General features: G+C 48.4%; 61 protein-coding genes (2 of these 61 running past the window's edge). 12 read left to right on the top strand and 49 right to left on the bottom strand.

The annotated features are described in order from the left end of the window. The 3 genes in view from IMY23_RS17465 to secA are tightly spaced (at most 11 nt apart) and all read right to left on the bottom strand, a layout consistent with a single transcriptional unit that may run on beyond the window. Positions 1-319, bottom strand: partial view of a sporulation protein gene (locus tag IMY23_RS17465; protein ID WP_192823308.1) — the 5' portion only. 224 nt of this gene lie to the left of the window's left edge; the window shows 319 of its 543 coding nt (coding positions 1-319); the start codon lies at positions 317-319; its stop codon lies beyond the left edge, outside the window. An 11-nt stretch (positions 320-330) separates the two neighbouring features. Continuing rightward, complete coding sequence (deoC, locus tag IMY23_RS17460) at positions 331-1,002, bottom strand: deoxyribose-phosphate aldolase (RefSeq protein ID WP_225986540.1); 672 nt, start codon at positions 1,000-1,002, stop codon at positions 331-333. Then, positions 992-4,369 carry a preprotein translocase subunit SecA gene (gene secA / locus IMY23_RS17455; RefSeq protein WP_192823307.1) on the bottom strand — a complete coding sequence of 1,126 codons (3,378 nt, stop codon included), beginning with the start codon at positions 4,367-4,369 and terminating at the stop codon, positions 992-994. The genes deoC and secA overlap by 11 nt, the downstream gene beginning before the upstream one ends. A 134-nt stretch (positions 4,370-4,503) precedes the next feature. Here secA and IMY23_RS17450 point away from each other — a divergent pair, with 134 nt between their 5' ends. Then, positions 4,504-4,695 (top strand): hypothetical protein, encoded by a 192-nt coding sequence (locus IMY23_RS17450; RefSeq protein WP_192823306.1) that lies wholly within the window; start codon positions 4,504-4,506, stop codon positions 4,693-4,695. 169 nt (positions 4,696-4,864) lie between these two features. On the opposite strand, the gene IMY23_RS17445 is transcribed toward IMY23_RS17450, so the two are convergent. From IMY23_RS17445 to dapF, 6 genes are all read right to left on the bottom strand, one after another. After that, entirely contained in the window at positions 4,865-6,262 is a 1,398-nt protein-coding gene (locus IMY23_RS17445) for a T9SS type A sorting domain-containing protein (protein ID WP_192823305.1), read from the bottom strand. 179 nt (positions 6,263-6,441) lie between these two features. After that, complete coding sequence (locus tag IMY23_RS17440; protein ID WP_192823304.1) at positions 6,442-8,679, bottom strand: family 1 glycosylhydrolase; 2,238 nt, start codon at positions 8,677-8,679, stop codon at positions 6,442-6,444. Beyond that, entirely contained in the window at positions 8,666-9,862 is a 1,197-nt protein-coding gene (gene glf / locus IMY23_RS17435) for a UDP-galactopyranose mutase (protein ID WP_192823303.1), read from the bottom strand. Before glf ends, IMY23_RS17440 begins: the two co-directional genes overlap by 14 nt. Positions 9,863-9,950: 88 nt before the next feature. After that, positions 9,951-11,231, bottom strand: coding sequence for a glycosyltransferase family 1 protein (locus tag IMY23_RS17430; protein ID WP_192823302.1), 1,281 nt, complete (start codon positions 11,229-11,231; stop codon positions 9,951-9,953). 193 nt (positions 11,232-11,424) lie between these two features. After that, positions 11,425-11,949, bottom strand: a complete 525-nt coding sequence (locus IMY23_RS17425; protein ID WP_192823301.1) for a GNAT family N-acetyltransferase — start codon at positions 11,947-11,949, stop codon at positions 11,425-11,427. Between the two features lie 351 nt (positions 11,950-12,300). Further along, complete coding sequence (dapF, locus tag IMY23_RS17420) at positions 12,301-13,074, bottom strand: diaminopimelate epimerase (protein WP_192823300.1); 774 nt, start codon at positions 13,072-13,074, stop codon at positions 12,301-12,303. A 225-nt stretch (positions 13,075-13,299) separates the two neighbouring features. On the opposite strand from dapF, the gene IMY23_RS17415 reads away from it, so the two are divergent. The 3 genes from IMY23_RS17415 (at position 13,300) to IMY23_RS17405 (ending at position 15,934) form a co-directional block, all read left to right on the top strand. Continuing rightward, a complete protein-coding gene (locus IMY23_RS17415) occupies positions 13,300-14,187 on the top strand; it encodes a class I SAM-dependent methyltransferase (RefSeq protein WP_192823299.1) in 888 nt (295 codons plus the stop codon). Between the two features lie 338 nt (positions 14,188-14,525). Then, the gene (locus IMY23_RS17410; protein ID WP_192823298.1) at positions 14,526-14,906 is read left to right on the top strand and encodes a hypothetical protein; all 381 of its coding nucleotides are present in this window, start codon (positions 14,526-14,528) and stop codon (positions 14,904-14,906) included. A gap of 92 nt (positions 14,907-14,998) precedes the next feature. Next, on the top strand, positions 14,999-15,934 hold the full coding sequence (locus tag IMY23_RS17405) for a Ppx/GppA phosphatase family protein (RefSeq protein ID WP_192823297.1): 936 nt from the start codon (positions 14,999-15,001) through the stop codon (positions 15,932-15,934). Between the two features lie 146 nt (positions 15,935-16,080). Here the strand turns inward: IMY23_RS17405 and IMY23_RS17400 are convergent, their stop codons facing one another. Further along, entirely contained in the window at positions 16,081-18,429 is a 2,349-nt protein-coding gene (locus tag IMY23_RS17400) for a hypothetical protein (protein WP_192823296.1), read from the bottom strand. Positions 18,430-19,103: 674 nt separating this feature from the next. Further along, on the bottom strand, positions 19,104-20,747 hold the full coding sequence (locus IMY23_RS17395; RefSeq protein ID WP_192823295.1) for a DUF4139 domain-containing protein: 1,644 nt from the start codon (positions 20,745-20,747) through the stop codon (positions 19,104-19,106). A gap of 110 nt (positions 20,748-20,857) precedes the next feature. On the opposite strand from IMY23_RS17395, the gene IMY23_RS17390 reads away from it, so the two are divergent. The 8 genes from IMY23_RS17390 (at position 20,858) to hscA (ending at position 31,793) form a co-directional block, all read left to right on the top strand. Next, positions 20,858-21,916, top strand: coding sequence for an Ldh family oxidoreductase (locus tag IMY23_RS17390; protein ID WP_192823294.1), 1,059 nt, complete (start codon positions 20,858-20,860; stop codon positions 21,914-21,916). Positions 21,917-22,071: 155 nt separating this feature from the next. Further along, positions 22,072-22,626: a DUF4304 domain-containing protein gene (locus tag IMY23_RS17385; protein WP_192823293.1), complete on the top strand. Its 555-nt coding sequence runs from the start codon at positions 22,072-22,074 to the stop codon at positions 22,624-22,626. A gap of 17 nt (positions 22,627-22,643) precedes the next feature. Beyond that, a complete protein-coding gene (locus IMY23_RS17380) occupies positions 22,644-22,883 on the top strand; it encodes a hypothetical protein (protein WP_192823292.1) in 240 nt (79 codons plus the stop codon). Beyond that, positions 22,880-23,278 carry a type II toxin-antitoxin system VapC family toxin gene (locus IMY23_RS17375; protein WP_192823291.1) on the top strand — a complete coding sequence of 133 codons (399 nt, stop codon included), beginning with the start codon at positions 22,880-22,882 and terminating at the stop codon, positions 23,276-23,278. Before IMY23_RS17380 ends, IMY23_RS17375 begins: the two co-directional genes overlap by 4 nt. Before the next feature lie 142 nt (positions 23,279-23,420). Further along, the gene (locus IMY23_RS17370; protein ID WP_225986539.1) at positions 23,421-25,814 is read left to right on the top strand and encodes a zinc-dependent metalloprotease; all 2,394 of its coding nucleotides are present in this window, start codon (positions 23,421-23,423) and stop codon (positions 25,812-25,814) included. A gap of 530 nt (positions 25,815-26,344) precedes the next feature. After that, positions 26,345-27,976 carry a TldD/PmbA family protein gene (locus tag IMY23_RS17365; protein ID WP_192823289.1) on the top strand — a complete coding sequence of 544 codons (1,632 nt, stop codon included), beginning with the start codon at positions 26,345-26,347 and terminating at the stop codon, positions 27,974-27,976. A 132-nt stretch (positions 27,977-28,108) separates the two neighbouring features. Next, complete coding sequence (locus IMY23_RS17360; RefSeq protein WP_192823288.1) at positions 28,109-29,443, top strand: TldD/PmbA family protein; 1,335 nt, start codon at positions 28,109-28,111, stop codon at positions 29,441-29,443. A gap of 490 nt (positions 29,444-29,933) precedes the next feature. Continuing rightward, complete coding sequence (gene hscA / locus IMY23_RS17355) at positions 29,934-31,793, top strand: Fe-S protein assembly chaperone HscA (protein WP_192823287.1); 1,860 nt, start codon at positions 29,934-29,936, stop codon at positions 31,791-31,793. A 91-nt stretch (positions 31,794-31,884) separates the two neighbouring features. On the opposite strand, the gene IMY23_RS17350 is transcribed toward hscA, so the two are convergent. The 38 genes from IMY23_RS17350 to rpoC form a co-directional block, all read right to left on the bottom strand. After that, positions 31,885-32,220: a septum formation initiator family protein gene (locus IMY23_RS17350; RefSeq protein ID WP_192823286.1), complete on the bottom strand. Its 336-nt coding sequence runs from the start codon at positions 32,218-32,220 to the stop codon at positions 31,885-31,887. 159 nt (positions 32,221-32,379) lie between these two features. After that, positions 32,380-33,657 (bottom strand): phosphopyruvate hydratase, encoded by a 1,278-nt coding sequence (eno, locus tag IMY23_RS17345; RefSeq protein ID WP_192823285.1) that lies wholly within the window; start codon positions 33,655-33,657, stop codon positions 32,380-32,382. A gap of 15 nt (positions 33,658-33,672) precedes the next feature. Further along, positions 33,673-34,785 (bottom strand): glutamine-hydrolyzing carbamoyl-phosphate synthase small subunit, encoded by a 1,113-nt coding sequence (gene carA / locus IMY23_RS17340; protein ID WP_192823284.1) that lies wholly within the window; start codon positions 34,783-34,785, stop codon positions 33,673-33,675. A 78-nt stretch (positions 34,786-34,863) separates the two neighbouring features. Then, the gene (gene rplQ / locus IMY23_RS17335; RefSeq protein WP_192823283.1) at positions 34,864-35,412 is read right to left on the bottom strand and encodes a 50S ribosomal protein L17; all 549 of its coding nucleotides are present in this window, start codon (positions 35,410-35,412) and stop codon (positions 34,864-34,866) included. Positions 35,413-35,481: 69 nt separating this feature from the next. Further along, positions 35,482-36,471 (bottom strand): DNA-directed RNA polymerase subunit alpha, encoded by a 990-nt coding sequence (locus tag IMY23_RS17330; protein ID WP_192823282.1) that lies wholly within the window; start codon positions 36,469-36,471, stop codon positions 35,482-35,484. A 36-nt stretch (positions 36,472-36,507) separates the two neighbouring features. Beyond that, positions 36,508-37,113: a 30S ribosomal protein S4 gene (rpsD, locus tag IMY23_RS17325; RefSeq protein ID WP_192823281.1), complete on the bottom strand. Its 606-nt coding sequence runs from the start codon at positions 37,111-37,113 to the stop codon at positions 36,508-36,510. A gap of 20 nt (positions 37,114-37,133) precedes the next feature. Next, entirely contained in the window at positions 37,134-37,526 is a 393-nt protein-coding gene (gene rpsK / locus IMY23_RS17320) for a 30S ribosomal protein S11 (protein ID WP_066508659.1), read from the bottom strand. 10 nt (positions 37,527-37,536) lie between these two features. Beyond that, positions 37,537-37,914 (bottom strand): 30S ribosomal protein S13, encoded by a 378-nt coding sequence (gene rpsM, locus IMY23_RS17315; protein WP_192823280.1) that lies wholly within the window; start codon positions 37,912-37,914, stop codon positions 37,537-37,539. A 10-nt stretch (positions 37,915-37,924) separates the two neighbouring features. After that, positions 37,925-38,041: a type B 50S ribosomal protein L36 gene (ykgO, locus tag IMY23_RS17310; protein WP_071885446.1), complete on the bottom strand. Its 117-nt coding sequence runs from the start codon at positions 38,039-38,041 to the stop codon at positions 37,925-37,927. 4 nt (positions 38,042-38,045) lie between these two features. Continuing rightward, positions 38,046-38,264, bottom strand: coding sequence for a translation initiation factor IF-1 (gene infA / locus IMY23_RS17305; RefSeq protein WP_048919321.1), 219 nt, complete (start codon positions 38,262-38,264; stop codon positions 38,046-38,048). A 3-nt stretch (positions 38,265-38,267) separates the two neighbouring features. Then, positions 38,268-39,038: a type I methionyl aminopeptidase gene (gene map, locus IMY23_RS17300; RefSeq protein ID WP_192823279.1), complete on the bottom strand. Its 771-nt coding sequence runs from the start codon at positions 39,036-39,038 to the stop codon at positions 38,268-38,270. Between the two features lie 2 nt (positions 39,039-39,040). Beyond that, positions 39,041-40,366 carry a preprotein translocase subunit SecY gene (gene secY / locus IMY23_RS17295; protein ID WP_192823278.1) on the bottom strand — a complete coding sequence of 442 codons (1,326 nt, stop codon included), beginning with the start codon at positions 40,364-40,366 and terminating at the stop codon, positions 39,041-39,043. A 3-nt stretch (positions 40,367-40,369) separates the two neighbouring features. After that, positions 40,370-40,816, bottom strand: a complete 447-nt coding sequence (gene rplO / locus IMY23_RS17290) for a 50S ribosomal protein L15 (RefSeq protein ID WP_192823277.1) — start codon at positions 40,814-40,816, stop codon at positions 40,370-40,372. 1 nt (position 40,817) lies between these two features. Continuing rightward, entirely contained in the window at positions 40,818-40,997 is a 180-nt protein-coding gene (gene rpmD / locus IMY23_RS17285; protein WP_225986538.1) for a 50S ribosomal protein L30, read from the bottom strand. A gap of 2 nt (positions 40,998-40,999) precedes the next feature. After that, positions 41,000-41,518: a 30S ribosomal protein S5 gene (rpsE, locus tag IMY23_RS17280; protein WP_149096942.1), complete on the bottom strand. Its 519-nt coding sequence runs from the start codon at positions 41,516-41,518 to the stop codon at positions 41,000-41,002. Between the two features lie 4 nt (positions 41,519-41,522). Next, complete coding sequence (rplR, locus tag IMY23_RS17275; protein ID WP_192823276.1) at positions 41,523-41,876, bottom strand: 50S ribosomal protein L18; 354 nt, start codon at positions 41,874-41,876, stop codon at positions 41,523-41,525. An 8-nt stretch (positions 41,877-41,884) separates the two neighbouring features. After that, positions 41,885-42,439, bottom strand: a complete 555-nt coding sequence (gene rplF, locus IMY23_RS17270; protein ID WP_192823275.1) for a 50S ribosomal protein L6 — start codon at positions 42,437-42,439, stop codon at positions 41,885-41,887. A gap of 10 nt (positions 42,440-42,449) precedes the next feature. After that, a complete protein-coding gene (gene rpsH / locus IMY23_RS17265) occupies positions 42,450-42,848 on the bottom strand; it encodes a 30S ribosomal protein S8 (RefSeq protein ID WP_192823274.1) in 399 nt (132 codons plus the stop codon). 86 nt (positions 42,849-42,934) lie between these two features. Further along, positions 42,935-43,204, bottom strand: coding sequence for a 30S ribosomal protein S14 (rpsN, locus tag IMY23_RS17260; RefSeq protein ID WP_192823273.1), 270 nt, complete (start codon positions 43,202-43,204; stop codon positions 42,935-42,937). Positions 43,205-43,208: 4 nt separating this feature from the next. Beyond that, positions 43,209-43,760 carry a 50S ribosomal protein L5 gene (rplE, locus tag IMY23_RS17255; RefSeq protein ID WP_192823272.1) on the bottom strand — a complete coding sequence of 184 codons (552 nt, stop codon included), beginning with the start codon at positions 43,758-43,760 and terminating at the stop codon, positions 43,209-43,211. A 1-nt stretch (position 43,761) separates the two neighbouring features. Continuing rightward, entirely contained in the window at positions 43,762-44,085 is a 324-nt protein-coding gene (rplX, locus tag IMY23_RS17250) for a 50S ribosomal protein L24 (RefSeq protein WP_192823271.1), read from the bottom strand. Positions 44,086-44,105: 20 nt separating this feature from the next. Then, positions 44,106-44,474 (bottom strand): 50S ribosomal protein L14, encoded by a 369-nt coding sequence (rplN, locus tag IMY23_RS17245; RefSeq protein ID WP_192823270.1) that lies wholly within the window; start codon positions 44,472-44,474, stop codon positions 44,106-44,108. 1 nt (position 44,475) lies between these two features. Next, a complete protein-coding gene (rpsQ, locus tag IMY23_RS17240) occupies positions 44,476-44,733 on the bottom strand; it encodes a 30S ribosomal protein S17 (protein ID WP_192823269.1) in 258 nt (85 codons plus the stop codon). A gap of 11 nt (positions 44,734-44,744) precedes the next feature. Further along, complete coding sequence (rpmC, locus tag IMY23_RS17235; RefSeq protein ID WP_192823268.1) at positions 44,745-44,939, bottom strand: 50S ribosomal protein L29; 195 nt, start codon at positions 44,937-44,939, stop codon at positions 44,745-44,747. A gap of 2 nt (positions 44,940-44,941) precedes the next feature. Then, on the bottom strand, positions 44,942-45,364 hold the full coding sequence (gene rplP / locus IMY23_RS17230) for a 50S ribosomal protein L16 (protein WP_192823267.1): 423 nt from the start codon (positions 45,362-45,364) through the stop codon (positions 44,942-44,944). Positions 45,365-45,391: 27 nt separating this feature from the next. Next, a complete protein-coding gene (gene rpsC / locus IMY23_RS17225) occupies positions 45,392-46,198 on the bottom strand; it encodes a 30S ribosomal protein S3 (RefSeq protein ID WP_192823266.1) in 807 nt (268 codons plus the stop codon). 5 nt (positions 46,199-46,203) lie between these two features. Then, positions 46,204-46,590 carry a 50S ribosomal protein L22 gene (gene rplV, locus IMY23_RS17220; protein WP_192823265.1) on the bottom strand — a complete coding sequence of 129 codons (387 nt, stop codon included), beginning with the start codon at positions 46,588-46,590 and terminating at the stop codon, positions 46,204-46,206. Continuing rightward, positions 46,590-46,868 (bottom strand): 30S ribosomal protein S19, encoded by a 279-nt coding sequence (gene rpsS, locus IMY23_RS17215; RefSeq protein WP_123131276.1) that lies wholly within the window; start codon positions 46,866-46,868, stop codon positions 46,590-46,592. The genes rplV and rpsS overlap by 1 nt, the downstream gene beginning before the upstream one ends. A 3-nt stretch (positions 46,869-46,871) precedes the next feature. Then, a complete protein-coding gene (gene rplB, locus IMY23_RS17210) occupies positions 46,872-47,696 on the bottom strand; it encodes a 50S ribosomal protein L2 (protein WP_192823264.1) in 825 nt (274 codons plus the stop codon). A 12-nt stretch (positions 47,697-47,708) separates the two neighbouring features. Further along, entirely contained in the window at positions 47,709-47,996 is a 288-nt protein-coding gene (gene rplW / locus IMY23_RS17205) for a 50S ribosomal protein L23 (protein ID WP_192823263.1), read from the bottom strand. Next, positions 47,996-48,628 (bottom strand): 50S ribosomal protein L4, encoded by a 633-nt coding sequence (gene rplD, locus IMY23_RS17200; protein WP_192823262.1) that lies wholly within the window; start codon positions 48,626-48,628, stop codon positions 47,996-47,998. Before rplD ends, rplW begins: the two co-directional genes overlap by 1 nt. 1 nt (position 48,629) lies before the next feature. Then, a complete protein-coding gene (rplC, locus tag IMY23_RS17195) occupies positions 48,630-49,250 on the bottom strand; it encodes a 50S ribosomal protein L3 (RefSeq protein WP_192823261.1) in 621 nt (206 codons plus the stop codon). A gap of 365 nt (positions 49,251-49,615) precedes the next feature. Continuing rightward, positions 49,616-49,921: a 30S ribosomal protein S10 gene (rpsJ, locus tag IMY23_RS17190; protein ID WP_048919298.1), complete on the bottom strand. Its 306-nt coding sequence runs from the start codon at positions 49,919-49,921 to the stop codon at positions 49,616-49,618. Between the two features lie 10 nt (positions 49,922-49,931). Next, complete coding sequence (fusA, locus tag IMY23_RS17185; RefSeq protein WP_192823260.1) at positions 49,932-52,031, bottom strand: elongation factor G; 2,100 nt, start codon at positions 52,029-52,031, stop codon at positions 49,932-49,934. Between the two features lie 2 nt (positions 52,032-52,033). Further along, positions 52,034-52,501 (bottom strand): 30S ribosomal protein S7, encoded by a 468-nt coding sequence (gene rpsG / locus IMY23_RS17180; protein WP_048919296.1) that lies wholly within the window; start codon positions 52,499-52,501, stop codon positions 52,034-52,036. A 13-nt stretch (positions 52,502-52,514) separates the two neighbouring features. Further along, entirely contained in the window at positions 52,515-52,931 is a 417-nt protein-coding gene (rpsL, locus tag IMY23_RS17175) for a 30S ribosomal protein S12 (RefSeq protein WP_149092179.1), read from the bottom strand. A 102-nt stretch (positions 52,932-53,033) separates the two neighbouring features. Further along, entirely contained in the window at positions 53,034-53,348 is a 315-nt protein-coding gene (locus IMY23_RS17170) for a DUF3467 domain-containing protein (RefSeq protein ID WP_192823259.1), read from the bottom strand. A gap of 1 nt (position 53,349) precedes the next feature. Further along, positions 53,350-57,044 carry the 3' portion of a DNA-directed RNA polymerase subunit beta' gene (rpoC, locus tag IMY23_RS17165; protein WP_192823258.1) on the bottom strand. It continues 625 nt past the right edge of the window, so only the last 3,695 of its 4,320 coding nucleotides appear in the window; its start codon lies beyond the right edge, outside the window — the gene reads right to left on this strand; it ends in the stop codon at positions 53,350-53,352.

Here is a 57,044-nt window from a genome sequence, read left to right as displayed (position 1 = left end):
GAATGCGGTAGCCCGCGGCGTATCTGATGTTTTTCTGCACCACGGCCACGCTGTCCATGAGCAAAGTCACCTGGTTTTTGACGTGGTTGCTGGGCGCGGCAGGCGCTACCGACGCAGTGTTACTCGCCGTGGCCGCCGGAAACTTGGTGAGGTATTTCCTGGTGTCCACCAAGACTGCGGCCCCGCCTTTGGTGTCTGCGGCCGGACGAGTGCCGGTGTTGGCTGTGGTGCTGCCGTTGCCGGTAGACGTACTGCTGGAGGTGGCGGCGCAGCCCATCATAGAAACAGCCACCAGTATGCCTAAAAATCTTTTCATCATGTTTCTCACAATCATACTAAAGCCACGCCGGAGGATGTTCCTATCCGGTCTGCGCCCGCTTGCACCAACGCAAGGGCGGCCTCCCTGGTTTTGATTCCGCCGGAGGCTTTGATTTTTATGTGGTCTGGCAGGCTGGCACGCATCAGTTTTACATCTTCCACCGTAGCACCTGAGGCGGCAAAACCGGTGGAAGTTTTCACGTAATCCACTTCGGCTTCTATGCAAATACCGCAGACTTGCACAATTTCTTCCTTTGAAAGCAAGGCCGTTTCAATAATCACCTTCAAGACCGCATTTCTGAAATGGCAAAGCGTACTCAGTTCCAGCAGTTCTTCCTTTACTTCGTCTAGCTTGCCAGATTTAAACGCGGCGATGTTCATGACCACGTCAATCTCAGTAGCGCCTTCAGAAAGTGCCTGGTGCGCTTCAAAGAATTTCACTTTGGCCAATTGATAACCCAACGGAAAACCGATGACCGTGGCCACTTGCACCCCAGAATCCTGAAGTGCGGCCACAGCCTGCTTCACAAAACAGGGCGGCACGCAGACCGCGGCAAACCTATAATTTAGGGCTTCCTGGCACAGCTGCGCCACTAGAGCCTGGGTGGTGTCAGGCCTGAGCACCGTGTGGTCAATGTACGGGGCCAGGCTTTCTACTGATGGTATGTTTGTGTTATTCTTCAATTAAGACGCAACGGTTGTTGAGCAAATCGTTCTCTACGTTCTTGAACTTTACGTCAGTGACTACGCGACCGTCCATGTAGCGCACGCTCACTTTGTCATTGCGGCCCACGGTTTTCTCGGCTCTGATGGGCGCTTGCTTTTGCACCGGTGCCTGCGGCATGGCGGGCATGTTGGGCACGTGGTCTTCTAAGGTAGAATGCACTTCCTCTTTCTGAACCTGCAATCTTGGCGCTTTGGGAGCGGGCTGACGAGCTTCCTGCACCGGAACCGGTTGCTCTTCCTGCACCGGCAAATCTGCCTTGAACAGGAACGCCACCGTTTCTTCGTTTACCTTGGCAATCATGCGCTTGAACAGCTCAAACGACTCAAACTTGTAAATCAAGAGTGGGTCTTTCTGCTCGTACACGGCGTTCTGCACGCTTTGCTTCAGGTCATCCATCTCGCGCAGGTGCTGGGTCCAGGCCTGGTCAATGGTGGCTAAAGTAATTACTTTCTCAACCGTCTTAATCAACTCCTTGCCTTGGCTGTTCACCACTTTCTCCAGGTTGGCGACGGCGGTGATGTGCTTGCGTCCGTCTGAGAAAGGAACGGCAATGTTCTCAATCATCGGCCCACGGTTTGCGTAAATATCTGCCATGATGGGTGCCGACTGCTGCATGATTTGCTGGTTTTTGGCCAGGTAGAACTCCAACGCTTCATTGTACAGGCGGTCCATCAAGACATCTACCGTTTGCCCACTTAATTCTGATGCGGTGATGCCGGTGTTGAAGCCGTACACTCTAATGATGTGTAGCTGGAAATCTTCATGATTGCCGGTGGCTTTGTACGTCTGCACAATGTCCTCAGCGGTGTCATAAATCATGTTCCAGATGTCCAACTCCAGGCGCTCGCCAAAGAGGGCGTTGCGGCGGCGTTTGTACACCACCTCGCGCTGGGCGTTCATCACGTCATCATATTCCAGCAAGCGCTTGCGGGTGCCGAAGTTGTTTTCCTCTACCTTTTTCTGCGCACGTTCAATGGAATTGGTAATCATGGCGTGCTGAATCACTTCGCCTTCTTCCAAACCCATTCTGTCCATCAATTTGGCAATACGGTCAGAGCCGAACAGACGCATCAAGCTGTCTTCCAGAGACACGAAGAACTGGGATGAACCTGGGTCACCTTGACGGCCGGAACGACCACGCAACTGACGGTCTACGCGGCGTGACTCGTGGCGCTCGGTACCAATAATGGCCAATCCGCCGGCAGCTTTAGATTCTGGGGCAAGTTTAATATCTGTACCACGACCTGCCATGTTGGTAGCAATGGTCACGGCACCCGGTTTACCGGCACCGGCTACAATCTCCGCCTCGCGTTGGTGATGCTTCGCGTTTAGAACCTGGTGCTCAATGCCGCGCATTTTCAGCATACGGCTTACCAGTTCAGAGATTTCCACGGAAGTGGTACCCACTAATACCGGACGGCCTAATTTGGTCAGTTCCTGAATTTCCTCAGAAACGGCGTTGTATTTCTCACGCGTGGTTTTATAAACTTTATCGTGTTCGTCTTTGCGTTGGGCTACGCGGTTGGTTGGGATGACCACCACGTCCAGTTTGTAGATTTCCCAGAACTCCCCGGCTTCGGTTTCAGCGGTACCGGTCATACCGGCCAGCTTGTGGTACATTCTGAAGTAGTTCTGCAGCGTAACGGTGGCATAGGTTTGGGTGGCATCTTCCACACGCACGTTTTCCTTCGCCTCAATGGCCTGGTGCAAACCGTCTGAGTACCGACGGCCTTCCATCACACGGCCAGTCTGCTCGTCCACAATCTTCACCTTGCGGTCTTCGGTCACAATATATTCTGTGTCCTTTTCAAACAAAGTATAAGCTTTGAGCAACTGGTTGATGGTGTGTACCCGCTGCGACTTGTCTTGGTAATCCTGAATCAGTTTTTCTTTCTGATGCAGTTTATCCTCGTCAGAAAGCTCTTTGTGGTTCTCAATGTTGGCAATCTCAGTACCGATGTCTGGTAAGATGAACAGCTGCGGGTCTTCGCCCTGACCAGTAATCAGGTCAATGCCGTTCTCAGTAAGTTCAATCTGGTTGTGTTTCTCGTCAATGGTAAAGTACAACGGCTTGTCGGCCTCTGGCATCTGGCGTGAGTGGTCTTGCAGGTAGAACGCCTCGGTCTTGAGCAGGATTTGGCGCACGCCAGTTTCGCTCAAAAACTTAATCAAAGGCTTGTTCTTAGGCAAACCGCGGTAGGCTCTGAACAAGGCCAGCCCGCCTTCTTTGTCGTTTCCTTCTTTGATTAAGCGCTTGGCTTCTACCAAAAAGTTGCTCACCAATTTGCGCTGGGCTTCTACCAGGGCAGAAACGCGGGGCTTCAACACATAGAATTCGTGTTCATCGCCACGCGGCACAGGGCCAGAGATAATCAAAGGCGTACGGGCATCGTCAATCAACACGGAATCCACTTCATCTACCATGGCGTAGTGGTGCTTGCGCTGCACCAGTTCGCTGGTCTCGCGGGACATATTATCACGCAAATAGTCAAACCCGAATTCGTTATTGGTACCGTAGGTGATGTCTGCCTGATAAGCTTTGCGACGGGCGTCTGTGTTAGGCTGGTGCTTGTCAATACAGTCAATGGTGATGCCATGGAACTCAAACAAGGGCGCCATCCACTCAGAGTCACGCTTGGCCAGGTAATCATTGACCGTTACCACGTGCACGCCGCGTTTGGCCAGGGCGTTCAGGAACGATGGCAGCGTAGCCACCAATGTTTTTCCTTCCCCTGTCGCCATTTCGGCAATTTTACCTTGATGGAGAACGATACCACCAATTAGCTGAACGTCATAGTGGAGCATGTCCCAGACTACCTCAGTACCGGCGGCTTGCCAGCGGTTGGCCCATACAGCCTGGTCACCGTTGATGACTACGTTTGGTTTGCGGGCGGCCAGTTCACGGTCAAGGTCGGTGGCCGTCACGGTCATTTGGCCGTTCTCTTTGAAGCGGCGCGCGGTTTCCTTCACAATAGCGAAGGCTTGCGGCAACACTTCCATCAAGACTACTTCCAGGTCTTTGTTGCGGTCTTTCTCCAGCGCGTCAATTTCCTGGAAAACTTCTTCTTTCTGCGAAATATCTAAGCTGGTTTCGGCTTCAATGCGGGCATGGAGCGCGGCTATTTTATCATCAATGGGCTTGAGGCGGTCAGCAATGGCGGCTTGCACTTCCTGCGTACGGCGGCGCAGCTGGTCATCAGAGACAGAGGCGAGCTTGGCGAACTCCTGGTTGATGAGCGCCACATATGGAAACACGCCCTTGATATCTCTATCTGACTTGGTACCGAAAATTTTGGCGACCGTCTTCCCAAAAAAATCAAACATAAAAGACTATATTAAAAGGTATCTATTGCAATCTCAAAAATACGCGGTTTTTCCGACATTTTCCTATCTAGCCAAAACAATACCACAGACACAGCCGCGCCCCGCACCTGACGTGATGGCAGAAAGTTGTAGCGTTGATTCTGAAGCCGTCTGGAAAAGAAAAGCCGTTTTTGGCTTCATTTCCTGAAATGAAGCCAAAAACGGAGCAGGAAATTTATACCGGCATTCTGGCAGATGGACACAAAGGCGCTTATGCCAGTTTAGGCGGCACAACACAAGCGGGCAAAGGCCGGGGGCCTGATGAAATACAGGACAATCTTTGGTGAAGGGTTTTGAATTGAGCTCTTCGACAGGCGAAAAACAAAAATCCCGTTTTGGGGCCCATTTCTGAAAATGAGCCCGAAAACGGGATACTACTGCCTACTTTTTAAGACAACTTTCTTGAACCAATGCCACTATGGTATAAAGAGAATTACTCCATTTCGGTCTTCCAGCTCAGTTCTTCAACAGTTTCATGGAGGAGACACTTCCGTTTCTGCCCGTGAGGAGCACTTGGTACAAGCCGGTGGCCAACGTCTGCGGAATTGTCATTTGCTGGTCTTTCTGCGCATCTATGTTGTTCTGCCATTGCAGCTTCCCGGTTTGGTCAAACACCTGAACGGTGCCGGCGAACTTTTGCTGAAAGAATAGATGGATTTGGTTTCCGTTGGATGGGTTTGGGTACAGCGTTGCGATTTGGTTTGCTAAGGCTTGCTCTTTTTTAGAGTTTAAGATTACTCCTTGGTTGTCTATTTTTACCAGCCTTACTTCATTATCTTTTCTAAGCAGCATCAGAGCACCGCCGTCTGGGACTACTTCCAAGTGAGCAAGTCCAGTTGCACTTTCTTCGGGATAGTAGCGCTTCCAGACTTGATTTCCTTGGGCATCTAACTTCATCAGAAAAAGTGCTCTAGTATTTGTATTGACTTTATAAGCACCAGACACCAAAAATTCCCCATCAGGCATGGGTAGGGTATGGTAGAGTTCCTCTCCTGTGGCTAGGGAGAAAAAGCTATCGGGTAAAGTGATACGGTCTTCAAAAGTGGCTCCAAACAAATGAAAGCCGTACTTTTCCCCCACCGGCCCCGCGGTTAGGATTCGCCCGTTGGGCATTGCCCCAATAACAAAATGGTCATAGAGACCTTGCAGCGTATTTTTACTCTTGTCTATCACTTTTACGAACCGTGAGTACTCCATTGGGGAGGAGCCTTTGACATAACCCGTGTTCAGAAAAAGGTCTCCCGCAGCCGTAGACACAAATTCTATACTGGGTGTTAACCATGTTTGAATGATATGGCCTGTCTCTTTCACAAAGCTTCCCCGTTCATCATATTCAGTAATAGTAAAATAACCATGATCAGGATTTTCAGCGAATCTTTTTACAGTAAGTCCAAATACACGGTCACCCTCTGGGGTAGCATGCAGATACTTCAAATCCAGACCCAGCGATTGCGGCAAGTACTGAGTGTAGAGGGTGTCACCGGTTTGAGGATTCAAGCGCTGAATGAACGTGAGACTCTGTTGGCCCTCCTCAAAGGGAATTGCCGCTGCATACCCCAGCAGCCAAATGTCGCCGCTGTGCATTTCACTGATTGTCCTGCCTGTAAAGTGCCGCATTCCTACCCGGGATTGCGCACCGCGTGACCACAGCAACTGTCCCTGGCCGTTAAATTTAGAAACACGGGGAACTTTGTACTGACCTTCGTCCTCCCCTCCCAGCACTACATACCCCCCGTCACGGGTGGTAATCATCTTTGTTCCGATACTGATTTGGGGCACCACTCGGCTCCAACTCTGCTGCGCCTGTGCAAACAGCGGGAAAAGAAAAAACAGAAAGAGTATGCGTATCTTCATAGTGCCTTTGGTATCAAGCAAGAAGGTTGGATGTTTTATAAATAATTGGCTGATAAAATCTTAGCTCACTTAGAAGCTACAAATAACAAAATAAACACAGGTGTACAAATACAGAATCCTGTTTTCGGGCTCATTTCTGAAAATGAGCCCGAAAACAGGATTCAAAAATGTGCTAAAAACTACGCTTGGGCCGCCAGAAAAGTAGCTTCCTCCTGTGCTTGGGCGTGGTGAATGTCTGGCCTGAACGATATCTCACCAGCGTATAAAAAGCGTTGAAGTGCGTCTTCTACCGTTGGCAAAATGGCGCGTTTGGCAGTGCCCAGCGCGGTGTTCACCGGCCGACGGGCTGGTAACCCAAACTCCGCTTGCGCCACTCTTTTCAAATATGGTTCAAACGGAAGGCCGGCGATGCGCGCGGCTGTCTCGGCCAGGTCTGCCCATGAATACGCGCCCGTGTTGGCCACATGCCAGAGACCGTGCTCCTGGTCAATCAGTAAATCCAAGGTGGTGTTCACTAGGTCTGGCACGTAGGTAGGCGTGATAAAGGTGTCCTGGGCCGCGGTAAATTCCTCCCCATGCGCGAAAGCACGCAGGGCATAAAACACAAAATTGTGCTGGTCCCATGGCCCGAAGAACGCGCTGGTTCTGATGACGAGCGCCGTCGGCATGGCCGCCAGTACTTGTTCTTCTGCCAGCGCTTTGCTTTGGCCGTAAACATTCAACGGATTAGGTGGATCATGTTCCAGATAGGCGCCTTCTTTCTGGCCGTCAAACACCAAGTCTGAAGAAAACGTAGCCAGCTGAATTCCTTTCATTCGGCACGCGTGCGCCAGATTGGTTGGGCCTTGGGCATTGGCCAACAGACAAGCGTCTGACTCTTTTTCAGCGTCATCTACCCGCACGTAACCGGCACAATTCACCACGCCCCAGGGCTGATATTTCTCCAAAGCGCTTTCAATGGATTCTGGTTGGGTGATGTCCAGTTCCTGGCGGTTGAGCAACACATACGGAATTCCGCGCAAGCTGCACAAACGCGCGAAGGCACGTCCCAAAGTTCCGGTGGCGCCCGTGATGATTAACGGTTGGGGAGTTTTCATGTCAGGTAAAAGGCATTGATGGAAATTTTCGGGTTCTTCTTCCTGCTGCGGAAATAGGCTCCGGCAGGCGCGTTTCCACCAGCCATCTACCTGTAACACCGCATGCCTTTCCTCGCTAAAGGTAAATGATTTCAACAGCTGGGCGGCTGCCGTGGGGGCAGGTTCGCCACTTCTGATGTCAAAGATTCCAGGCTCGTAGAAACCGCGCTGCTGGGTTAACAGGCTGTTCCAGTCAAAAGAACCCAACAAAGACCAGGCGGTAACGGCTATTACGTTTTTGCCTTCATTTCGCAAACAGAGGGCAGAATCCCACACTTCGGCTAACCAGCGTATTTGTTCCTCACGGGTACAGCCTAAATGGGCCTCAGTAATGGCCACCGGTAGTTGGTAACGGTCGCAGGCTTGTTCCAGAATGGTTTTCACGCCCAAAGGCGTAGCCGCAGACACCCGAACCGCCTCTACATCTGCGTAGCGGTGCTGTTGGTTGTTGCCATGCGTGTGCAGCGGGTAATCTGTGATGCGCTCGTCTAAATACCGCTCACTCGTCACGTAATAATTCACGCCAATGATGTCTGGCGGGCAAGGATTCGCTACTAATTCCAGCAACTCATCTATAGACGCCCCGGCAGTGACTAAGTATTCCCAGAGAGGGTGCTGTTCATCTACTTTTCCTGAGAGCAAGTCCCAGGTGAGCCAACGGCGGTGGTTTTCAAAGTCTGCCTGGTACTCCAAGGTGGAAGTGCTGTGCGAATAGCCCAAATCATCGGTCTGCACCAGTTGCGCCGCCGGGTTGATTTGCCGGATGGCGGCCATGGCTAGCCTGGTGCCTTTGATTTGGTTGAGAAGGGCGGTCACAAAAGAAGCATCTGACCGATGATGCGGATACCATAAACCATACAAGGCGCTGAAGCGCGCGGTGGTCAGGGGTTCGTTGATGGGCGTATAATTTGTGACCCATGGAAACTGAGTGGCCACCGCCTTCGCGTAGCTCGCAAACTTCTCCGGGAAATCTGGGTCCAGCAAATTGGTGTAGTGCGGTCCGCTGCCGTGGTGCAACAGGCCTACAATGGGGTTAATGTTGAGTTCCCGGAGTCTCTCCAGGCGTTCCTGGGCCCAGGTAAAATCAAATTGGTCCGGTGCTTCAGGGGCTACGTGCTCCCAAAGCACCGGGTACCTTATTTTCTGCAATCCAAGATCCGCAAACAGGTCAAGGTCTGCTACTCTATGGTCATGTCCGCTTTGAGCCAGCTGGTCAAAGTACTGGTCGCCCACGCGGTTGACCGTACACTCCACGCCGCCCCAAAGGTTAATGTCTGCCATTCGAGGTTACTTTGGTGGAACTTCCGTTTAAGGCTTCCTGCACTTGCTTGGGCAAGACATTCACGCCGTCTATGGCTGGTATTGCCACGCGCTCTTTCTCCGTCAATTTCCTGTGCAGCGTGAGCGCCTGGGCCACTACCTGGTCCATGTTGTAGTATTTGTATGTGGCCAGACGGCCCACAAAATGTACGTTGGGCGTGGCATCAGCCAGTTTCTTGTACTTGTTGTAGAGCTCGGCGTTTTCGGCCTTTGGCACGGGATAATATGGGTCACCTTCGGCGCGCGGGAATTCATAGACCAGGCTGGTTTTGGCGTGCTGCTGCCCAGTCAGGTATTTAAACTCCGTTACGCGGGTGTACAGCTGTTCATTGGGGTAGTTAACCACCGCCACCGGCTGGAAGGTTTCTTTGTTCACGGTTTCATGCTTGAACTCCAGCGAGCGGTACGGCAATTTTCCGTATTTAAAATCGAAATATTCATCTACCGGACCCGTGAAAATCATTTCCTTGAACGGAATGAAATCAATGATCTCATGGTAGTCTGTGTTGAGCATGACCTTGATGTTGGGGTGATTGAGCATGTTCTCAAACATCTTGGTAAAGCCGTGAAGCGGCATGGCCTGGTAAGTGTCTGTGAAATAGCGGTCATCACGGTTGGTGCGGGTGGGTACGCGCGAGGTCACTGATTTGTCTAGTTCAGACGGGTCCATGCCCCACTGCTTGCGGGTGTAGTTCTTGAAGAATTTCTCGTACAGCTCACGGCCCACTTTGCTCACCACCACGTCTTCTGAGGTCTTCACCACGTCTACCTTCTCAGCCACTGACTCAAAGAATTTGTCCAGTTCAAAAGACGTCAGGCTCAGGCCGTAGAGTTTATTGATGGTGTCCAGGTTAATGGGCATGGGCACTTGCTGGCCGTCTACGCTGGCCAGCACGCGGTGCTCGTACGGGCGCCACTCGGTGAACTTGCCCAGGTACTCAAACACGTCTTTGGAGTTGGTGTGGAAGATATGCGGGCCGTACTTGTGTACCAGAATACCGTCTTCATTGTAATGGTCATAAGCGTTGCCGCCAATGTGTGACCGCTTGTCAATGACTAATACTTTTTTATTGGATTTAGTGGCCAGCCGCTCAGCCAACACACTTCCGGCGAAACCGGCGCCTACAATCAGGTAATCAAACATAATGCTTTTACTCCTATCTAATTTTTGGAAGGAAAAACGCAGCTTCCCCTCTTCGGGTTTGGCCTGCCTTTCTTAATGATTTAATAAATTATTTAACTGCTTTGGCCTGGCTGATGCGCTGCATGTGGGTCACCATGTCTTTCCAGGTTTGGTCCCAGGAAATGTCGGCCAAGAAAGCATCGGTGCGGTTCAGCCATTCTTGGTCATCTGCCTGGGCCAGCGCTTTTTCAATGGCTTGCTCAAAGGCCGGGGCGCCATCGGCAATGTGTACCAAATTCTGGTCTCCATACGGGCGTACCACGTCTCTGATAGACGTAGACACTACCGGCTTACCGGCGGCTAAGTATTCTGGTGTTTTGGTAGGGCTGATGTATTTGGTGGATTCATTATGCGCGAACAGCAACATGGCCACATCCCAACCCGCTAGATATGCCGGCAATTCCTGGTATGATTTTCCGCCCAGGTAATGAATGTTCTCGGTTCTGGGCAAAGTGGCAGGGTCAATCTTCACCACTGGTCCTATGATCACAAACTGCCATTCCGGTCTTGTCTGGGCAACTTCACGCAGCAACTCAATGTCAAAACGCTCGTCTACCACGCCAAAGAAACCCATGCGCGGGTGCGGAATGTTGGCCTGGTCAGCGGGGTCTGCCTGTGCTTGGCGCGCCTGCGCGAAGTGGGCTTTGTCAATGCTGCTCGGGAACGCGAAGGCTTCTTTGTGTCGGTCTTTCTTGGCTTCATACAAGCTCTGGCCACCGGTGAAGACCACATCGGCTTTGGCTAGTAATTCTGCCTCTAACTCCAGCAACCGCGGCGGCGCGAATTTGAAGGCAGACAGCTCATCCATGCAGTCAAACACGGTGAGGGCTGGTTTTAAATGACGGCTGAACTCCAATGCCATGGGCGTATAATACCACAGCACATAGTTGTCCAGATGGTTGACTTTGAAGAATTTATCTAAGAGAGTTTTCTGTTCGGCCTCTATCTCTGCCGGTGACAAACCGTGTGGCAAATGCGGCACCACCACGGTTACGTTGTCTTCACGGGTGGAGACGGCCAGGCGCGGACGGGCATTGTCAAAGAAAAGCGGTTCCTCGAAAAAGAAAAGCTGGGTGTGCTTCGCGAAGCGCGACAACAAATGCTGCGGGCGCTGGTACACAAAATCCCAGCGCAAATGTGACAGACACACCAACGCAGACACAGACTGCAAATACGTTTCTATGGTCTGGGCGGTGGCGTTTTTACTGTTTGACCTGATGGGGGTAGACACAACGGTAGAAGAAGAAAGCGAAGCGGTGGTAGTTGTTTCTGGCTCAGAAAAATAGTTACTAGCAGTACCGGGGATAAAGTCAGAGTCAAGATCAAACATATACAAATGCAAGGTTAAGGGTGGTGTCTCAAAAAGAAAGAGAAATGGATTACATTTCTCTTGTCACCTGCATACGTAGAATCTTAGAAAAAAGCTGTGTTCTCTTAGGGATTATGCAATAAATACCAGTTTTTCATGTAAAAAACCGTATAAATACATATGTTTTCCAGAATATAAGAAAGAGGCTATCTTATTATTTGGCGCTAGTAAACACCTTCTGGTACTCCAGCACATCTACCCAACCATACGGGGTTCTGAGCCAGTCTTTTCTGGTGCCTACCTTTTGGAATCCTGCTGACTCAAATAAATACATACTCCTAGGATTGTTAATGGCCACGGTGCAATACAATTGGTGCAGCTGCAGAGTTTGGGCGGCGTAAGCCAACAGCAAATGCAAGGCTTCTGCCCCGTAGCCTTGGCCGCGTGCGTCTTGCTGCAGGGCAATGCCCACGCCCGCCCGCCGGTGTAACGGTTCAAAGTCAAACAAATCCACGGTGCCCACCACTTGCGCATTCTCTTGCACACACACCATTAACCGAAGCTGCCGTGTGGCATAAATATCTGCCGCCGCGTTCTCCAAATACTGCCGCAGCACGTCTCTGGACAACGGCGCCACCGACAAACTCACCGGCCATAATTCTGCATCATTCTCCAGTTGGTAGAGAAACTCCAGGTCACTTGGCTCTGGGGCACGCAGGAAAATTCGGGCGGTATGCATAGTGAATTAGAATTGAGAATTAGGAATCAAGAATTGGCTTTGGGACCAGAATAAAGTCTCTCCTCTTCTTTGCCAAAAGGTTGCTTTAAGGTTTCTCCCTTTGCCTTACCAAGCTATTATAACTTCTCTTTCTCCCTTCTCTGTCATCCTGAAAGGATCTTGGTGGCAAGCTAGTAAAGCCTTGACTAAATGCTTATTCAGATTGCCCCGAAATCTTTCTAAGTTGACAACAACAAGAAAAGCATTTAAGCTCGAAGCTTTTGAATGGTAACAAACAGAGGTACTTCAAAAGCCTAGAATTTACTTTCTGTTTTTGGCTTCGTTTCTGGAAACGGGGCCAAAAACGGAAATTTAGAAAAGCGTGATATCGCCTTTGAAGACTTGCACGGCGGGGCCGATGAGGAATACGTTTTTGAAGCCATTTTCGTCCCGCTCAAAACTCACCTGCAGTTCGCCACCCAAGACTTTAATTTGCACCGGACTTTCATAGCCGTTTCTGCTGGCCGCCAAGGCCGCCGCGGTCACGCCGGTGCCACAGGAAAAAGTTTCGTCTTCCACGCCTCGCTCGTAGGTGCGCACAAACAATTGATTTTCCGGTAAGTGTTCCACGAAGTTGACGTTGGTGCCCTCGGCCTTGAAACGGTCTGAGTAGCGCACGGCGCGGCCTTCGGCAAACACGTTCAGGTCTTGTAGCGCGCTCACCTGTTTCACGTAATGCGGCGAACCGGTGTTCAGAAAACAGGCGGCTTCCAGGTCTTCAATTTCAGCCACGTCCTTCATCTGCAGATGCACCAAGCCCTCTTTGAGACTGGCCAAATGCGGACCATCTACGGCAATAAAATTCGCTTCTGTCTGAATCACGCCCAAAAACTGCGCGAAGGCCACCAGGCAGCGTCCGCCGTTACCGCACATGGAGCTGGGGTTGCCATCGGCGTTGAAATACACCATTTCAAAGTCATAGCCGGCTTTTTCCTGCAACAGCATCAGGCCATCGGCGCCTACGCCTTTGCGGCGGTCACATAAGAAAGCCACTTGTTCCGGGGTCAGGTTGATGTGTTCATCGCGGTTGTCCAGCACTACAAAATCGTTGCCCGTGCCCTGGTATTTATAGAAGGTAAGATTCATTATTAATGTGCTAATTATTTAAAGTGCTGATGTGCTACTTTAGGATTTCCGTTTTTGGCTTCGTTTCTGGAAATGGGCCCTAAAACGCATTCCCATTTTTCATTCCTGTTTTCGGCTTCATTTCTGAAAACGAGCCTGAAAACGGAAAACGCAAGTCTTGCTACCTGATACCTGCTACTTGCTACTGAAAACTGTACCTTTACCACCACAACACTTGACAAAGATATGTATTCTTTCCTGACCACCTCTGCCTGGGCTGACTATGAACTGATTGACTGCGGCAACTTTGAAAAGCTGGAGCGCTTCGGCGAATACGTGCTGGCGCGCCCAGAACCGCAGGCCGCCTGGGACAAGCACCTCTCTGACGCGGAGTGGGAACGGCTGGCCCAGGCCACGTTCAAACGCGAGAAAGGCAGCGCAGAAAAAGGACAGTGGCAACTCAAGAAAGGCATGGCCGAGCAGTGGTTCATCAACTACAACTATAATGACTTAAAGCTGAAGTTCCGGCTGGGCTTATCGTCGTTCAAGCACGTGGGGTTGTTTCCGGAGCAGGACCCCAACTGGCAGTTCATCTTTGACAAAACCCGCGCGCTGGGCAATAAACCCAAAGTTTTGAACATGTTCGCCTACACCGGCGGCGCGTCTCTGGCGGCCAAGGCCGGCGGCGCCGATGTCACGCACCTGGACAGTGTGAAACAAGTCAACTTCTGGGCCCGCGAGAACATGGAAGCCAGCAATCTGGACAACATACGTTGGCTGGTGGAAGACGCCATGAAATACGCTCGCCGCGAAGTAAAACGAGGCAACAAATACCAGGGCATCATCCTGGACCCACCCGCCTACGGCCGCGGTCCCGACGGTGAGAAATGGCTTCTGGAGGAACAGATCAACGAACTCATCAAGCTCTGCGCCCAACTGCTGGACCCGCAGGACAATTACTTCGTGGTCAATCTGTACTCGTTGGGGTACTCGGCCATGATTCTGGAAAATTTAATTAGAGGTTCCTTCGGGAAAACCGTACAGAACGAGGAGCTGGGCGAATTGTACCTACAGGACCAAGGGCAACGCAAATTGCCGCTGGGTACTTTCTTCCGGTTCAGTTCCGTTAAATAAAACTCACTTCTATGTCTCAGGCCAAAGCGTTTCTTGTTGTGTTTTTTGCCAGTTTCTTGCTTTCCGCGTGCGGGCAAAAAGAAGAGAAAGTCTCCCAAACTTCAACGCCCGAACCGGAAAATTCGGCTCCTGCTAAAAAAGCGTTCCCGGTGCAGGAACTGCTGGCCTTGTATGATTCTGTGGCGGCATTTCCGTTGAAAGCAAGTACCAGCATTGGAGACAATGATCCAGAGTCAGAGGCATTTTTGTTTAGGGGTAGAGAAATCCCTAGACATCTAAGCATTATTTTCGATTCTCTAATTTATTCTCAAGAGGACAGACCTCATAGAGACGAAAAGATGGAACATACCCAAGTGTTCGCCACCAAGATGTTCCAAATTTCGCCTACGTCTGTGGCGTTGTTGACCAGAGTGCCCGGTTTTTATTGGTCCAGCAAACTGATGCTTTTCCATTTCAATGTTACCACCAACCGGCCCACGCATGCCTATGAATTGGCAGATACGTGGGGCGATGCCGGGAATTCCTATCTCAGGGAATCTGTCATCACCAAAACGCAAAACAACACGTACCAAATCAAAATTACCTCCGGCGAGTGTAACCCCATTGATGGCCCCTTATCTAAACGCCACTGCGTAGATTCTCTCTTGAAAGGCACCATTACCAACCAAGCCATTGCCTTCAACAAGCGCCTGAAAGTAAAAGACACCATAGAAAAATAACCCCTAACCTGATAGCGGAGGAAGTCCATTTTTTTCATAAATCTGCCTTCGCACGTTCCCACATTCCTAATTCTGAATTCCCAATTAATACTATGTCCCGGTTAGCACTCATAGATTTAGGCACAAACACGTTTCATTTGCTTATTGTGGAAGTAGATGAAAACGGGCAGGCGCAGACCTTGTTCAAAACCAAAACGCCTGTGAAACTGGGCGAAGGCGGCATCAGCAAAGGCGAAATCACGCCCGCGGCCCGCGAACGCGGCTTAAAAACGCTCACTGAGTTCAAGCAAATAATGGACCAGCACCAGGTGCAAACCGTGAAAGCCACCGCCACCAGCGCCCTCAGAAACGCCAGCAATGGCCCCGAAGTAGTGCAGGCCATCAAAGACCAAACCGGCATTGCCGTGGAAGTCATCAACGGCGCCCGCGAGGCCGAGCTCATCTTCAAAGGAGTACAGCAAGCCCTGGAAATCGGCCCGAAGCCGGCTTTGGTTATGGACATTGGTGGCGGCAGCATTGAGTTCATCATCGGCTCAGACCGGGGAATTCTGTGGAAGAAAAGCTTCGAGATTGGGGCACAGCGGCTACTAGATAAATTCTATCCAGACCAGGACCAACCCATTGCGCCTGACCAGGTGAAAGCGCTGAGGAATTACCTGCAAGACCACCTGCAGAAACTGACGGCAGCCGTATTGCAACACCAACCAGAGATTTTGATTGGCTCTTCGGGCACGTTTGACACGCTGGTAGATATGGACCTCGCCGCCCAAAACCTCACCCGTGACTCTAACAACACTCCCGAAATGGAAATCAGCTTGGCTACTTTTCAGCGGCAGTACAAAGAGCTGCTCCAGAAAAACCGCGCCGAACGTTTAGCCATTCCCGGCATGCTGGAAATGCGCGTTGACATGATAGTGGTAGCCTGCGTAGCCGTTGACTGGGTGGTGGAGAAATACAACCTGGAGAAGATGCGCGTCTCAGCCTATGCGTTGAAAGAAGGCATGCTGGCGGAGTTGCTGCAAGCATAAGAGAATTTCCGTTTTCGGGCTCATTTCTGGAAATGAAGCCGAAAACGGGAATATAACTGTAGTGACCAGGCACTGCCTTGTCTCCTGCGCACTGCTGAATAACATTCAACAGAAACGGCCCACTTCTCAGTAGGGCCGTTTCTATTTTAAGTCAACTTTTTGAATTTCTTCTGGTAGGCTTTGTTCAGGGTTTTCAGTTCCTTGGCGCCGCCGGTGTAGCTGTTAGCCAAGGCTTTGTAATCTGCTTTTGGGTTGGCCTGGGCGTCTTTAATAGCCAGTTGCTCGGCAATTTTCTCCTGTAATTGGTTCAGGTTGTACTTGGTGTATTTCAAAGCAACCAAGCGTCTCACCAAAGAAATAGCGTCTACAGAATTCCCGTTGGCCGACAAATGCCGGGCAATCTCCGCGATGAAACCTTTGTTGTCATGACGTAACGCCAAGGCTACCAAAGATTCATTCGCCAACCCGAAGCTTGCCACATTATCTTCCTCAAATTCTGCGCCTGCCTGTAAGTACAATTGCACCGCCTCGGCCATTTTGTTTTGGTTTACCAAATTGTTCACTTTCTGCAACTGTTCCTGATAATGCGCCGGGGCGTCAATGCGGATTAATTCTACTTCGGCGGTAGCCGATGGAATAGCGCAACCGGCGTTTTCTTTGGCGGCAGCAATAGCCCTTTCCAACTCTTGGGCAGCTTTGGCAAACTCCTTTCCATTGCTGAAGACCAATGCCTTTTGATATAGTTGGTCATAGCTGGCTTGAGCATTGGCGCACTCCTGTGAGAAAATGCGCTGGCTCAAGGCTCTGAAACCAGCATCCAGTTCTTTGTCGCTCACCAAGTTGTACTTGATTTGCAGGCTGTTGACTTGGTTGGCAATGGTACGGGCCTTAGACAAACGGTTAGCCGAGGCTTCTTGCTGACCATCTGCTATCTGCGCCAAGATAACGGGTTTGGCGGCCTGTTTCACCAAGGTGTTGGCCTCTGGTTGCTCGGTGAGTTTATAATCCAAGGCTACGCTTTTGGCTTTCTCAAAAGAAGCCAAGGCCTCTGCGTATTTTTGGGCTTGCAAGGTTTTCCGGCCCGAAGCCATTAAGCTTAGATACACTTGTTCCTGCACGTCTAGCATTAAGTTTTGCGCGGCGGCGTCTGAGTCAATGCTGGCTTTGTTGTTTCTGGCGTATAGCTGGGCTTGCTTGGCCAGTTTTTCGGCCTGGGCCAGGTTGCGTTGGTTGAGCGCGCTTTTTCCGTCCTGGAGCAGATCATCATAGATTCCGTTCACGGCGAAGGTCATGCCCCGCTCCCACAGTTCTGGGCGGCAGCGCAGGCTGGAGATGCCGCGGCAGAAATCACGGGCTTGTTCAAACTGCGCCAATGCCTGTTCAAACTTGCCTTGGTTGTTCAGTTGTTCGCCGTGGCGCACATAGGTATTTTGAATGTCAAGGGCCAGTTCCTGTGCGTAACGGTGGGTTTCTGGGTCCACCTGCATGCGATTGAGAAGGTCTTTGGTGCGAAGCGCGCTTTCTTTCACATAACCGGCCTGCAGGTCTAAACGGGCCAATTGTAAATGCGACGGCGCGAAGGCTGGGTTGGCCTGCAACGAGCGCTCAAAGAACTCACGGCCGGCGCGGGCGTTTCCGTTCACGGCCATCTCCAGGCCCCGGTTGTAGTAAATCTCGGGCAGGCGCGCCCACATCTGGTCCAGGGCCACGCGGCGGCCTTTGAACCGATCGTCTAATTCGCGCACGCGCCGACGCAGTTGCACAGGGTCCCGCTGGTTCAGTTCCAGTTCCTGCGTCAGGTGTTGGCTTAACAAACCAGACAGTTCGGCTTCCATGGCTCTTAGGCGTTCGCTGTGCTGGGCGAGCCGGTCTAAATCATTGGGGTTCACGGTCTGCAGGTCGCGGGCTAGAAGAGACAGCCGGGCATCGGCGGCATAATAGCGCCTCACCAACTCGACCCGTTCTTTGACGGCACTGCGGTTAGCAGTTGAGAAACCCAGACGACTTTCCACCACCTTCAGCTTAAACCCGGCAAACGCCGAAGTGTCAGCAAAAGTAGCCTGCAACACCATGGCGGCGCCGTTCTTCCCGAGGGTCTTATTGCCCAGGTCATAGGTCTGGAGCACTTTGCCTTCGGGGCCCAGCAACTGTACTTTGCCGCCCACCACAGTAGGAGTTAATTCCTGGGAGAAATCGAATTCCTGGTAAAACACGCGCTCCTTCACCTGCACGTTTTTCACGCTCACCTCCAGCTTGAGTTGGTGGCCGTCGCGCGCAATGCGTTCCTGCCACTCCGCCGCCACGAGCAACGCCATTTGCTGCGACCGCAAAGTACGCTCCAGCTCTACCGCCATCTGCCGAAGGTCGGGGTTCTCGCTGCTGCGCAGGGTGAAATTCTCGGTGCGCTGTTGGTCATAAATCACTTTGGACTGGCCGGCAGCCATCTCGCCCCAGAAGAGCAGCACCAGCAGGAAGGGAAGTACACGTGCTTTCATAATATTAGCATTATCTGATATTCAGCAAAAGGCAAAATCCGTTCCAGAAAATGCCGATGCTCAAATATACTTTCTAGATGCGGGGTTGGCCTGGCCGGTTGCCTGTGGGGAGAATTTTTGTGGGCGTTTCTGGTTTTGGCTGCGTTTGGGATTTGGAGCCGGAAAACGGGAATAGAAGGACGTTTTGTTGACGCGTATCGTCCCCCTTTGAAGGGGGTTGGGGGATGACGAAGGCGGCAGAAGAAAAGACCAGCTTTAATAAAAAGGCAATATTTTTCTCTATGGCGCGGAAGTTACTTCCGTGACTTTCAAAAAGCAGTTCAATAAGTCACGGAAGTAACTTCCGCGCCATAGAAGGCTCTAAAAAGATATTCAGCAAGAGTAAATCATCCCCCTACCCCCTTCAAAAGGGGACGAAATGCGTGTTAAACTTTACTAAACAAAACTTCCGTTTTCGGGCTCATTTCTCAAAATGAAGCCGAAAACGGAAGCTGGTCACTTTCCTCTACAAAGATAAAAATCAGACGAAACCTATCCCCTCTTTTGTCATCCTGAAAGGATCTTGGTGGCGAACTAAACAGACGTTAATCAAACGCTTTTCTAGCTGGCCCACAAAATCTTTCCAAAATAACAGGCTGTGTTTGTTTGTGTATGACGAACAATCCTTCAGAAATTTATAGTCCGCTTACTTGTTTGCCTTTGGGGTATTTGACCACGTAGCGGAGGGTGCGTTTCTGGGTTTCGTTGGGTTGGAGGGTGACGCGCCAGGTGACTTTGCCGGTTTCTTTGTTAAGGGTTCCGCCGTTGGTATCAACGTCTTCTACTTCAATCTCAGAGGTGGAACTGAGAGGAACCTGGTCTTCTACGGTGATGGTCACGGGCTGGGCTTTGGTGTTGCGCAGGCTGATCTCATACCCGAACTGCTCTTTGATGTTACTGCCCAAGCTTTGCCGCTTCTGGTAATCTTTCAGGCGTTCGCGCTGCACCACCACGTTCTGGTCGCGGCCCAACGAAAGCGTGAGGGTGTCTCTGGTTTGCTCTGGGTTGAGGAAGGATTTGCCGGTGAAAGTGCCCGCCAGAAAGACGTTGGCCTGTCCAGGAAGCAGCTTCAGGTTTTCCCAGTTGGTGAGGTAGGCGACCAAAAAAGCGGTGGGGTCCATCTTTGGCGCAGTCACGTGCGCGTACGAGGTGGTGAGGCTGTGCTGCTGAATATCTACCGTGTGCGGCTTTCCGTCTGAGGGCACGCTGAACGGAATCCCAATCTTGAACTCAGCTGCGAGCGTGGTGGTAACGGCTTCAGTGAAATTTGAGGTGGTTGTGGCAGGGGCTGGAGCAGCTTTTGACTTAGTTCTTGTTCCGTATCCTGTTACTTCTACTTCGCTCAAAGAACTATTCTGCACAGCAACGCCTGCAGCTCTGCCTTGTAACATTTTCTCAAGTGAATTATGCACCAAAATCCCAATCCGCTGCGGCTCCAGTTCTGGTTTTTGGGCACCTTCGGCGGGGTTTGTGGTGGCGAGGGTCAGTTGCACGTTGTTCCAGTTCACACCGGTGTTCTGGCGCACGTTGGCTTTGTATTGCAGTTGCACGGGGCCTTGGCTGCCAGAGGCGCGCAAATCATAGATGGGTTCCCAGCCGGCGTTGTACACCAGATAGGTCACTTCCAGGTTTACCTGAGCGCGGGCCTCTGCCTTCACCGCCACAATCACGCGGTTGTTGGCCTGCTGCTTCTGGCGCGTCTGTTCCAATTGCTGGATGTAGTCGCTCTGACGTTCGTTTAAAATGCTTAAACGGGCATCTGTGATTTGTATTTCCTTTCTAATGGCCAAAAGTCTGGTGCGGTAATAGTCGGCTACTTCTTTGAGGCGGGCGGCGGTAAGACCGGTCTGGGTGCCGCCTAAATTCTGGTTGGCGGTTAAGAGCGCTTCCTCTTTTTGAAGGACTTCGCGTTGGTCAGTGAGCGTTCTGATGCGGCCGGTGTAACTTTCCAGAGAATCTTCCAGCCGTTGCTGCGCCTGCGGTTTGGTGTCGGTTTGCAGAAAATTCTGTTCGTAGCGCACCGAAAGCAAGGTCACGGGGCCGGTGGGGTTCACCTGCACAGAGCGTTCGTCTAGTTGGGCAGGCAGGCCTTCCAGCACCAGTTCGGTCACGCCGGGCTCCACAGAGGCGCGGCCGGTGTTGGTGACCTGCGCGCGGTTCAGAAACACGGTCACGGCTTTCACCTGCGTGGTCATGGATTCCTGTTTTTGGGCTTGAATCTGGAAATGGAGCCCAAAACAGCTGAGCAAAAGCAACAAAGACAGACGATAAATTTTCATACAAAGAGGGGTTTAGCGCGATGTAAAAGCAAGTATACCAAAGCTAACGCAGACTCTGCTATTTTCTGTTGATTCCCTTACCTTTGGCGCACAAATTCCTTACACGCCCCATGTACACCTACCAACGCCTGTTTGATTTCGCCCAAAAGATTTTCCTTTCCATGGGTTGCCCCGACGAAGATGCGCTCCTGGCCACCGAGACCTTGCTCTCCGCCGATGTGCGGGGCGTGGATTCGCACGGCGTGGCGCGGCTGGTAGGCTATGTGCGCCTCTGGGAAGCGGGCCGCATCAACCCCACACCCCACGTGCGCATAGTACACGAGACGCCCAGCACCGCCACCGTGGACGGCGACGGCGGCCTGGGTTTGGTAGTCGCGCCCAAAGCCATGCAGATTGCCTTGGAGAAAGCCAAAAACGTGGGCAGCGGCTGGGTGAGCGTGAAAAATTCCAACCATTACGGCATCGCCGGTTACCACGCCATGAAAGCCTTGGCCCATGACATGATCGGCATCGCGATGACCAACGCCAGTCCGCTGGTAGCGCCCACGCATTCCCTGGAACGGCTCTTGGGAACCAACCCCATTGCCGTGGCCATTCCGGCCGGTGAACAGCCGCCGTTTGTCTCAGATTTGGCCACCACCACCGCCGCCAACGGGAAGCTGGAAATGCTCCAACGCAAAAACTTGCAAGCGCCGCTGGGCTGGATTCAGGCCGCCGACGGTTCTGCCTCCACCAACCCCAACGAGCTCAAGGCCGGCGGCGCGCTCCTCCCGCTGGGCGGCGACACCGGCAGCCACAAAGGCTACGCGCTGGGCGCGATTGTCGATATTTTCTCTGCCGTACTTTCCGGCGCGAATTACGGGCCGTGGGTACCGCCCTTCGTGAGTTTTCTGGCCCCGCCCGCAGACCCGGTGGGCGACGGCATCGGGCATTTCTTCGGGGCCATGCGCGTAGACGCCTTCCGCCCGGCAGCAGATTTCAAGCAGCACATGGACACCTGGATTACCCGCTTCAGAAACTCTAAAGCCAAGGAAGGCCAGCACGTCTTAATCCCCGGCGACCCGGAGCGCATCTTCACCGAGCAACGGATGAAAGACGGCATTCCATTGCTGCCGCCGGTGGTGAAAGATCTGGAAGGCTTATGCGAGAAGTTCGGGGTGGTGTTGTAGGGTTTGCGTTTTCGGGCTCGTTTTGGGAAATGGGGCTGGAAACGGGAATTTTAGTTTAAGCTTTTCTGTGTTGGTTTAAGCAGCAAACCCTTCCTTCTATAAACTCAGTTCATTATTTAGTATATTGAAGATTATATAGAAATACTATCTTCCCCATGATTGCTGAAAGCAAACTGATAAAAATGACAGCGAAGGAAAAACAGAAGGAATTTATAAAATCATATCTCAAGCCTAAACTAAAAGAAGAGGGATTTTCAACTTCAGGCCAAAATTGGTGGAAGAGTAAAGGAGAGTTTTTTCTATTTATTAACTTACAAAGCTCCCGTTGGAACAGTAATGATGAGGTAAGTTTCTGCTTTAACCTTGGAGTTGCATTGACTGCTCGTCTCCGTGACCCAGCCAAAAGAAAAGCCACCTATGATGACCTTAGCGCACAAATTCGTGATGGTGAGTTGCTTCCTGAGAATAGAAAGAAGCATACATATAGAGAAGAAAGCTATTTTGGTTACCTGATCACCAATGACACGGACCTTAGTGACTTTACAAAAGAAGTGAGCATAGATGTTGAAGAACTTATTCTACCAAAGCTGCAACGTTTAAATTCGTTATCAGACTGTATCAACTTCTTTGAGCCTTTCGGCTATTGGGGTTACAATCTCAAAATGAAGGTGGAGGAGTTGCAATTAGCAGACAAACAGATTAGCCAGTAAAAACGTAAAGTAGTACCATGAAAACAACCAACCTACATATCCTTGAAAGTTACTTAGGGCTCTTGAATAACCTAAGTCCAGATAGCAAGCTGGAGTTGATTTCCAGGCTTTCGCAAACGCTTAAAAGTCAGAAGAAATCCAAAGAGAAAAGTTTGATAGAACTTTTTGGGGCCTTTCAATCAGACAAATCCGCTGAAACCATCATTGAAGAAATACAGCAGTCCAGAACTTTCACCCGGCAAATTGAAGGACTTTGAAAAAGTATTTGCTAGACACCAATATCTGCATCTATTATTTAAAAGGCCGATTTGACCTTGATGCTAAAATTGAACAAGTTGGTAGTGAACATTGCTTTATTTCTGAAATCACGGTGGCCGAACTCAAATACGGAGCAGAAAACAGCGAAAAGAAGGAGCAAAACCGAAAAGTGATCCAGGACTTTATTCAAAAATTCACAGTTGTACCCATTTTTAGTGCCCTTGACATTTTTGCGAAAGAAAAAGCCAGGCTCAGGAAAAAAGGCATTTTAGTAGATGATTTTGACTTATTGATTGGGGCTACCGCTTTGGCAAACGAGCTCACTGTGGTTACCAATAATATCAAGCACATAGGTCGCCTAAAGAACATTTCTTTAGAGAATTGGGCTGAGTAGAATTCATACTGCTAATTGACAGCCGTCTCCCCCTTGCCCCGCCCCGCAAATTTCCCTACCTTATTCGCTGATTCCGTTTTTGACCTCCAAATCCCAAATCATGCGAAAAACGCTCCTCTCCTGCTTCTCCCTACTCTTAGCAATGACTTCCCTTTTTGCCCAGAATAAACCGGCGGGCATTTCTGCTAAAACCGCGGGTATGCAGAAGTTTGCGGGTTACTTCCCATTTTACTGGGACGAGGCCACCGGCAAAGTCTTTCTGGAGATTGACAAGTTAGACCAGCAGTTTCTATATGTGAGTTCATTGCCAGCGGGCTTGGGTTCTAATGACATCGGGCTGGACCGGGGGCAGTTGGGCGGCACCCACGTGGTGTATTTCCAGAAGGTGGGCCCGAAGGTGCTCTTGGTAGAACCCAACCAGAATTACCGCGCCATGAACGGCAACCCCGCCGAGGAACAGGCCGTGGCCCAGTCGTTCGCGCAGAGCACGCTGTGGGGTTTCAAGGTGGAAGCCACCGACGGCAACCGCGTGCTGGTAGATGCCACCGATTTTCTTCTGCGTGATGCCCATGACGTGGTAGGTTCTATCCGGCGCAGCCGCCAAGGGTCTTACCGGTTAGATGCCAGCCGATCGGCTATGTACTTGCCCCGCACCAAGAACTTCCCGCAGAACACTGAGTTTGAGGCCACCCTCACCTTTGTGGGCGGCGATGACGCCGGCAATTTCGTGCGTAGCGTGGCTCCTTCCACTGAGGCCTTGACCTTGCGCGAACACCATTCCTTCATTCAACTGCCAGACACTAACTATACGCCGCGCGCCATGGATCCTCGGTCTGGGTACTTCGGGATTGAGTACATGGATTACAGCACGCCCGTGGATGAATCCATCACCAAACGCTTTATTGCGCGTCACCGTCTGCAGAAAAAGAAACCAGCCGCGCCTGTGTCTGAAGCCGTGAAACCCATTGTTTATTACGTGGACCATGCCGCACCCGGACCCATTAGAAGCGCCCTGCTGGACGGAGCCCGTTGGTGGGCGCAGGCTTTTGAGGCGGCGGGTTATAAAGATGCCTTTAAGGTCGAGATTTTGCCCGTGGATGCTGACCCCATGGATGTGCGTTACAACGTGATTCAATGGGTGCACCGCAGCACACGCGGCTGGTCTTATGGCGCATCCGTGACAGACCCGCGCACCGGCGAAATAATGAAAGGCCACGTGAGCTTGGGTTCTTTGCGCGTGCGTCAGGATTATCTGATTGCCGAAGGCCTGCTCGCTCCCTATGAAACCGGCAAACCCGCCAACCCAGAGATGATGAAAATGGCCTTGGCGCGGCTTCGGCAGTTGTCGGCGCACGAGTTGGGGCACACGCTGGGCATCATGCACAACTACGCCGCCAGCGTGAACAACCGCGCCAGCGTGATGGATTACCTCCACCCCAACGTGAAACTTTCTGCCTCCGGCGATATTGATTTGTCTGATGCCTATGCCGTGGGCATGGGCGACTGGGACAAACTGGCGGTGACCTACGGCTATCAAGACTTCCCTGAAGGCACGAATGAAACCCAAGCTTTAGACCAACTCCTGCGCACTGGTCATCAGCGCGGCTTACAGTTCATCTCTGACCGTGATGCCCGTTCGCCCGGCGGCGCCCACCCGCAAGCCCACCTCTGGGACAACGGCGCCAACGCCACCGATGAACTGCATCACGTACTAGCCGTCCGGAAGAAAGCTTTAGAGAAATTTGGCGAAAATAACATCAAACCGGGCGTGCCCATGGCCATGCTGGAAGATGCCTTGGTGCCCATTTACAATTACCACCGCTATCAAGTAGAGGCCGTGGCCAAATTGGTGGGCGGTGTGAATTATACCTACGCCTCTCGCGGTGATGGTCAGTTAGTCACAGAACAAGTACCTCTGGCAGAGCAGCAAAAAGCTTTAGATGCCTTGATTTCCACGCTTCAACCCAACGTGCTTACGTTACCAGAACACATCATTGCGGCTATTCCGCCAAGACCGGCCGGTTGGTCACCATCGCGGGAGTTGTTCAGCAAGCGCACTGGCCTCACCTTTGACCCTTTGGCGGCGGCTGAGGCTTCGGCTAATTTTACGTTATCGTTTTTATTTCACCCAGAGCGCGCTGCCCGTTTGGTAGAGTTAAAAGCCCGCGGAAGCCAACTAGGCTTGCATGACGTCTTGAACCAAATTATGGCCAACACCTGGGATGTAAAGCCCGCCGCTGGCCTAGACGGACAAATTCAACTGCTCACCCAGCAACTGGTCCTCACGCACCTCCTTGCGTTGAGTCAGAATGAAAACACCGCCTATTCCGTGAGAGCTGAAGCCACCCTACAACTTTCCAACCTGGAGAAACAGCTTAAGAAGCTGGCCAAGTCCTCAGATGCCTCGGTGAAAGCCAACGCCATGCTCGCCCTGAACCGCCTGGACGAACCGCAGACCGCAAAACCACAACTGCACAAAGAACTTCCGCCAGGCGCGCCCATTGGTACACTGGAAATGATAGGCTGCAACCAATAACACGTTTTCGGGCTCAATTCTGGAAACGAAGCCAAAAACGCACTCTGAAATGGGGTGCGTTTTTTGTGTTTCAACTTTTCAACGTTAGAAGAATTACACGCATATCGTCCCCCTTTGAAGAAAGTTGGGGGATGATGACTATTGCTGATTATTTTTTTCTAGAATGGGTAAATAGGTTTCCATTTGCTCTTTCGGATTTACCAATCCGAAAGTACTCTGTGGGGGATTTATCAATCCCCCTATGCCCTGATAAAAATTTGCTTAGTAAAGGGGATTTGGAAATCCCCGACAGAATGATTCGGGATTGATAAATCCCGAACAGCATTTGGAAGAGCATCTATAGCAGCCGCTTCAGAATATCAAAAAGGTTTATTCAGCAAAAGAGAATCACCCCCCTACCCCCTTCAAAGGGGGACGATATGCGTGTCAGCATTACCCCTAACTGGCGTTTATAAAATCCCTCCCTACTTCGCTTGGAAGTAAAGGCGAAATTCCTACATTTAAAAGACTAACCCTTAACTCCTTCCACTTTGAAAAGACGCGATTTTATTCATCTTTCCGGCTTGGGGCTTGGTGCCCTTATGCTGCCCATCCCCGTGTGGGGCAATGACATTGCGCCGGAAGCCATGCTTTCGCCCATGGAAACGGCCCTGAACAAACGCATTGCCGACGCCGCCCTTAACGCCGCCAAATCTAAGGGCGCCACTTACACAGACGTGCGCATAGGCCGCTACCTGAACCAATACCTGATTACCCGCGAAGACAAAGTAGAGAACACGGTCAACACAGAGTCGTTTGGATTGGGCGTGCGCGTGCTAGTGAACGGTACGTGGGGATTTTCGGCCATTGATGAAGTGACGCCGGCTGGGGCTGCCAAAGCCGCTGAACTGGCCGTGGCCATTGCCAAAGCCAACTCCAAACTGCAGACGGAACCGGTACAGCTGGCCCCGCAACAAGGCTATGGGGAGGTGAGTTGGAAAGCTCCTATTGAGCGCAACGCGTTTGAGGTGCCGTTGAAAGAGAAAGTAGATATTCTGTTGGGTGCCAATGCCGCGGCCATGCAGAACGGCGCCAATTACGTGAATTCAGCGTTGTTTCTGGTAAACGAGCAGAAGTACTTCGCGTCTTCAGATGGGTCGTACATTGATCAGGACATTCACCGCATCTGGCCGGTGCTTAACGCCACCGCCATCGACCAAAAATCAGGTAAGTTTGAGACGCGCCAATCCCTGAGTTCGCCGGTGGGCATGGGCTTTGAGTATTTGAGCGGCAGAAAAGAAGGCAAGTACCAGGGCATCACCACGCGCTACGGCAAGTATTATGACATGGTGGAAGACGCTGCCGCCGCCGCCAAGCAGGCCAAAGAAAAACTCACCGCCAAATCTGTACTGGCCGGGAAATATGATTTGGTATTGGATCCATCGCACCTCTGGCTCACCATTCACGAATCTGTGGGTCACCCGCTGGAACTGGACCGCGTGCTGGGCTACGAAGCCAATTTCGCCGGAACTTCCTTCGCGGATTTGGACAAATGGAAATCGAAGAAATTTAAATACGGCAGCGACAAAGTCACGCTGTTCGCCGACAAACAGCAGCCCGGCTCTTTGGGCGCGGTGGGCTATGACGATGAAGGCGTGAAAACGAAGCGCTGGGACTTGGTGAAGGATGGCACCTTGGTGAGCTACCAAGCCACCCGCGACCAAGCGCATATCATCGGCGAGAAGGAATCGCACGGCTGTTCTTATGCCGACAACTGGAGCTCGGTGCAGTTCCAGCGCATGCCCAACGTGTCTTTGGAAGCCGGCAAGCAGAAACTGAGCGTGGATGATATGATTAAAGACGTGGAGAAAGGCATCTACATCATTGGCGATGGTTCCTTCTCTATTGACCAGCAGCGCTACAACTTCCAGTTCGGCGGGCAGCTGTACTATGAAATTAAAGACGGAAAGATTGTGGGGCCTTTGAAAGACGTGGCGTACCAAAGCAACACCCAGGAATTCTGGAATTCCTGCGCCGCCATCTGTGATGAAAGCGACTACCGCCTGGGCGGCTCCTTCTTTGACGGAAAAGGCCAGCCCACGCAGTCCAGTTCGGTGTCACATGGTTCTGCCACCACCCGCTTCAACGGCGTGAACGTGATTAACACAGGTAGAAAAATCTAACGATTTTTCTACCTGTGTTAAGTCCTGAGTCCTGAGTCCATAGTCTTGAGTTATTCTTTCAACTCAGGACTCAGAACTATAGACTCAGGACTAAAACCAATCAATTTCAAGTTAACTTAGACCTTTCACACAATGGCAATATATACCAAAGAACAAGCGCAGGCTGTCCTGAATAAGGTGATGGCGCTGAGCAAGGCCGAGGAGTGCGAAGCCAATCTCACCGGCAGCAAGTCTGGGAACGTGCGCTACGCCAGAAATTCTGTTTCCACAGCCGGTGAATCGCATACTACGCAGTTGGTGGTGCAGTCCTCGTTCGGAAAGAAAGTGGGCACCGCCACCATCAATGAATTTGACGATGCCTCATTGGAGAAAGTGGTGCGCCGCTCTGAGGAATTGGCAAAATTAGCGCCGGAGAACCCAGAGTACATGGGCGTGCTGGGCCCGCAGAAATATGTGACCACCACCCCGTTTTCACCGGCAACGGCAGCTATTACCCCAGACAAGCGCGCCGAGATGGTGGCCCAGAGTATTGCGGCCGCCAAAGCCAAAAACCTGACCGCAGCAGGCTATCTGCAGGATTCGGTCGGGTTTCAGGCCATGATGAACAGTAAAGGGCTCTTTGCCTTTAACACAGACACCGGCGTGGATTTTTCGTTGACCGTGCGCACGCCAGACGGTTTAGGCTCAGGCTATGCCTCCAGAGGTTTCAATGACGTGACCAAACTCAACACAGCTGCTGTTTCTGCCGTGGCCGTGAATAAAGCCGTCGGGTCAAGAGAGGCCAAAGCGTTGGAACCCGGCAAGTACACCGTGATTCTGGAACCGGCCGCCGTGGCCGTGATGCTGGAGAACCTGTTCTTCAACATGGATGCCCGCTCCGCAGATGAAGGCCGAAGCTTTTTGAGCAAAGCCGGTGGCGGTAACAAAGTCGGGCAGAAGTTGGTGGATGAACGCGTGACCATTTACTCAGACCCAGCACATCCAGAACTTCCAACTTCGCCATGGGCTGGAGACGGACAGGCGCTGAACAAAGTCACCTGGATTGACAAAGGCGTGGTGAAGCAGATTCCGGTGTCACGGTACTGGGCGCAGCAGAAGAAGATGGCACCAGTTCCGTTCCCCAGTTCGGCCATTATGCAGGGCGGCAACCAAAGCCTGGAAGACCTGATTAAAGGCACCCAGAAAGGCATTCTGGTGACGCGTCTTTGGTACATCAGAAGCGTTGACCCGCAAACCCTGCTCCTCACCGGCCTCACCCGCGACGGGACTTTCTACATTGAGAACGGCAAAATTAAGCACGCCGTCAAGAACTTCCGGTTCAACGAAAGCCCCATCATCATGCTCAATAACCTAGAGGCCATGGGCAAAGCTGAACGCGTGGTCAGCGGCGAATCCAGCAACAATTACCTGCTGCCGCCGCTCAAAATCAGAGACTTCACCTTCAGTAGTTTGTCTGACGCGGTGTAAAGAACCTCACCCCAACCCCTCTCCCACGGAGAGGGGCTTTTTTTTAGCTCCGTTTTCGGCTTCATTTCTGAAATTGAGCATGAAAACGGAAAAGAGAAAATTCCCTCTCCCTCTGAGAGAGGGCTAGGGTGAGGGTGTATTTTCCACGGCCACTCCAATACGCTACAAGATTCTCCCTCATCCTAACCTTCTCCCAGAAGGAGAAGGGACTTTGCTTTTCCTGATTTAAACCTCACCACTAGAATACTGTCCGCAAACAGTTCTTGCTTTCTAAATATTTTTGCTCGCCCGAGTCTGGAGACTCTCGCCAGTTGTTTTCTGTTTTTGGCCTCCATTTCCAAAACAAGCCCCAAAACATATTAGCAGAAAAGTCCCTCTCCGTGGGAGAGGGGTTGAGGTGAGGTCTTACAGGAAACCGTGGCTATATCACGCGCAATTTCTTCGTACTTTTGTACTGGGAATCTGCTGATTTCCGCTTAACTGAGATACCATGGCTAAAATTGCGATAAACCTGACCACCGCCTCCATTCAAAAGGAAGAAGTAATTGTGGGCATTGACCTGGGCACCACCAACAGCCTGGTGGCGTACATGCACCCCGAAGACAACGTGGCCATCGCGATTAATGACCAAGGCCTGGGCACCATTGTGCCGTCGGTGATTCACTTCTCCCCTCAAGGCGAGGTGTTGGTGGGTGATGCGGCCAAGGACTATCTGCTCACAGACCCGGCCAACACCATTTATTCGGTGAAGCGGTTGCTGGGCAAATCGTACCAAGATATCAGTGGGCACCAAGATGCCTTCGGGTACAAGGTGATTGATGACAACTCTGAGGGCATGGTGAAGATACGGGTGCAGGACAAATTCTACTCGCCCATTGAGCTGAGCGCTGAAATCCTGAAAGAGCTCCGTGCCCGCGCCGAACATGCCTTGAAAACGCCCGTGAACCGCGCCGTGATTACCGTTCCTGCCTATTTCAATGACAGCCAGCGCCAAGCTACGCGGGATGCCGGCAAACTGGCGGGCTTGGAAGTGCTGCGCATTGTGAACGAGCCTACCGCGGCTTCTTTGGCTTATGGCATTGGGCTGGACCCCAGCGAGGAAAAAACCATTGCCGTGTATGACTTGGGCGGCGGAACCTTTGATATTTCTATCCTCAAGATTCACCAAGGCATTTTTGAAGTGCTCTCCACCCACGGCGACACCTATTTGGGCGGCGATGACATGGACCGCGAAATCATTACTTTCTGGACGAAGCAAAACCGCCTGCTTGCTGATATAGCTTCCCAGGACGCGCAAATTTCGCAGGCGCTCCGGTTGAAAGCCGAAGAAGCCAAAAAGACTTTGAGCAGCCAGGAGAAGTTCAGCGCAGAACTGAACGGCATTGAACTGATCCTCAACAAACACACCTTTGAGACGCTGATTACCCCTATTGTTGATCGCACCTTGATTTCCTGCAAAATGGCCATGCAAGATGCCGGTCTTCAGCCTGCCCAAATTGACAGCGTGATTATGGTGGGCGGTTCCACGCGCGTGCCCCTGGTGTACCAGACTATTTCAGACTTCTTCGGGAAGCCCGCCAACAATAGTTTGAACCCAGATGAAGTGGTGGCCTTGGGTGCTGCCATTCAGGCTGATGTTTTGGCTGGAAACCGCAAAGATATTCTGCTGCTAGACGTAACGCCGCTCACGCTGGGTATTGAGACTATGGGTGGCTTAATGGATTCCATTATTCCCCGCAACTCCAAAATTCCCACCAAAGCCGGGCGCCAGTACACCACCTCCGTGGACGGTCAGGTGAACATGAAAATAAGCGTGTACCAGGGCGAGCGTGATTTGGTGAAAGAGAACCGCAAACTGGCCGAGTTTGACCTGAAAGGCATTCCGGCCATGCCTGCTGGCTTCCCTAAGGTAGATGTAAACTTCATCCTGAATGCCGATGGTATTCTAAAAGTAGAAGCCATTGAATTGCGCTCCGGCGTGAAGCAGGAAGTGGAAGTGAAACCGCAATACGGCCTCACCGATGAACAAGTGGAACAAATGCTGATGGACTCCATCACCCACGCCCGCGAAGACGTGAACACCCGCATGGTCATTGAGGCGCGCACCACCGCCGAGCAGATGCTTTACCAAGTAGAACGGTTCGTGCAGAAAAACGGCGAGCATTTAACTTCAGAGGAAATTGAATTGACCAACCGCAATCTCCAGCGCTTGAAAGACGCCTTGCCTTCCGGCGACAAAGACACCATTCTCAGAGCCGTGGATACGCTGGAAGAACAAACCAGCCCCTTCGCGGAGCGCGTGATGCAGATTTCCATTAAGAAAGCCATGAGCGGCAAGAAGATTGAATAGTGCGTTTTCGGGCTCGTTTCCAGAAATGAGCCCAAAAACGGAAATATGTTAAAAGCAGAAGGCGCAACTTGTACGGTTGCGCCTTCTGCTTTTATTGGGGTAGACTATCGGCTTTCATGGCTTCCAGTTCCTCTTCGTCTTTCTCAATGATGAGGTAGAGGTCCTCAGTGGGCTTTTTCATAAGGTATTTCTCGCGGGCAAATTTCTCCAGCAAATCTGGGTTGCTCAGCAGTTCTTTGCGGTCTTTCTGCACTTCGTCAATCTTCTCCAGGTAATAGTCGCGCTCCTCTTCCAGAATGGCCAGTTTCTGGCTGGTCTGGAACTGCGTGATGAAATCATTGGAATCAAAGAAGAGCATCCAGGCCAGAAAGCCCAGCGCCGTAAGGAAGTAGAAGTTTTTGAACAGAGACGGAACGCGTGCCCACATAAGCAATAGACAAAAAATGGCGGCAAGAGCTTTCTCGCCGCCATGAATTTACAAAGAATTCAGAAGCGAACCTTAAACCGGGCCGTACTTCTTTCTAAAATTCCGTTTTCGGGCTCATTTCTGGAAATGAAGCCGAAAACGGAAATTGGGTTAACGCAATTAGAATTTCCTGCCCGGGAAGTAGGCCACTTCGCCCAGTTCTTCCTCTATGCGGAGCAACTGGTTGTACTTGGCCATGCGGTCTGAGCGGGAAGCCGAGCCTGTTTTGATTTGACCGGTGTTCAAGGCCACGGCTAGGTCAGCAATGGTATTGTCTTCGGTCTCCCCGGAACGGTGGCTCATGATGCTCTTATAGCCATTCCTGCGGCCCAGGTTAATGGCGTCAATGGTCTCGGTCAAGGTGCCAATCTGATTTACCTTGATCAAGATGGCGTTGGCGGTCTGCTGGTCAATGCCCTGCTGCAGGCGTTTCACGTTGGTCACGAACAAGTCATCGCCTACCAACTGTACTTTTGAGCCGATTTGGTCGGTCAAAGACTTCCAGCCGGTCCAGTCATCTTCGTCCATACCGTCTTCAATAGAGATGATGGGGTATTTCTCAGACCACTCTTTCCAGAAGCTCACCATTTCAGAGGAAGTCAGCTTGTCGCCGGTTGATTTCTTGAAGTGGTAATGGCCGGTAGAAGCGTCATAGAATTCAGAAGCGGCGGCATCCATGGCAATCATAAAGTCCTCGCCTGGGCGGTAACCAGCAGTTTCAATGGCTTGCAACACCACTTCAATGGCTTCCTGGTTGGAGCCAATGTTCGGCGCGAAGCCGCCTTCATCGCCTACGTTGGTAGAGAGGCCTTTTTTCTTCAAAACATTCTTCAAGTGGTGGAACACTTCAGAACCCATGCGCAGAGCCTCAGAGAAGTTAGGCGCACCCACCGGCATCACCATGAACTCCTGGAAGTCGATGGAGTTGTCGGCGTGGCTTCCGCCATTCAAGATGTTCATCATGGGCACCGGCAAGGTGTTGGCGTTCACGCCGCCCACGTAGCGGTACAAAGACTGCCCTGCTTCTTTGGCCGCAGCTTTGGCAATGGCCAAAGAAACACCCAAAATGGCATTGGCGCCCAACTTGGCTTTGTTCTCTGTGCCGTCAATCTCAATCATGATCTTGTCCAGCAGGCTTTGCTCAAACACAGAGAAGCCCACTATTTCATCAGCAATGATGGTGTTCACATTCTGCACGGCTTGCAACACGCCCTTGCCCATGAATTTGCTTTTGTCGTCATCACGCAGTTCCACGGCTTCGTGCTTACCGGTAGAGGCTCCGGACGGAACAGCGGCGCGGCCCACAATTCCGTTTTGGGTGATCACGTCTACCTCTACGGTAGGGTTTCCGCGGGAATCAAATATCTGGCGGGCTTTGATGTCTTCAATTAAGCTCATATACGTTGGTTTGGTTTATGAATTCTTTTCCTTTTCCAGCATCTCCACAAACAAGTCAAAGAGATACTCTGAGTCATGTGGCCCCGGTGAGGACTCCGGGTGGTACTGCACCGAGAAAGCGGGTTTGTTCTTGATTCTGATGCCCTCAATGGTGTTGTCATTGAGGTTAATGTGCGTGATCTCAACGTTGGAATTATTCTTGACAGCCTCGGCATCCACTGCAAACCCGTGGTTCTGTGAGGTAATCTCACTGCGGCCCGTAATCAGGTTCTTCACTGGGTGGTTGAGCCCGCGGTGGCCGTTGTGCATTTTATAAGTAGGAATACCATTGGCCTGGGCTAAAATCTGGTGCCCCATACAAATCCCGAACATAGGTTTCTCCACGGCAAGTATCTGCTCAACGCTTCTCACCGCTTCAGTGGTCACGGCGGGGTCACCCGGACCATTGGAGATGAAGTACCCATCAGGCCCCCAAGTCTCCATTTCTTCAAAAGTAGTACCATATGGGAACACGCGGCATTCACAGCCACGGCTGGTCAGGTTATTCAAGATGTTCCGTTTCACGCCCAGATCCAGCACCGCTACTTTAAAGCGTGTCTCGGTCACCGACAAATCATATAGCGCCTTCGTAGAAACTTTGGAAGAAAGCTCCAACCCATTCATGGAGGGTACTTGCTTCACTTGCTCTTTCAAAGCGTCAAGATCTGTGCTCTCAGAGGAGATAATGGCGTTCATGGCACCTTTGTCTCTGATGTAGCGCACCAACTCCCGAGTGTCAATCTCACAAATACCCACTATGCCGGCTTTTTCAAAGTACTGCTGCAGTGAGCCTTCAGCGGTCTTCCGGGAAAAATGCTGCGAGAACTCTTTGCACACCAATCCTTTGATCTGCACGGCATCAGATTCCACTTCCTCCACCTGTACGCCGTAATTGCCCACGTGTGAAACCGTGGTAATCACAATTTGGCCATAGTAAGAAGGATCCGTAAAAATCTCCTGGTACCCCGTCATACCTGTGTTGAAGCAGAGCTCCCCACCGGTAGTTCCTATGTTGCCAAGACTTTTACCATGAAAGACGGTGCCGTCTTCCAAAACCAAAACTGCATCTGTAGTTGTTTGAGACTTCATTCTTATTAGATATGTGGCAAAAATAAAAAAGGGATACGAGTAATCTCGTATCCCTTTCTATAATTTACTGCATTTTTACTATTCAGCTTTAGGAGCCTCTTCGCCTTCAGCAGCTGGAGCAGACGCTTCAGTAGTTGGAGTGGCGGTTTCTGCGGAAGCAACTGGCGTTTCAGAAGCAGCCTCAACACCGTCTTTTTTCTTACCAGAAGCACGACGTCTTGTTTTGGCTTTACCTGCAGTACCTGCACCTGTTGTGCTCAGCAAGTCCTCGTTGTAATCAACCAACTCAATGATACACATATCAGCGTTGTCACCTAAACGGTTGCCAGTTTTGATGATGCGGGTGTAACCACCTGGGCGGTTAGCTATCTTACCAGCCACTGCGTCATACAACTCTTTCACAGACTCTTTGTTCTGTAGGTAAGAGAAAACTGTCCGGCGAGAGTGGGTAGTATCGCTTTTTGATTTGGTCAGCAAAGGCTCCACGTATTTACGCAATGCCTTGGCTTTAGCCACCGTAGTGATTACACGTTTGTGCAATATAAGGGACGATGCCATGTTAGAAAGGAGGGCAGCACGGTGTGACGCCGTTCTTCCTAAATGGTTATTCTTTTTACCGTGTCTCATTTTTTTGAATTGTGCACGTGCATACCGTCGATCAACCTAAGCGGGATCGGGAATTATGCCGTAGATTAATTAATCTTCTTCTAATTTATACTTAGAGATATCCATCCCAAAGTTTAGTCCCTTTTCAGAAACCAAGTTCTCTAATTCAGTCAAAGACTTTTTACCAAAGTTTCTGAACTTCATCATATCTGCCAGGTCCAATTGCACCAAATCACCTAAGGTTCTGATGTCAGCAGCTTTCAAGCAGTTGTAGGCTCTAACAGAAAGGTCCATGTCATGCAAAGGCGTTTTCAACACTTTGCGCATGTGCAGCATTTCTTCGTCAACCGCTTCTTCTTCCTCTGGCTTCACCGTTTCAAACGTCATGGTGTTGTCAGAGAACAGCATAAAGTGCTGAATCAAAATGTTGGCGGCGCCTTTCAACGCATCTTCTGGGTGAATAGAACCGTCAGTGGTGATTTCCAACAAGAGGCGCTCGTAGTCAGTTTTCTGCTCAACCCGCGTGTTCTCTACGCTATATTTCACATTCTTTACAGGCGTGAAAATGGCGTCTATGGCAATCTGACCAAAAACCTGATCAGCTGGCTTGTTCTCCTCTGCAGGCACGTACCCTCTGCCCTTCTGAATAGTCAGTTCAATCTCAAAGCTAGCTTCTGGATCAACATGACAAATGATAAGCTCAGGGTTCAGGACCTGGAACGAAGAAGAGAATTTGTTGATGTCACCGGCAGTGAAGGTATCCTGCTTGCCGATGGTCACCGTTACTTTATCATCCACTATGTCACCAATCTTCTTAAACCGCACCATTTTCAGGTTCAGGATAATTTCAGAGACATCTTCAACCACACCTTCAATGGTAGAGAACTCATGGAGCACACTAGGAACTCTGATGCTGGAGATAGCATATCCCTCCAAAGAGGAGAGAAGAATTCTTCTCAGCGCATTCCCAATGGTAACACCATAGCCCTTTTCTAGCGGCTTAAATTCAAACTGCCCGTTGAAGTCATCGGATTTCTCCATCACGACCTTTTCTGGCATTTGAAAGGCTAATATTGACATGTTTGCTGGATTAAGGTTGATACTAAATAGAAACTATTACTTAGAGTAAAGCTCAACGATCAATTGCTCCTGAATTTTCTCAGGGATTTGATCACGCTGTGGGTTAGAGATGTACTTACCTGCCATTTGGCTGGCATCCCACTCTAACCAAGTAAAAGCGCGAGCATTACGGCCAGCAAGACTGGTAGTAATTGCTTCCAATGATTTAGACTTCTCACGTACGCTAACTACATCACCAGGACGCAACGTGTACGAAGCGATGTTCACCACAGAACCATTCACCTGAATGTGATTGTGATTTACCAATTGACGCGCACCACGTCTTGTAGGAGCAATGCCTAAACGATACACGGTGTTGTCTAATCTTGCCTCTAAAAGAGCCAATAAGTTTTCACCGGTAATACCTGTTTTACGGGCAGCTTTGTCAAACAAGTTAGCAAACTGACGCTCCAACACACCATAGATGTATTTTGCTTTTTGCTTCTCCATCAATTGGATTGCATACTCAGATTGCTTCTTTCTCCGACCACGACCATGCTGGCCAGGACCATAGGCTTTTTTGGCTAAAGCCTTGCTAGGTCCAAAAATTGGTTCATTATATCTTCTAGAGATTTTACTCTTAGGGCCTGTATATCTTGCCATGTCTAATACTAAATAATACCTTAAACTCTTCTGCGTTTTGGAGGACGGCAACCATTGTGCGGAAGTGGGGTCACGTCTTTGATAGAGGTGATTTCAATACCCACGTTTTGCATGGTACGGATAGCGGACTCACGTCCAGCTCCCGGGCCTTTCACAAAAACTTCTGCTTTGCGCATACCAGCCTCATAGGCTACTTTTCCGCAATCAGCGGCTGCCATCTGGGCAGCGTAAGGAGTATTTTTCTTAGACCCTTTGAATCCCATTTTACCAGCAGATGCCCAAGAAATAACCTGGCCATTAATATTGGTAACGGAAATAATGATGTTGTTAAATGACGCTTTGATGTGAACCTGACCAACAGGCTCCACCACAACCACGCGCTTCTTGGCTTTATCTTTTCTCTTCTGAGCCATTGTCGTTTAATTATTTAGATGCCTTCTTCTTGTTTGCAACAGTCTTACGCTTGCCCTTACGGGTTCTGGTGTTGTTTTTGGTTCTCTGACCTCTAACTGGTAAACCTTTCCTGTGACGTAAACCGCGGTAGCTACCAATATCCATCAATCGCTTGATGTGTAGCTGCACTTCAGAACGAAGAACACCTTCTACTTTGTGCTCAGAAGAAATAACGTTACGGATTTCACCGGCTTCTTCCTCTGTCCAATCTTTTACCTTCTTGTCAAGATCCACCCCAGCCTTCACCAAAATAGACTGTGACAATTTCCGGCCAATACCGAAAATGTACGTCAAAGCGATTTCGCCTCTTTTGTTATCTGGAATATCAACTCCTGCTATTCTAGCCATGTTTTAAAAATTAACCTTGTCTTTGTTTATAACGTGGATTTTTCTTGTTGATCACGTAAAGCTTGCCTTTACGTCTGATCACTTTGCAGTCTTCACTGCGCTTCTTAACTGACGCTTTTACTTTCATCTGCTTATTTGTATCTGTAAACTATTCTACCTTTACTAAGGTCGTAAGGAGACATTTCCAATTTTACTCTGTCGCCTGGTAAAATCTTAATGTAGTGCATTCTCATTTTACCAGAGATGTGAGCAATAACCTGATGGCCATTTTCTAATTCAACGCGAAACATTGCGTTTGATAGCGCTTCAATGATGGTACCGTCTTGTTCGATGGAAGACTGTTTAGCCATGTATTAGTTCTGTGCTTTTTCTATGTAATCAAAAGTAGTCAAGATCTCTGCCTGACCTTTCCTAACAACAACTGTATGCTCAAAATGGGCCGAGGGCTTCTTGTCGCGCGTCCTGATGGTCCAGCCATCATTCTCCTGCACGACATGCCTGGTCCCTAAATTCACCATCGGCTCAATGGCTAATACAAGGCCTTCCTGCAATTTCATTCCTTGTCCGCGCTTTCCATAATTCGGAACCTCTGGACCTTCATGCAAACTGCGTCCTAAACCATGACCTACCAACTCACGAACCACGCCATAACCAAACTGCTCCACGTGCGATTGAACAGCAAAGCCTATGTCTCCGATTCTGGCACCTGCTACTGCCCACTCAATTCCTTTATACAAAGATTCTTTGGTGTGCAAAAGTAACGCTTTTATTTCAGGATCCACAATCCCTATTGCATGGGTGTAGGCACTGTCACTATGGAACCCTTTAAAAAAAACTCCACAATCTATAGAGACAATATCTCCAGACTGAAGAGTATAATCGCTGGGAATCCCGTGGACAACTGCTGAATTTAAACTAATACAAAGACTGTGTTTAAACCCATTGTATCCTTTAAAGGAAGGAGAACCGCCATGATCAGAAATAAATTCCTCTGCCAGCGCATCTAATTTTAAAGTACTAACACCCTCAGCAATGTTACTGGCTATAACACCATGAACCTGGCTGAGGATGTTTGCACTTTGCCTTATCTGCTCAATATCTTCTTCCGTTTTGTAAACAACCATCCTTACGATGCTACCGCAATGTTTTTAGAACGGCCTCTAAGTTTACCAGACTTCATCATACCGTCATAATGACGCATGAGAAGATAGCTTTCTATTTGGTTCAGAGTATCTAGAACAACTCCCACCAAAATAATTAAGGAGGTCCCTCCAAAGAAGGCAGCAAACTCTCTTGTCACCCCAAATAACATGGCAATGGAAGGAAGAATAGCCACAATAGCTAAAAACAATGCCCCAGGGAAAGTGATTCTGGTCAACACCTCATCAATATATTCTGAAGTGGCTAATCCTGGTTTAACACCGGGAACAAATCCCCCGCTTCTTTTCAAGTCATCAGAAATCTGATTAGGATTTACACTGATAGCTGTATAGAAGAAAGTGAAAATAATAATCAACACTGCGAAGGAAACATTGTATTGCCAAGAAGTATAATCAGAAAATACATTTCCTATTTCATTCGCGATATCACTTTCATTTCTCCAGAACGACGCAATCATACCTGGAAGGAACATCAAAGATTGAGCGAAAATGATGGGCATTACTCCGGCAGCGTTAACCTTTAAAGGAATGAACTGACGCTGACCTGCTTGCAAAGAAGCTGTACCACCTACTTGTTTAGCGTATTGTACTGGAATTCTCCGGATAGCCTGAGTAAGCATTACTACACTCATCACTACAAAGAAAAGAACAATTAGCTCTATAATGAAGATAAGAGATTTGCCTAATCCAAGCGCCATAGCTTCACCTACCAATGCACCAGGGAGCCTTGACACTATACCAATCATAATCAACATAGAGATACCATTCCCAATGCCTTTATCTGTGATTTTCTCTCCTAACCACATACAGAACATAGTTCCGCCGGTAAGAATTATCATAGATGAAATGGTAAAGAGAGGACCTGCCACAGAAGGATCAATGGCGTTGGCATTAATGGTAGCTAAGAATCCTACAGATTGAGCTAAAGTAATGATAATAGTGAGAACTCGGGTATACTGGTTAATTTTCTTTCTACCAGATTCTCCTTCTTTCTGCAACTTCTGGAAATAAGGAACTGCAATAGTCAGAAGCTGTAAAACGATGGAAGCGGAAATATATGGCATAATACCCAATGCAAAAATGGATGCATTGCTAAATGCACCACCTAAAAAGGTATCTAATAAGCCTAATATTCCTTCTGTATCACCTTTTAGCTGGGTAGGATCAATACCAGGTAAAACGATATATGAGCCTAACCTGAAAATTGCGATGAATCCTAAAGTATTTAGGATTCTTACTCGCAAATCTTCAATTGCAAAAATATTCTTAATCGTAGAAATCAGCTTCTTCATCTGCTACAGAGTCACTACCTTGCCGCCTGCTTTTTCAATTGCTTCAACTGCTGTCTGTGAGAAAGCATGAGCATGTACTTCAATAGAAGAAGTCAATTCACCTCTTCCTAGAACTTTAATGTTATCATTCTTTGAAGCCAAACCGTTTGCACGCAAGAAAGCAAAGTCAATAACAGAAGCCCCAGCTTTAGAAGCCAGGTTTTGTAACACATCAAGGTTAACAGCTGTGTACTCCACCCGATTGATATTCTTAAAACCGAACTTTGGTACTCTACGTACTAAAGGCATCTGACCGCCTTCAAAGCCTGCCTTAGAAGAATAACCTGAGCGAGACTTAGCTCCTTTATGTCCGCGGGTAGAAGTTCCACCTCTACCAGAACCGGTACCACGACCAATTCTTTTACGATCCTTAACAGATCCTTCCGCAGGCTTTAAATTACTTAGATTCATTTTAGACTTCCTTGATTGATACTAAATGTTGTACACTGTTAACCATACCAGCAATTTGTGGGGTTAACTCTTTAGTAACTGTCTTATTGATTTTGCCTAAACCTAAAGCTTTCATTGTCTGCTTCTGTCTTTCAGGACGGTCAATAATACTTTTTACCTGGGTGATTTCTACACTTGCCATAATTACCCGTTGAATACACGTTGTAAACTGATACCGCGTTGCTGAGCAACTACCAAAGGATCGCGCATTTTTGATAAAGCATCAAAAGTTGCCTTCACCACATTATGTGGGTTAGAAGATCCTTTTGATTTTGCCAATACATCTTTGATCCCGGCACTTTCCAAAACAGCTCTCATAGCACCACCAGCAAGAACACCAGTTCCTGGGGCAGCTGGCTTAATCAAGACAAAACCACCAGAGAATTTGCCTTCCATAGGGTGAGGTACTGTATGCTTGTACATTGGTACGCGAACCAGGTTCTTCTTAGCATCATCAATTCCCTTTGCTATTGCATCAGTTACCTCATTTGCTTTCCCTAAACCGTAACCCACTACACCATTACCATCACCTACAACCACAATGGCAGAGAAGCTGAATCTTCTACCACCCTTTACCACTTTGGCAACACGGTTGATAGCTACTACGCGCTCCTTTAGCTCGATTTCGCTTGCCTTGATGCTTCTAATATTTAATTTAGACATGTTCTTAGAATTTTAAACCCGCTTCACGGGCCCCTTCTGCTAATGATTTAACACGACCATGGTATAGATAACCACCTCTGTCGAAAACAACTTCAGTGATACCGTTCGCTAGTGCTTTCGCTGCTATATCACGACCTACAGAAGAAGATGCCGCACTCTTGGTGCCAGTAGCTTCTGCTTCAACGGTAGAAGAGGATGAACTTGCCAATGTAATACCATTCACATCATCAATCAGCTGCGCATAAATAGCTTTATTGCTTCTGAATACAGACAGACGTGGACGCTGAGCTGTGCCTGACACCTTGTTACGGATGCTGCGACGAATTCTCAGTCTTCTTTTTGCTTTATCGAATGCCATTTTCTTTCTTATTTAGAAGCAGTTTTACCAGCTTTTCTTCTAACAACCTCGCCCATAAACCGAATACCTTTACCTTTGTAAGGTTCAACTTTCCGTAAAGAGCGGATTTTAGCGGCCACCTGACCAATCAACTGCTTATCAATACCTTCTAAGGTGATTACAGGAGCCTTACCTTTTTCTGTTACAGCTACGGCTGAAATCTCAGGAGGCAATCCTACGTAAATATTGTGTGAGTAACCCAAAGCCAGTTCCAAGTTTTGACCTACGGTAGTAGCCTTATAACCAACACCAATAAGTTCTAACGTTAGCTTATATCCTGTGCTCACTCCAATAACCATGTTATTGATAATAGAACGATACAAACCATGAAGTGCTTTGTGTCTTTTTTGCTCTGTTGGACGAGATACTGTGAGTACGCCGTCTTCAATAGCAACAGTAATGTCCGTATCAACTTGTGAAGAAAGGGTACCTTTAGGTCCTTTCACTGTAACCAGGTTATCCTGGTTAACCAACACCTCCACACCTTGTGGGAGCGTAATTGGCAGTTTTCCTATCCGCGACATTTCTTCTTTATTAATACACGTAACACAATACTTCACCACCTACATTAAGACCTTTGGCCTCTTTGTCTGTGATGACACCTTTAGAGGTAGACAGAATGGCTATGCCATATCCGTTTAACACTCTTGGCATCTCATCTAGATGCACATACTTACGGAGTCCCGGCTTACTGACTCTCTCAAGCTTAACGATAGCAGACTGCTTGGTAGCTGGATCATACTTCAAAGCAATTTTAATACTGCCCTGAATAGAACTATCATCGAACTTGTAACTCTGGATATAACCTTTCTCGTAAAGAACTTTGGTTAATTCCTTTTTTATTTTGCTAGCCGGAATTTCAACTATACGGTGATTTGCCTTGATGGCATTCCGTAGTCTAGTTAAATAATCTGCTATCGGATCTGAATGCATTAGACTATATTTTTAGATTCCGCTCTTTTTAAGGAGCCGCAAAGATACTAATGTTTTCCTAACTATAATAGTAGTAGGAGTAATAATTACCAGCTAGCCTTCGTTACTCCAGGAATCTTGCCTGCTGAAGCCATCTCTCTGAAGGTAACACGAGAGATGCCAAACTTCCTCATATAGCCTCTTGGTCTGCCAGTTAGTTTACATCTGTTATGTAAACGTACAGGAGAAGCGTCTTTAGGCAATTTATCTAGAGCCTCATAATCGCCAGCAGCTTTTAACTGAGCTCTTTTAGTTGCATACTTGGCAACTAACTTTTGTCTTTTGAGCTCTCTTGCTTTTGCTGATTCTTTAGCCATTTTCTTATTTCTTTAAAGTTGCGAAAGGTAAACCAAAAGCTCTCAATAACTCAAGGCTTTCTTCGTCTGTAGCAGCTGAGGTAACAAAGGTGATATCCATACCAGCAATTGATTTAATTTTATCAATACTGATCTCAGGGAAGATGATTTGCTCTTTTACACCTAAGGTGTAATTTCCGCGTCCGTCAAAACCCTTGTCGTTGATACCTTTGAAGTCACGAACCCTTGGTAAAGCAATAGTAACCAAACGGTCTAAGAATTCATACATTCTCTCGCCCCGCAAAGTAACCCGTGCCCCAATTGGCATACCTTCTCTTAACTTAAAGTTAGAGATTGAGTTCTTAGCTTTGGTTTGAACAGCTTTCTGACCTGCAATGATAGTTAGCTCATCTACTCCAATGTCAACTAGCTTCTTGTCTGCCACGGCATTACCAATACCTCTATTAATGCTGATTTTGGTAATTTTTGGCACTTGCATTATGCTCTTGTATTGAAATTTCTCTTTCAATGCAGGCACAATCTCTTTTGTGTACTTATCTTTTAGTCTAGCTGCCATGTTAGATTAAGTTTCCAGATTTTTTGGAATAACGTTGTAGCTTCCCATCATTGTTCAGCTTCTTACCCGTTCTTGTGGCTACATTGGTAGCAGGTTCTACTACCATGACATTACTGGCATGGATAGGAGCCTCCAACTTTACAATTCCACCGTTAGGATTTTTAGCGCTTGGCTTTTGGTGCTTAGATACTAGGTTTAAGCCTTCTACCACTACTTTCTGCTTATCAGTAAGAACAGAAGTAATAGTTCCGGTTTTACCCTTGTCATCACCTGCGATCACTTTTACAGTGTCGCCTTTTTTCACATGAAGTTTATGCTTTGACATTTTGTTTTCTCTTCTCTTGTTTAAATTACTTCAGGAGCCAAAGAAACAATTTTCATAAACTGTCTTTCACGTAGTTCACGGGCTACAGGCCCAAAAATACGTGTACCACGTGGCTCATCATTGTTATTCAACAACACTGCTGCGTTGTCATCAAAACGAATATAAGATCCGTCTTTGCGACGAACTTCTTTCTTGGTGCGAACAATCACTGCTTTGTGAACAGTTCCTTTTTTAACGTTACCTGAAGAAAGAGCAGCTTTTACGGTAACAACAATTTTATCACCAACAGAGGCGTATTTTTTTCCTGTACCACCCAATACCCGGATGCACAGGACCTCTTTTGCTCCGCTGTTATCAGCAACAGTAAGTCTAGATTCTTGTTGTATCATCTTATTTAGCTCTTTCTACGATTTCAATTAAGCGCCAGCACTTGTTTTTGCTCAATGGTCTAGTTTCCATGATGCGCACGGTATCACCAATACCGCACTCGTTGTTCTCATCATGGGCCATAAACTTCTTGGACTTAGAAACAAATTTCCCATAAATAGGGTGTTTCACTTTGCTTTCTACCATAACAGTGATGGACTTGTCCATCTTGTTACTTACCACGCGTCCAGTTTTTTCTTTTCTTAGATTTCTCGTCTCCATGGTTTAATATGTTAGCCATTGAGCTCTAAAGAACGCAGTTGCGTCTCTAGTCTGGCGATGGTTTTTCTTGTATGCTTAATTCTTGAAGGATTTTCAAGGGGAGAGATAGCATGGGCAAACTTCAAGTTCAACAAGTTGCTTCTCTCTGCGGTTAATTGCTCTTTCACTTCTGCCAGTGAAAGAGCTTTAATTTCTGATTGCTTCATGACTATTTCTCAACGTAATCTCTACGTACCACAAACTTTGTTCTTACCGGAAGCTTTTGTGCAGCCAGTCTCAAAGACTCTTGTGCTACTTCTAGCGTCACTCCATCAGACTCAAACATAATGGTACCTGGTTTTACCACAGCTACCCAATACTCTGGAGATCCTTTACCCTTACCCATACGAACCTCTGCAGGCTTTTTAGTAATAGGTTTGTCAGGGAAAATACGAATCCATACTTGGCCTTCCCGTTTCATGGCACGTGTCATTGCAATACGAGCCGCTTCAATCTGACGGCTGGTGATCCAAGAGGCTTCTAATGATTTAATGGCGAAAGAACCAAAGGAAATTGTGCTTCCTCTATGCGCTAGACCGTGGACACGGCCTTTCTGCATCTTTCTATATTTCGTCCGTTTTGGCTGTAACATGTCTTAAATTACCTAAATGTTGAACAACTACTTGCGCTTTGGGCCACCGCCACCACCACGCTTCTGGTTTGCATCACCTGGGCGCTTATTGCGGTTGTTGTCTCTGCGATCTCCGCGGTCATTGCCACCTCTATCGCTTCTTTCGCTGCGAGGACCGGCAGACTGACCTGGGCCGCTCTGTTGACCAGCATTAGGAGATAAGTCACGCTTGCCGAATACTTCACCTTTGAAGATCCACACCTTGATGCCAAGCTTGCCATATACAGTCTGTGCTTCAGATAAAGCATAGTCAATGTCAGCTCTCAATGTATGCAATGGGGTGCGACCTTCTTTGTAGTGCTCAGTACGGGCCATTTCAGCTCCGCCTAAACGACCAGACACCTGAATTTTGATACCTTCAGCGCCTACTCGAATAGCAGAGGCAATTGCCTGCTTCATTGCTCTTCTGAAAGAGATGCGAGCCTGTAGTTGTTGTGCTACTGATTCACCTACCAATTTAGCATCTAATTCAGGACGCTTAATTTCAAAGATGTTGATTTGAACATCTTTGTTGGTGATTTTCTTCAGCTCTTCTTTGATTTTATCAACCTCTGCACCGCCTTTACCAATCACTACGCCTGGACGGGCAGTGTTAATGGTAATGGTGATTCTTTTAAGGGTTCTTTCAATGATGATCTTTGAAATGCCTCCTTTTGGGATACGGGCCAGGATGTATTTACGGATTTTCTCATCCTCAATAAGCTTATCAGCGAAATCCTTTCCTCCGAACCAATTAGAGTCCCAGCCTTTAACAATACCTAGTCTCAGGCCTACTGGATTAACTTTTTGTCCCATTTTAACTATTTGGCTTCGTTAGAGGTAGATGTTTCAACTGTTTCCGCTTCCACTTTAGAGTCAATCACCAACGTAACGTGGTTTGATCTTTTTCTAATTCTGTGGCCACGGCCTTGGGGAGCAGGGCGTAAACGCTTCAGCATTTTCCCTTCATCTACTCTAATCTCTTTGATATATAGATTAGCATCTTCAATGCGGGCATCCTCATTGGCTGCTTGCCAGTTAGATAAAGCAGACAAAAGAAGTTTCTCCAGTTTAGGAGCGCCGGCATTTGGTGTAAACTTCAATAAACCTAAAGCCTGGGTAACTTTCTTACCGCGGATCAAGTTCGCCACCAATCTCATCTTACGCGGTGAGCTTGGTACATTATTCAATTTAGCTACCGCTTCCATTATCTTTTACCTTTATCTTTCTTAGCAATATGGCCTCTGAAGTTTCTGGTAGGAGCAAATTCACCTAATTTGTGCCCTACCATGTTTTCTGTTACATACACAGGAATAAACTTATTGCCATTGTGTACTGCAAACGTGTGGCCTACAAAATCTGGAGAGATCATAGAACGACGTGACCAAGTTTTGATCACTGACTTCTTTCCAGACTCATCCATTGTCTGCACCTTTCTATCGAGCCTGTAGTCAATATAAGGCCCTTTTTTTAATGATCTTGCCATTACTTATTTCTTCCTTCTATTAACAATCAGGTTCTCAGAAAATTTATTCTTGTTTCTGGTTTTCTGCCCTTTGGCATACAAACCATTACGTGATCTTGGGTGACCACCAGAAGATTTACCTTCACCACCACCCATTGGGTGATCCACAGGGTTCATGGCAACACCTCTTACTCTTGGTCTGATTCCCAACCATCTGCTACGTCCGGCTTTGCCGAGTTTCACGTTCATGTGGTCTGCGTTAGAAACAGTACCAATGGTAGCCATGCAATTCACAAGAACCATTCTCATTTCACCGGAAGGCAATTTAAGGGTGGCATAGCGTCCTTCACGGGCTACAAGTTGCGCATAAGAACCAGCACTTCTGGCTAATACGGCACCTTGGCCTGGAGCTAACTCAATGTTGTGAACTATAGTACCAAGCGGAATATCAGAAAGTGGCAACGCGTTGCCTACCTCTGGTGCAACTCCAGGACCAGATACTACTACCGCATCTACTGCCAAACCAGTAGGTGCTATGATATAAGTTTTTTCTCCATCTGCATAGTACAGCAAAGCTATACGCGCTGTTCTGTTTGGATCATACTCAATCGCTTTCACAGTTGCAGGAACTCCGAATTTCGTTCTTTTGAAATCGATAATCCGGTATCTTTTCTTATGCCCACCGCCTGTGTAGCGCATGGTCATTCTTCCTGAATTGTTGCGTCCACCAGATTTTTTCTTGGATGCCAACAAAGATTTTTCAGGCTCGCTCTTCGTGATCTCAGTGAAGGCCGGCGCCATTCTGAATCTTTGACCTGGTGTTGTCGGTCTTAGTTTTCTTAATGCCATTCTCTTAGTTACTTATATTCCGCTGTAGAAATCGATTACTTCCCCTTCTTTCAAAGTGACAATCGCCTTCTTAGAGGATGTCGTACGCCCGGTCACAACACCAGACTTAGTGTTGCGGGACTTTAATTTGCCTTGTGTTCTCATGGTAGAAATTTTCTCTACCGTCACGTTGTAGCGGGATTGGATCGCTTTTTTGATCTCAATCTTATTGGCTTTTCTATCAACCTCAAAGGCATATTTACCTACTTCGTTTAAAGCAGTCAGCTTCTCAGTCAATAATGGTCTTTTCAGGATACTCATTATTTCTTCGCGTAAATTTCTTCAAAAACAGAAAGAGATTCCTCTAAACAAACTACTTTGTCTGCGTTAAGCAAGTCATAGGTAGTTAACGCACCTGGCGTTGAAACCTTCACTTTAGCAATGTTTCTGCTTGAAAGCACTACATTTTCATTGGCCTCTTTGGTAACAATAAGAGTCTTTCTTGTGCCTACATTCAGGCTTTGAAGAATTCCAACGAAAGTTTTGGTCTTTGGTGAGTCAATGATAATGTTATCTACCAATACCAGGCGCTCATCTTTAGCCAGAGTTGAAAGGGCCGAAAGTCTGGCCAGTGATTTCAACTTTTTGTTTAATTTGAAGCTATAGTTTCTTGGTCTTGGTCCAAAAATACGACCACCACCTACAAATACAGGAGATTTCAATGAACCAGCTCTGGCGCCGCCAGTACCTTTTTGCTTCTTGATCTTTTTGGTAGACCCGGCAACTTCATTGCGCTCTTTTGATTTGTGTGTTCCCTGACGTTGGTTTGCTAAGTATTGCTTAACATCAAGGTACATTGCATGCTCATTTGGCTCAACACCAAACACAGATTCTGGAAGGGTTACTTTCCTTCCGGTATCTTCCCCTTTACTATTGATAACTGATAGCTCCATCTTATTTCTCAACTACAATAAATGAATTATTAGCGCCTGGGATAGATCCACTCACTACAAGCAGGTTCTGCTCTGGCATTACACGTAACACACGCAGGTTTTGCACCTTCACGCGGTCACCACCCATTCTACCAGCCATGCGCATTCCTTTGAATACTCTTGAAGGCCAAGAGCAAGCTCCAATAGAACCAGGGTGTCTTGCCCTGTTGTGCTGACCGTGGGTTTGGCCACCAACACCGGCAAAGTTGTAGCGCTTTACAACGCCTTGGAAACCTTTACCTTTTGAGGTACCTACCACATCCACAAATTCGCCTTCTTCAAAGGAAGTCACGTTCACTTCGTCTCCTAAAGAGTAAGAAGCGGTGTCATCCATTCTGAATTCTACTAATTTCTTCTTAGCAGTGGTGTTGGCTTTGGCAAAGTGACCAGCCAATGCTTTGGTGGTTCTTTTAACCTTCTTCTCTCCGTACCCAAGCTGGATGGCCGTGTAGCCATCTGTTTCCTGCGTTTTAACCTGAGTTACTACGCATGGTCCTGCTTGAATCAAAGTACAGGCCACGCTCTTCCCTTCAGGAGTGAAGAGGCTTGTCATTCCGATTTTCTTACCGATAATTCCAGGCATTCTACTTTTTTATTTTAAACAATTAATAATATTCCCCCGTAGGCTTTATTTTCGGGAGTGCAAAGTTCTATATTTAATTTTTATTTTACAAGCTATCCTAAACTATTTGTTTTCAGATACTAAGGCAAATCAAGTTATTCCAGGTGAATAGTTCTTCTTTCCTCTCGCATTGTGGCACTTAACCGGTTTAAGTGCCTTTTTCTTTCCCCTAAACTATTTCCCAGTTTTTGCTCTATTTCAGTTTTGGAGCCCGAAAACAGAAATTCCCTTTCTTCCTTTCCGTTTTTGGCCTCTGTTTTGGAAATGGGCCCAAAAACAAAAAAGGGAGAGGTTGCCCTCTCCCTTTTAAGGAAGTTATTTGTGTATCAAACTTTGATTTCAACGTCAACGCCGCTTGGTAACTCAAGCTTCATTAACGCATCCACTGTTTTAGAGGAAGTAGAGTAGATATCTACCAATCTCTTGTAGGTGCAAAGTTGGAACTGCTCTCTCGCTTTTTTGTTCACGTGCGGTGAACGCAAAACGGTAAAGATGTCTTTTTCAGTTGGCAAAGGAATGGGACCACTCACGATCGCACCAGTTGCTTTTACCGCTTTCACGATTTTCTCTGATGATTTATCTACCAGATTGTGATCGTAAGATTTCAGTTTGATTCTGATCTTTTGATTCATTCTATTTCAACTATTTCGAAGTCCCTTTAATTTTTGCGATAATTCCATCTGCCATGTTCTGCGGCACTTGCTCATAATGAGAGAAAGTGAGCGAAGCGGTTGCTCTACCAGAAGTAATGGTACGCAAGTCTGTCACGTAACCAAACAACTCTGACAAAGGCACATCTGCTTTCACTACAGTAGAGGTTCCTTTGGTATCCATACCTTTCATGATACCTCTTCTTCTGTTCAAGTCACCGGTTACTGGACCAGTGTACTCGTCTGGCGTTACCACGTCTACTGCCATGATAGGCTCTAGAAGTTTAGGACCACACTGCTTGCCAGCTTCTTTGAAACCTGCACGGGCAGCTAATTCAAAAGACAAGGCATCAGAGTCAACGTCGTGGAAAGAACCGTGGAACAAGCGCACTTTCATGGAGTCTACCGGGAAACCAGCCAGAATTCCATTTTTCATGGCTTCCTCAAATCCTTTCTGCACCGGCGGAATGAATTCTCTTGGGATCACACCACCTACAATGCCGTTCTCGAACTCAAGGCCTTGTTTGCCGTCTTCACGTGGGCCCATGGTGAACACAATGTCTGCGAACTTACCACGACCACCAGACTGCTTTTTGTACACCTCGCGGTGCTCGAAAGACTTGGTGATGGTTTCTTTGTACGCTACCTGTGGTGCACCTTGGTTCAGTTCCACCTTGAACTCGCGTTTCATGCGGTCAATGATGATCTCCAGGTGAAGCTCGCCCATACCTCTTAAGATGGTTTGTCCGGTTTCTTCATCTGTGTTCACCTGCAAGGTTGGATCCTCTTCAATAAGTTTGGCGATGGCCATACCCATTTTATCAGAGTCCGCTTGTGTTTTGGGCTCAATGGCATAACCAATTACTGGCTCAGGGAAATCCATAGATTCCAGAACGATTTTCGCGTTTTGGTCACACAGGGTATCTCCTGTTTTAATGTCTTTGAAACCAACTACCGCTCCAATGTCACCCGCAGATAATCTTTCAATTTGGTTCTGCTTGTTGGCGTGCATCTGGAAAATGCGGGAGATACGCTCCTTGTTGTTGGAACGGGTATTGTATACATAAGAGCCAGACTCCAACACGCCAGAATAAGCGCGCACAAAGCACAGACGACCTACATAAGGGTCAGTGGCAATTTTGAAAGCCAAACCAGCGAACGGCTCAGACTCACTTGGCTTACGGGAAATCTCCTCGCCAGTGTCTGGGTTTGTTCCTGTAATGTTGTCTTTGTCCATAGGAGATGGGCAAAGGGCCATCACGTAATCCAACATAGTCTGTACTCCCTTGTTTTTGAAGGAAGAACCGCACAGCATAGGAACGATAGCCAAATCAATGGTTGCCTTGCGTAAAGCAGTCATGATTTCTTCTTCGGTGATCGTTTCCGGATCATCGAAGTATTTCTCCATTAGAGACTCGTCATAGTCAGCAACAGCTTCCAGCAATTTCTCTCTGTATTCTGTGGCTTCCTCCAACATATCATCTGGAATTGGAACTTCGGTAAAGGTCATGCCTTTATCGTGCTCATTCCATTTGATACCTCTAAAGTTTACCAAGTCAACTACACCTTCAAAGTTGTCCTCAGCACCAATTGGTAATTGAAGCGCTACGGCATTACTGCCCAGCATTTCTCTTACCTGCTTACAAACGCCTAAGAAGTCAGCGCCAGAACGGTCCATTTTATTAACGAAACCAATACGGGCTACTTTGTAATTATCTGCCAATCTCCAGTTAGTTTCAGACTGCGGCTCTACGCCATCAACTGCACTAAAAAGGAATACCAAACCATCTAATACGCGCAGGGAACGGTTCACCTCAACGGTGAAATCCACGTGACCTGGGGTATCAATGATGTTGATGTGGTAATCTTGGTCTCTGTACTTCCAATCTACAGTTACAGCGGCAGAGGTAATAGTAATACCTCTTTCCTGCTCCTGCTCCATCCAGTCAGTGGTTGCGGCGCCATCATGCACCTCTCCCAGTTTGTGAGACTTTCCGGTATAATAGAGAATCCGTTCAGTAGTAGTAGTCTTACCGGCATCAATGTGCGCGGCAATACCTATGTTTCTGGTATATTTTAAGTCTCTTGCCATTCTTAGAATCTGAAATGCGAGAATGCTTTGTTAGCTTCTGCCATTCTGTGCGTGTCATCTTTCTTTTTCACAGCAGCACCTTCTCCCTTGGCGGCAGCGATGATCTCGCCGGCCAATTTATCCATCATTGTTTTCTCACCTCTCTTACGAGCATAAGAAATCATCCATTTGATACCGAGAGAAATCTTTCTGTCTGGACGAACTTCAGTAGGTACCTGGAAGGTAGCCCCACCTACACGGCGGCTTTTCACCTCTACACCAGGCATGATGTTGTTCAACGCTTTTTTCCAGGTCTCTAAGCCGCTCTCTTTAGTTCTTTTCTCAACTAAATCACAAGCATCATAGAAAATCCGGTACGCTACGCTCTTCTTGCCATCTACCATTAGGTAGTTCACAAAACGGGTAACAAGCGTTTCTTTGTATTTTGGATCAGGAAGAAGGATTCTCTTCTTTGGTTTCGCTTTTCTCATTGTCTTAACTCAATTATTTTTTCTTACCGCCTTTACCTGCAGCAGCTGCTGGTTGACCTGGCTTAGGACGCTTAGCACCGTATTTAGAACGTGACTGAAGACGACCACTTACGCCGGCTGTATCCAAAGCACCACGGATGATGTGATATCTTACACCTGGTAAGTCTTTCACACGACCACCTCTGATCAACACAATAGAGTGTTCCTGGAGGTTGTGGCCTTCACCTGGAATGTAGGCATTGACTTCTTTGCCGTTTGTCAAACGCACACGCGCCACTTTCCGCATAGCAGAGTTTGGCTTCTTAGGTGTGGTTGTGTAAACGCGTGTGCACACGCCACGTCTTTGTGGGCATGAATCAAGAGCTGGAGACTTTGACTTTGATGTTAGCGCTTCTCTTCCCTTTCTTACTAATTGTTGTATAGTAGGCATTTACTAACTTTTTAAACTGATTTCTCTCTTCAAAAAATGGTTTGCAAAGGTATAAAATTCACTTTGCAAATTCAAAGTTTTAATTCATTAATTATTAATGGCTTAGGCTTCGCCCATGGTACCGCCAAAATTGAGCGGAAAGCTTGGAGCCTCAGGCGTCTGCTTGATGGCTCCAAAACTCTGCTCATATTTTAAGATGTTTTCCTCCAGAGCCACCAAGAATCTCTTGGCGTGCTCTGGAGTAATAACTACTCTTGATTTTACTTTGGCTTTGGGAATACCAGGCATCAGCCGGATAAAGTCAATCACGAATTCACTGTGGGAGTGCGCAATCATGGCCAAGTTTGCATACTCGCCCTCGGCAATCTCCTCGGTCAACTCAATGTTGATTTGTCCTGGTTGTTCTGCTGCTGCCATCTTATTTTTCCTGCAATTCGCCTTGTTTGCTCGCTTTCACGCCAGACTGTTTGCTGGCGGTAAGCGCCTCGTACTCGTCTTTTGACCCAACAATAATCTTGGTGTACTCGCGCAAACCAGTACCCGCCGGGATCAAGTGACCAACAATTACGTTCTCTTTCAAGCCCAGTAATTCGTCTGCTTTCCCTTTGATGGCTGCCTCGCTCAATACCTTGGTAGTCTCCTGGAAAGAAGCTGCCGAGATAAAGCTTTGCGTACCCAAAGACGCCTGGGTGATACCTTGCAAGGTTTGTCTTGACACGGCTGGTTGTGCATCACGCACTGACACTGTCTTCAAGTCACGACGTTTCAAGCTGGAGTTTTCATCACGCAATTTACGAGCTGTTACAATCATACCTGGTTTCATGGCCGAAGAGTCACCTGCATCTTCCACTACTTTCATGTCAATGATCATGTCATTCTCTTCCATGAACGTCACTTTGTCAACCGTCTGGTTTTCCAGGAAGCTGGTGTCACCTGGGTCAATCACCATGACTTTCTGCATCATCTGGCGAACAACCACCTCAATGTGCTTATCATTGATCTTCACACCCTGCAAGCGGTATACTTCCTGAATCTCGTTCACTAAGTATTCCTGCACGGCACCTGGACCCTGAATATTCAAGATATCATTAGGCGTGATAGCACCATCTGACAAAGGAACACCAGCGCGCACGAAGTCATTGTCCTGCACTAGGATGTGCTTGGAAAGAGGTACCATGTACTTCTTCTTCACGCCATCTTTTGACTCAATGTAAATCTCACGGTTACCGCGCTTGATGCCACCATAAGTCACTACACCGTCAATCTCACTCACTACCGCCGGGTTAGACGGGTTACGGGCTTCAAAGAGCTCTGTAACACGTGGCAGACCACCGGTGATATCACGGGTTTTACCAATGGCACGAGGAATCTTGGCAATGATCTGGCCAGCAGAGATTTTCTGGTTGTCTTCCACTGTTAAGTGAGCACCTACCGGAATGTTGTAGCTCTTAGGCTCACCATTTGACGCGTTCACCAAGATAGACGGGTTCTTTGTCTTGTCTTTGGTTTCAATAATCACTTTTTCACGGTGACCTGTCTGCTCATCAGATTCCTCACGGAAGGTGATTCCTTCAATGATGGCTTCATACGCAATGCTACCATCAAACTCAGACAAGATAACCGCGTTGTAAGGATCCCAGTTACACAACTCGTCACCTTTGCCTACCGTCTGGCCTTCATTCACAACCAAGAATGATCCGTAAGGCACGTGGTTACTAATTAACAGTTTACCAGTAGTAGGCTCCATAATCTTCACCTCGCCAGAACGACCCATAACCACTTTCACGGTCTCGCCTTCCGCGTTGAGGGTGTCAATGGTACGCACGTCTTCAAACTCCACCACGCCATTGAATTTGGCTCTGATGGCTGCATCAACGGCAATGTTAGAAGCAGTACCACCCACGTGGAACGTACGAAGCGTTAACTGTGTACCTGGCTCACCAATAGACTGGGCTGCAATTACACCGACTGCCTCGCCTTTCTGTACCATGCGGCCAGAAGATAGGTTACGGCCGTAGCACTTAGCACAGATACCGCGTTTAGTCTCACAGGTCAATACAGAACGTATCTCTACGCTTTCAATGGCTGTGTTCTCAATTACACGGGCCACTTCTTCTGTAATCTCTTTACCAGACTCAAGGATCAAGTCACCGTTGTGCGGATCCAGGATGTCATGTACGTTCACACGACCCAGGATACGCTCAGACAGAGACTCCACAATATCTTCATTGTCTTTCAAGGCACTTACCTCCAGACCGCGCAGCGTACCGCAATCCTCTTCATTCACAATCACATCTTGTGACACGTCTACTAAACGACGAGTCAGATAACCCGCATCTGCCGTTTTAAGAGCGGTATCTGCCAGACCTTTACGAGCACCGTGGGTAGAGATAAAGTACTCAATTACATCCAGACCTTCTTTAAAGTTAGATAGAATTGGGTTTTCAATAATCTCTCCTACGGAGCCTTGTAACGACTTCTGTGGCTTGGCCATCAAACCTCTCATACCACCCAACTGACGAATCTGCTCTCTGGAACCACGGGCGCCGGAGTGCATCATCATGAAGATGGAGTTGAAACCTTGGTCATCTTTCTCAAGACGGCTCATCAAGGTCTCCGTGATTTGGTTGTTGATACGCGTCCAGATATCAATTACCTGGTTGTAACGCTCATTATCAGTGATAAGACCCATAGAGTAGTTTGCCCAAACAGCATCTACATCTTTTTTGGCCTCAGCTACCAGTATATCTTTCTCTTTAGGGATAACGATATCACCCAAGCCCATGGACAGACCACCTTTGTAGGCTGACTGGAAACCTAGGGTTTTGATATCATCCAGGAACTGTGCTGTTCTCGCCATGCCTGTTACTTTAAACACGCGGGAGATAATCTGCTGCAGTTTCTTTTTAGAAAGAAGCTCATCTACGTACCCAACTTCCTCAGGAACGAACTGGTTGAATAAAACTCTACCAGCTACTGTTTCAAGCAATTTAGTCACCAGTTGACCGCTTTCATCTTGTACTTTCACGCGCACTTTAATGAAAGCGTGCTTAGAAAGCTTGCCTTCATTGATGGCAATGATGACTTCTTCAGCAGAGTAGAAAGACATGTCTTCTCCCTGAATCTTTTCATTTTCAGTAGAGCGTTTGCCTTTAGTTACATAGTACAAGCCCAACACCATGTCCTGAGAAGGCACCGCAATTGGAGCACCGTTGGCAGGGTTCAGGATGTTATGCGAAGCCAACATCAACATAGACGCTTCCAGGATGGCTGCTGGTCCCAGGGGAACGTGCACGGCCATCTGGTCACCGTCAAAGTCAGCGTTGAAGGCTGTTGTTACCAATGGGTGCAATTGGATTGCTTTTCCTTCAATCAGTTTTGGTTGGAAGGCCTGAATACCTAATCTGTGGAGCGTAGGAGCACGGTTCAACAGAACTGGATGGCCTTTCAACACATTCTCCAGGATATCCCAAACAACCGGGTCTTTTCTGTCTACAATTTTCTTCGCAGATTTTACCGTTTTCACAATACCGCGCTCAATTAGCTTCCGGATAATGAACGGTTTGAAAAGCTCAGCCGCCATGTTCTTAGGCAGACCGCACTCGTGTAGCTTCAATTCTGGACCTACCACAATTACGGAACGACCAGAATAATCCACACGCTTACCAAGTAAGTTCTGACGGAACCGTCCTTGCTTACCTTTCAACATATCAGAAAGCGATTTCAAGGCACGGTTACCTTCTGCTCTAACAGCGTTCACTTTACGTGAGTTGTCAAATAGGGAGTCAACTGCCTCCTGCAACATACGCTTCTCATTCCGGAGAATTACCTCTGGTGCTTTGATCTCAATCAGACGCTTCAAACGGTTGTTACGGATGATGACACGACGGTATAAGTCGTTCAAATCTGAGGTTGCGAAACGACCACCATCCAACGGAACCAATGGGCGCAATTCCGGTGGAATCACAGGCACCATCCGGATGATCATCCACTCTGGCTTGTTCTCAATTCTAGTAGCGGCATCACGGAACGCTTCTACTACGCGCAGACGCTTCAACGCTTCAGCTTTCCGCTGCTGAGAAGTCTCATGGGCAGCAGAGTAACGCAGGTCAT

The sequence above is a fragment of the Rufibacter sp. LB8 genome, assembly GCF_014876185.1.
Classification (GTDB): domain Bacteria; phylum Bacteroidota; class Bacteroidia; order Cytophagales; family Hymenobacteraceae; genus Nibribacter.
The sequence above is the reverse complement of the archived record's forward strand: the minus strand, read 5'-3'. Positions and strand labels throughout refer to the sequence as shown.

Bases quoted from the DNA above. Each gene is read 5' to 3' on its own strand.
- secA (WP_192823307.1), bottom strand. From the start codon at position 4,369: ATGTTTGATTTTTTTGGGAAGACGGTCGCCAAAATTTTCGGTACCAAG.
- IMY23_RS17445 (WP_192823305.1), bottom strand. From the start codon at position 6,262: ATGAAGATACGCATACTCTTTCTGTTTTTTCTTTTCCCGCTGTTTGCA.
- IMY23_RS17440 (WP_192823304.1), bottom strand. From the start codon at position 8,679: ATGGCAGACATTAACCTTTGGGGCGGCGTGGAGTGTACGGTCAACCGC.
- glf (WP_192823303.1), bottom strand. From the start codon at position 9,862: ATGTTTGATTACCTGATTGTAGGCGCCGGTTTCGCCGGAAGTGTGTTG.
- IMY23_RS17430 (WP_192823302.1), bottom strand. From the start codon at position 11,231: ATGTTTGATCTTGACTCTGACTTTATCCCCGGTACTGCTAGTAACTAT.
- IMY23_RS17425 (WP_192823301.1), bottom strand. From the start codon at position 11,949: ATGCATACCGCCCGAATTTTCCTGCGTGCCCCAGAGCCAAGTGACCTG.
- dapF (WP_192823300.1), bottom strand. From the start codon at position 13,074: ATGAATCTTACCTTCTATAAATACCAGGGCACGGGCAACGATTTTGTA.
- IMY23_RS17415 (WP_192823299.1), top strand. From the start codon at position 13,300: ATGTATTCTTTCCTGACCACCTCTGCCTGGGCTGACTATGAACTGATT.
- IMY23_RS17410 (WP_192823298.1), top strand. From the start codon at position 14,526: ATGGAACATACCCAAGTGTTCGCCACCAAGATGTTCCAAATTTCGCCT.
- IMY23_RS17405 (WP_192823297.1), top strand. From the start codon at position 14,999: ATGTCCCGGTTAGCACTCATAGATTTAGGCACAAACACGTTTCATTTG.
- IMY23_RS17400 (WP_192823296.1), bottom strand. From the start codon at position 18,429: ATGAAAGCACGTGTACTTCCCTTCCTGCTGGTGCTGCTCTTCTGGGGC.
- IMY23_RS17395 (WP_192823295.1), bottom strand. From the start codon at position 20,747: ATGAAAATTTATCGTCTGTCTTTGTTGCTTTTGCTCAGCTGTTTTGGG.
- IMY23_RS17390 (WP_192823294.1), top strand. From the start codon at position 20,858: ATGTACACCTACCAACGCCTGTTTGATTTCGCCCAAAAGATTTTCCTT.
- IMY23_RS17385 (WP_192823293.1), top strand. From the start codon at position 22,072: ATGATTGCTGAAAGCAAACTGATAAAAATGACAGCGAAGGAAAAACAG.
- IMY23_RS17380 (WP_192823292.1), top strand. From the start codon at position 22,644: ATGAAAACAACCAACCTACATATCCTTGAAAGTTACTTAGGGCTCTTG.
- IMY23_RS17370 (WP_225986539.1), top strand. From the start codon at position 23,421: ATGACTTCCCTTTTTGCCCAGAATAAACCGGCGGGCATTTCTGCTAAA.
- IMY23_RS17360 (WP_192823288.1), top strand. From the start codon at position 28,109: ATGGCAATATATACCAAAGAACAAGCGCAGGCTGTCCTGAATAAGGTG.
- hscA (WP_192823287.1), top strand. From the start codon at position 29,934: ATGGCTAAAATTGCGATAAACCTGACCACCGCCTCCATTCAAAAGGAA.
- IMY23_RS17350 (WP_192823286.1), bottom strand. From the start codon at position 32,220: ATGTGGGCACGCGTTCCGTCTCTGTTCAAAAACTTCTACTTCCTTACG.
- eno (WP_192823285.1), bottom strand. From the start codon at position 33,657: ATGAGCTTAATTGAAGACATCAAAGCCCGCCAGATATTTGATTCCCGC.
- carA (WP_192823284.1), bottom strand. From the start codon at position 34,785: ATGAAGTCTCAAACAACTACAGATGCAGTTTTGGTTTTGGAAGACGGC.
- rplQ (WP_192823283.1), bottom strand. From the start codon at position 35,412: ATGAGACACGGTAAAAAGAATAACCATTTAGGAAGAACGGCGTCACAC.
- IMY23_RS17330 (WP_192823282.1), bottom strand. From the start codon at position 36,471: ATGTCAATATTAGCCTTTCAAATGCCAGAAAAGGTCGTGATGGAGAAA.
- rpsD (WP_192823281.1), bottom strand. From the start codon at position 37,113: ATGGCAAGATATACAGGCCCTAAGAGTAAAATCTCTAGAAGATATAAT.
- rpsK (WP_066508659.1), bottom strand. From the start codon at position 37,526: ATGGCTCAGAAGAGAAAAGATAAAGCCAAGAAGCGCGTGGTTGTGGTG.
- rpsM (WP_192823280.1), bottom strand. From the start codon at position 37,914: ATGGCTAGAATAGCAGGAGTTGATATTCCAGATAACAAAAGAGGCGAA.
- ykgO (WP_071885446.1), bottom strand. From the start codon at position 38,041: ATGAAAGTAAAAGCGTCAGTTAAGAAGCGCAGTGAAGACTGCAAAGTG.
- infA (WP_048919321.1), bottom strand. From the start codon at position 38,264: ATGGCTAAACAGTCTTCCATCGAACAAGACGGTACCATCATTGAAGCG.
- map (WP_192823279.1), bottom strand. From the start codon at position 39,038: ATGGTTGTTTACAAAACGGAAGAAGATATTGAGCAGATAAGGCAAAGT.
- secY (WP_192823278.1), bottom strand. From the start codon at position 40,366: ATGAAGAAGCTGATTTCTACGATTAAGAATATTTTTGCAATTGAAGAT.
- rplO (WP_192823277.1), bottom strand. From the start codon at position 40,816: ATGAATCTAAGTAATTTAAAGCCTGCGGAAGGATCTGTTAAGGATCGT.
- rpmD (WP_225986538.1), bottom strand. From the start codon at position 40,997: ATGGCAAGTGTAGAAATCACCCAGGTAAAAAGTATTATTGACCGTCCT.
- rpsE (WP_149096942.1), bottom strand. From the start codon at position 41,518: ATGTCTAAATTAAATATTAGAAGCATCAAGGCAAGCGAAATCGAGCTA.
- rplR (WP_192823276.1), bottom strand. From the start codon at position 41,876: ATGGCATTCGATAAAGCAAAAAGAAGACTGAGAATTCGTCGCAGCATC.
- rplF (WP_192823275.1), bottom strand. From the start codon at position 42,439: ATGTCGCGGATAGGAAAACTGCCAATTACGCTCCCACAAGGTGTGGAG.
- rpsH (WP_192823274.1), bottom strand. From the start codon at position 42,848: ATGCATTCAGATCCGATAGCAGATTATTTAACTAGACTACGGAATGCC.
- rpsN (WP_192823273.1), bottom strand. From the start codon at position 43,204: ATGGCTAAAGAATCAGCAAAAGCAAGAGAGCTCAAAAGACAAAAGTTA.
- rplE (WP_192823272.1), bottom strand. From the start codon at position 43,760: ATGGCAGCTAGACTAAAAGATAAGTACACAAAAGAGATTGTGCCTGCA.
- rplX (WP_192823271.1), bottom strand. From the start codon at position 44,085: ATGTCAAAGCATAAACTTCATGTGAAAAAAGGCGACACTGTAAAAGTG.
- rplN (WP_192823270.1), bottom strand. From the start codon at position 44,474: ATGATACAACAAGAATCTAGACTTACTGTTGCTGATAACAGCGGAGCA.
- rpsQ (WP_192823269.1), bottom strand. From the start codon at position 44,733: ATGGAGACGAGAAATCTAAGAAAAGAAAAAACTGGACGCGTGGTAAGT.
- rpmC (WP_192823268.1), bottom strand. From the start codon at position 44,939: ATGAAGCAATCAGAAATTAAAGCTCTTTCACTGGCAGAAGTGAAAGAG.
- rplP (WP_192823267.1), bottom strand. From the start codon at position 45,364: ATGTTACAGCCAAAACGGACGAAATATAGAAAGATGCAGAAAGGCCGT.
- rpsC (WP_192823266.1), bottom strand. From the start codon at position 46,198: ATGGGACAAAAAGTTAATCCAGTAGGCCTGAGACTAGGTATTGTTAAA.
- rplV (WP_192823265.1), bottom strand. From the start codon at position 46,590: ATGGAAGCGGTAGCTAAATTGAATAATGTACCAAGCTCACCGCGTAAG.
- rpsS (WP_123131276.1), bottom strand. From the start codon at position 46,868: ATGGCAAGATCATTAAAAAAAGGGCCTTATATTGACTACAGGCTCGAT.
- rplB (WP_192823264.1), bottom strand. From the start codon at position 47,696: ATGGCATTAAGAAAACTAAGACCGACAACACCAGGTCAAAGATTCAGA.
- rplW (WP_192823263.1), bottom strand. From the start codon at position 47,996: ATGAGTATCCTGAAAAGACCATTATTGACTGAGAAGCTGACTGCTTTA.
- rplD (WP_192823262.1), bottom strand. From the start codon at position 48,628: ATGGAGCTATCAGTTATCAATAGTAAAGGGGAAGATACCGGAAGGAAA.
- rplC (WP_192823261.1), bottom strand. From the start codon at position 49,250: ATGCCTGGAATTATCGGTAAGAAAATCGGAATGACAAGCCTCTTCACT.
- rpsJ (WP_048919298.1), bottom strand. From the start codon at position 49,921: ATGAATCAAAAGATCAGAATCAAACTGAAATCTTACGATCACAATCTG.
- fusA (WP_192823260.1), bottom strand. From the start codon at position 52,031: ATGGCAAGAGACTTAAAATATACCAGAAACATAGGTATTGCCGCGCAC.
- rpsG (WP_048919296.1), bottom strand. From the start codon at position 52,501: ATGAGAAAAGCGAAACCAAAGAAGAGAATCCTTCTTCCTGATCCAAAA.
- rpsL (WP_149092179.1), bottom strand. From the start codon at position 52,931: ATGCCTACTATACAACAATTAGTAAGAAAGGGAAGAGAAGCGCTAACA.
- IMY23_RS17170 (WP_192823259.1), bottom strand. From the start codon at position 53,348: ATGGCAGCAGCAGAACAACCAGGACAAATCAACATTGAGTTGACCGAG.